Annotated in this window: 52 protein-coding genes (1 of these 52 only partly in view); 19 read left to right on the forward strand and 33 right to left on the reverse strand. The window is 62.8% G+C overall.

Annotated elements, in window-relative coordinates; all coding sequences use genetic code 11:
- The 3 genes in view from ACVZUB_RS10675 to ACVZUB_RS10685 are tightly spaced (at most 55 nt apart) and all read left to right on the forward strand, a layout consistent with a single transcriptional unit that may run on beyond the window.
- Positions 1-230: the end of a M20 family metallopeptidase gene (locus ACVZUB_RS10675; protein ID WP_341514177.1), read on the forward strand. Its footprint begins 931 nt before the window's first position; only the last 230 of its 1161 coding nucleotides appear in the window; its start codon lies beyond the left edge, outside the window; it ends in the stop codon at positions 228-230.
- Positions 227-1375, forward strand: coding sequence for a M20 family metallopeptidase (locus ACVZUB_RS10680; protein WP_003940741.1), 1149 nt, complete (start codon positions 227-229; stop codon positions 1373-1375). Before ACVZUB_RS10675 ends, ACVZUB_RS10680 begins: the two co-directional genes overlap by 4 nt.
- A gap of 55 nt (positions 1376-1430) precedes the next feature.
- Positions 1431-2507: a hypothetical protein gene (locus ACVZUB_RS10685; protein WP_030535059.1), complete on the forward strand. Its 1077-nt coding sequence runs from the start codon at positions 1431-1433 to the stop codon at positions 2505-2507.
- A 13-nt stretch (positions 2508-2520) separates the two neighbouring features.
- Here ACVZUB_RS10685 and ACVZUB_RS10690 read toward each other — a convergent pair whose 3' ends face one another.
- Positions 2521-2991: a gamma-glutamylcyclotransferase family protein gene (locus ACVZUB_RS10690; RefSeq protein ID WP_003940753.1), complete on the reverse strand. Its 471-nt coding sequence runs from the start codon at positions 2989-2991 to the stop codon at positions 2521-2523.
- Between the two features lie 154 nt (positions 2992-3145).
- On the opposite strand from ACVZUB_RS10690, the gene ACVZUB_RS10695 reads away from it, so the two are divergent.
- Both ACVZUB_RS10695 and ACVZUB_RS10700 read left to right on the forward strand, forming a co-directional pair.
- Positions 3146-4549: an NAD(P)H-quinone dehydrogenase gene (locus ACVZUB_RS10695; RefSeq protein ID WP_341514178.1), complete on the forward strand. Its 1404-nt coding sequence runs from the start codon at positions 3146-3148 to the stop codon at positions 4547-4549.
- 181 nt (positions 4550-4730) lie between these two features.
- On the forward strand, positions 4731-5912 hold the full coding sequence (locus ACVZUB_RS10700) for an aminotransferase-like domain-containing protein (protein WP_007727308.1): 1182 nt from the start codon (positions 4731-4733) through the stop codon (positions 5910-5912).
- On the opposite strand, the gene ACVZUB_RS10705 is transcribed toward ACVZUB_RS10700, so the two are convergent.
- Positions 5893-6678 carry a CoA-transferase subunit beta gene (locus tag ACVZUB_RS10705; protein ID WP_341514179.1) on the reverse strand — a complete coding sequence of 262 codons (786 nt, stop codon included), beginning with the start codon at positions 6676-6678 and terminating at the stop codon, positions 5893-5895. The genes ACVZUB_RS10700 and ACVZUB_RS10705 overlap by 20 nt on opposite strands.
- Positions 6675-7589 carry a CoA transferase subunit A gene (locus tag ACVZUB_RS10710; RefSeq protein WP_003940930.1) on the reverse strand — a complete coding sequence of 305 codons (915 nt, stop codon included), beginning with the start codon at positions 7587-7589 and terminating at the stop codon, positions 6675-6677. Before ACVZUB_RS10710 ends, ACVZUB_RS10705 begins: the two co-directional genes overlap by 4 nt.
- Before the next feature lie 83 nt (positions 7590-7672).
- On the opposite strand from ACVZUB_RS10710, the gene ACVZUB_RS10715 reads away from it, so the two are divergent.
- On the forward strand, positions 7673-8569 hold the full coding sequence (locus ACVZUB_RS10715) for a LysR substrate-binding domain-containing protein (protein ID WP_030535055.1): 897 nt from the start codon (positions 7673-7675) through the stop codon (positions 8567-8569).
- On the opposite strand, the gene ACVZUB_RS10720 is transcribed toward ACVZUB_RS10715, so the two are convergent.
- Both ACVZUB_RS10720 and glpK read right to left on the reverse strand, forming a co-directional pair.
- Positions 8566-9981, reverse strand: a complete 1416-nt coding sequence (locus ACVZUB_RS10720) for an MFS transporter (RefSeq protein WP_042449618.1) — start codon at positions 9979-9981, stop codon at positions 8566-8568. The genes ACVZUB_RS10715 and ACVZUB_RS10720 overlap by 4 nt on opposite strands.
- 171 nt (positions 9982-10152) lie before the next feature.
- Positions 10153-11643, reverse strand: a complete 1491-nt coding sequence (glpK, locus tag ACVZUB_RS10725; protein WP_058039065.1) for a glycerol kinase GlpK — start codon at positions 11641-11643, stop codon at positions 10153-10155.
- Between the two features lie 108 nt (positions 11644-11751).
- Here glpK and ACVZUB_RS10730 point away from each other — a divergent pair, with 108 nt between their 5' ends.
- The 3 genes from ACVZUB_RS10730 (at position 11752) to ACVZUB_RS10740 (ending at position 14903) form a co-directional block, all read left to right on the forward strand.
- Complete coding sequence (locus tag ACVZUB_RS10730; protein ID WP_003940825.1) at positions 11752-13494, forward strand: glycerol-3-phosphate dehydrogenase/oxidase; 1743 nt, start codon at positions 11752-11754, stop codon at positions 13492-13494.
- A 174-nt stretch (positions 13495-13668) separates the two neighbouring features.
- The gene (locus ACVZUB_RS10735; protein ID WP_228232568.1) at positions 13669-14136 is read left to right on the forward strand and encodes a hypothetical protein; all 468 of its coding nucleotides are present in this window, start codon (positions 13669-13671) and stop codon (positions 14134-14136) included.
- A gap of 50 nt (positions 14137-14186) precedes the next feature.
- Complete coding sequence (locus ACVZUB_RS10740; protein WP_003940742.1) at positions 14187-14903, forward strand: GAF and ANTAR domain-containing protein; 717 nt, start codon at positions 14187-14189, stop codon at positions 14901-14903.
- Here the strand turns inward: ACVZUB_RS10740 and ACVZUB_RS10745 are convergent.
- The gene (locus tag ACVZUB_RS10745; RefSeq protein WP_058039067.1) at positions 14872-15819 is read right to left on the reverse strand and encodes a LysR family transcriptional regulator; all 948 of its coding nucleotides are present in this window, start codon (positions 15817-15819) and stop codon (positions 14872-14874) included. The two genes, ACVZUB_RS10740 and ACVZUB_RS10745, sit on opposite strands and share 32 nt — an antisense overlap.
- 153 nt (positions 15820-15972) lie before the next feature.
- On the opposite strand from ACVZUB_RS10745, the gene ACVZUB_RS10750 reads away from it, so the two are divergent.
- Both ACVZUB_RS10750 and ACVZUB_RS10755 read left to right on the forward strand, forming a co-directional pair.
- Positions 15973-17349, forward strand: a complete 1377-nt coding sequence (locus ACVZUB_RS10750; protein WP_482628406.1) for an MFS transporter — start codon at positions 15973-15975, stop codon at positions 17347-17349.
- Positions 17346-18089 carry a 3-hydroxybutyrate dehydrogenase gene (locus ACVZUB_RS10755; protein ID WP_165638229.1) on the forward strand — a complete coding sequence of 248 codons (744 nt, stop codon included), beginning with the start codon at positions 17346-17348 and terminating at the stop codon, positions 18087-18089. The genes ACVZUB_RS10750 and ACVZUB_RS10755 overlap by 4 nt, the downstream gene beginning before the upstream one ends.
- A 36-nt stretch (positions 18090-18125) precedes the next feature.
- Here ACVZUB_RS10755 and ACVZUB_RS10760 read toward each other — a convergent pair whose 3' ends face one another.
- From ACVZUB_RS10760 to ACVZUB_RS10780, 5 genes are all read right to left on the reverse strand, one after another.
- Positions 18126-19010, reverse strand: a complete 885-nt coding sequence (locus ACVZUB_RS10760) for an aldo/keto reductase (RefSeq protein ID WP_217018668.1) — start codon at positions 19008-19010, stop codon at positions 18126-18128.
- Positions 19011-19096: 86 nt separating this feature from the next.
- The gene (locus ACVZUB_RS10765; RefSeq protein WP_234551628.1) at positions 19097-20020 is read right to left on the reverse strand and encodes a hypothetical protein; all 924 of its coding nucleotides are present in this window, start codon (positions 20018-20020) and stop codon (positions 19097-19099) included.
- Positions 20010-20660, reverse strand: coding sequence for a serine/threonine protein kinase (locus tag ACVZUB_RS10770; RefSeq protein ID WP_234551630.1), 651 nt, complete (start codon positions 20658-20660; stop codon positions 20010-20012). The genes ACVZUB_RS10765 and ACVZUB_RS10770 overlap by 11 nt, the downstream gene beginning before the upstream one ends.
- Positions 20661-20807: 147 nt before the next feature.
- On the reverse strand, positions 20808-21344 hold the full coding sequence (locus ACVZUB_RS10775) for a hypothetical protein (RefSeq protein ID WP_003940745.1): 537 nt from the start codon (positions 21342-21344) through the stop codon (positions 20808-20810).
- 17 nt (positions 21345-21361) lie between these two features.
- Positions 21362-22303, reverse strand: coding sequence for an oxygenase MpaB family protein (locus tag ACVZUB_RS10780; protein WP_404649566.1), 942 nt, complete (start codon positions 22301-22303; stop codon positions 21362-21364).
- 87 nt (positions 22304-22390) lie between these two features.
- On the opposite strand from ACVZUB_RS10780, the gene ACVZUB_RS10785 reads away from it, so the two are divergent.
- Positions 22391-22960, forward strand: a complete 570-nt coding sequence (locus ACVZUB_RS10785; RefSeq protein WP_007727263.1) for a TetR/AcrR family transcriptional regulator — start codon at positions 22391-22393, stop codon at positions 22958-22960.
- Here ACVZUB_RS10785 and ACVZUB_RS10790 read toward each other — a convergent pair.
- Together ACVZUB_RS10790 and ACVZUB_RS10795 are read right to left on the reverse strand one after the other, a co-directional pair.
- Complete coding sequence (locus tag ACVZUB_RS10790; RefSeq protein ID WP_007727261.1) at positions 22947-23738, reverse strand: DNA-formamidopyrimidine glycosylase family protein; 792 nt, start codon at positions 23736-23738, stop codon at positions 22947-22949. The genes ACVZUB_RS10785 and ACVZUB_RS10790 overlap by 14 nt on opposite strands.
- A gap of 63 nt (positions 23739-23801) precedes the next feature.
- Complete coding sequence (locus ACVZUB_RS10795; protein WP_482628407.1) at positions 23802-28349, reverse strand: ATP-dependent helicase; 4548 nt, start codon at positions 28347-28349, stop codon at positions 23802-23804.
- Positions 28350-28455: 106 nt separating this feature from the next.
- On the opposite strand from ACVZUB_RS10795, the gene ACVZUB_RS10800 reads away from it, so the two are divergent.
- The gene (locus ACVZUB_RS10800; protein ID WP_003940851.1) at positions 28456-29787 is read left to right on the forward strand and encodes an anaerobic C4-dicarboxylate transporter family protein; all 1332 of its coding nucleotides are present in this window, start codon (positions 28456-28458) and stop codon (positions 29785-29787) included.
- Between the two features lie 38 nt (positions 29788-29825).
- Here ACVZUB_RS10800 and ACVZUB_RS10805 read toward each other — a convergent pair whose 3' ends face one another.
- From ACVZUB_RS10805 to ACVZUB_RS10815, 3 genes are read right to left on the reverse strand one after another with little or no spacing between them, the layout of a single operon-like run.
- Entirely contained in the window at positions 29826-30917 is a 1092-nt protein-coding gene (locus ACVZUB_RS10805; RefSeq protein WP_482628408.1) for an N-formylglutamate amidohydrolase, read from the reverse strand.
- Positions 30918-30951: 34 nt separating this feature from the next.
- Positions 30952-31956, reverse strand: a complete 1005-nt coding sequence (locus ACVZUB_RS10810; RefSeq protein WP_082661482.1) for an acyl-CoA dehydrogenase family protein — start codon at positions 31954-31956, stop codon at positions 30952-30954.
- Between the two features lie 55 nt (positions 31957-32011).
- On the reverse strand, positions 32012-32575 hold the full coding sequence (locus ACVZUB_RS10815) for a helix-turn-helix domain-containing protein (protein ID WP_482628409.1): 564 nt from the start codon (positions 32573-32575) through the stop codon (positions 32012-32014).
- Positions 32576-32709: 134 nt separating this feature from the next.
- On the opposite strand from ACVZUB_RS10815, the gene ACVZUB_RS10820 reads away from it, so the two are divergent.
- From ACVZUB_RS10820 to ACVZUB_RS10830, 3 genes are read left to right on the forward strand one after another with little or no spacing between them, the layout of a single operon-like run.
- Complete coding sequence (locus ACVZUB_RS10820) at positions 32710-34101, forward strand: uracil-xanthine permease family protein (protein ID WP_007727244.1); 1392 nt, start codon at positions 32710-32712, stop codon at positions 34099-34101.
- The gene (locus ACVZUB_RS10825) at positions 34082-35146 is read left to right on the forward strand and encodes an isopenicillin N synthase family dioxygenase (protein ID WP_063316653.1); all 1065 of its coding nucleotides are present in this window, start codon (positions 34082-34084) and stop codon (positions 35144-35146) included. Before ACVZUB_RS10820 ends, ACVZUB_RS10825 begins: the two co-directional genes overlap by 20 nt.
- On the forward strand, positions 35143-35928 hold the full coding sequence (locus ACVZUB_RS10830) for an alpha/beta fold hydrolase (protein WP_063316652.1): 786 nt from the start codon (positions 35143-35145) through the stop codon (positions 35926-35928). The genes ACVZUB_RS10825 and ACVZUB_RS10830 overlap by 4 nt, the downstream gene beginning before the upstream one ends.
- Here the strand turns inward: ACVZUB_RS10830 and amaB are convergent.
- Both amaB and hglS read right to left on the reverse strand, forming a co-directional pair.
- A complete protein-coding gene (gene amaB, locus ACVZUB_RS10835) occupies positions 35879-37384 on the reverse strand; it encodes an L-piperidine-6-carboxylate dehydrogenase (RefSeq protein WP_063316651.1) in 1506 nt (501 codons plus the stop codon). The two genes, ACVZUB_RS10830 and amaB, sit on opposite strands and share 50 nt — an antisense overlap.
- On the reverse strand, positions 37371-38666 hold the full coding sequence (gene hglS / locus ACVZUB_RS10840; RefSeq protein ID WP_482628410.1) for a 2-oxoadipate dioxygenase/decarboxylase: 1296 nt from the start codon (positions 38664-38666) through the stop codon (positions 37371-37373). Before hglS ends, amaB begins: the two co-directional genes overlap by 14 nt.
- Before the next feature lie 30 nt (positions 38667-38696).
- On the opposite strand from hglS, the gene ACVZUB_RS10845 reads away from it, so the two are divergent.
- Both ACVZUB_RS10845 and lat read left to right on the forward strand, forming a co-directional pair.
- On the forward strand, positions 38697-39161 hold the full coding sequence (locus ACVZUB_RS10845) for an Lrp/AsnC family transcriptional regulator (RefSeq protein WP_003940830.1): 465 nt from the start codon (positions 38697-38699) through the stop codon (positions 39159-39161).
- Positions 39162-39226: 65 nt separating this feature from the next.
- Entirely contained in the window at positions 39227-40555 is a 1329-nt protein-coding gene (gene lat / locus ACVZUB_RS10850) for an L-lysine 6-transaminase (RefSeq protein ID WP_042922145.1), read from the forward strand.
- On the opposite strand, the gene ACVZUB_RS10855 is transcribed toward lat, so the two are convergent.
- The 6 genes from ACVZUB_RS10855 to uraD all read right to left on the reverse strand — a co-directional run bounded on the left by ACVZUB_RS10855 (position 40552) and on the right by uraD (position 47252).
- Positions 40552-43260 carry a molybdopterin-dependent oxidoreductase gene (locus tag ACVZUB_RS10855; protein ID WP_482628411.1) on the reverse strand — a complete coding sequence of 903 codons (2709 nt, stop codon included), beginning with the start codon at positions 43258-43260 and terminating at the stop codon, positions 40552-40554. The genes lat and ACVZUB_RS10855 overlap by 4 nt on opposite strands.
- Entirely contained in the window at positions 43257-44066 is an 810-nt protein-coding gene (locus ACVZUB_RS10860; RefSeq protein WP_030535037.1) for an FAD binding domain-containing protein, read from the reverse strand. The genes ACVZUB_RS10855 and ACVZUB_RS10860 overlap by 4 nt, the downstream gene beginning before the upstream one ends.
- A gap of 7 nt (positions 44067-44073) precedes the next feature.
- The gene (locus tag ACVZUB_RS10865) at positions 44074-45387 is read right to left on the reverse strand and encodes an 8-oxoguanine deaminase (RefSeq protein WP_231915147.1); all 1314 of its coding nucleotides are present in this window, start codon (positions 45385-45387) and stop codon (positions 44074-44076) included.
- 53 nt (positions 45388-45440) lie between these two features.
- Complete coding sequence (pucL, locus tag ACVZUB_RS10870) at positions 45441-46343, reverse strand: factor-independent urate hydroxylase (RefSeq protein ID WP_037129153.1); 903 nt, start codon at positions 46341-46343, stop codon at positions 45441-45443.
- Positions 46344-46407: 64 nt separating this feature from the next.
- Positions 46408-46737, reverse strand: a complete 330-nt coding sequence (uraH, locus tag ACVZUB_RS10875; protein WP_007727227.1) for a hydroxyisourate hydrolase — start codon at positions 46735-46737, stop codon at positions 46408-46410.
- Positions 46734-47252, reverse strand: a complete 519-nt coding sequence (gene uraD, locus ACVZUB_RS10880) for a 2-oxo-4-hydroxy-4-carboxy-5-ureidoimidazoline decarboxylase (RefSeq protein ID WP_064689005.1) — start codon at positions 47250-47252, stop codon at positions 46734-46736. Before uraD ends, uraH begins: the two co-directional genes overlap by 4 nt.
- Positions 47253-47382: 130 nt before the next feature.
- Here uraD and ACVZUB_RS10885 point away from each other — a divergent pair, with 130 nt between their 5' ends.
- Positions 47383-48183 (forward strand): tyrosine-protein phosphatase, encoded by an 801-nt coding sequence (locus tag ACVZUB_RS10885; RefSeq protein ID WP_083057789.1) that lies wholly within the window; start codon positions 47383-47385, stop codon positions 48181-48183.
- Here ACVZUB_RS10885 and ACVZUB_RS10890 read toward each other — a convergent pair whose 3' ends face one another.
- The 9 genes from ACVZUB_RS10890 to ACVZUB_RS10930 form a co-directional block, all read right to left on the reverse strand.
- Entirely contained in the window at positions 48184-48546 is a 363-nt protein-coding gene (locus ACVZUB_RS10890) for a VanZ family protein (protein WP_083057790.1), read from the reverse strand. It lies immediately after the preceding gene.
- Positions 48543-48893 carry a hypothetical protein gene (locus ACVZUB_RS10895; protein WP_003940792.1) on the reverse strand — a complete coding sequence of 117 codons (351 nt, stop codon included), beginning with the start codon at positions 48891-48893 and terminating at the stop codon, positions 48543-48545. Before ACVZUB_RS10895 ends, ACVZUB_RS10890 begins: the two co-directional genes overlap by 4 nt.
- Complete coding sequence (locus tag ACVZUB_RS10900; protein ID WP_003940708.1) at positions 48893-49318, reverse strand: DUF1707 SHOCT-like domain-containing protein; 426 nt, start codon at positions 49316-49318, stop codon at positions 48893-48895. The genes ACVZUB_RS10895 and ACVZUB_RS10900 overlap by 1 nt, the downstream gene beginning before the upstream one ends.
- A 76-nt stretch (positions 49319-49394) precedes the next feature.
- The gene (locus ACVZUB_RS10905; protein ID WP_030535031.1) at positions 49395-51191 is read right to left on the reverse strand and encodes an acetyl/propionyl/methylcrotonyl-CoA carboxylase subunit alpha; all 1797 of its coding nucleotides are present in this window, start codon (positions 51189-51191) and stop codon (positions 49395-49397) included.
- A gap of 138 nt (positions 51192-51329) precedes the next feature.
- Positions 51330-52730 (reverse strand): condensation domain-containing protein, encoded by a 1401-nt coding sequence (locus ACVZUB_RS10910; protein ID WP_482628412.1) that lies wholly within the window; start codon positions 52728-52730, stop codon positions 51330-51332.
- Between the two features lie 4 nt (positions 52731-52734).
- Positions 52735-53151: a SufE family protein gene (locus ACVZUB_RS10915; RefSeq protein WP_003940804.1), complete on the reverse strand. Its 417-nt coding sequence runs from the start codon at positions 53149-53151 to the stop codon at positions 52735-52737.
- Positions 53148-54053, reverse strand: coding sequence for a sulfurtransferase (locus ACVZUB_RS10920; RefSeq protein ID WP_003940962.1), 906 nt, complete (start codon positions 54051-54053; stop codon positions 53148-53150). The genes ACVZUB_RS10915 and ACVZUB_RS10920 overlap by 4 nt, the downstream gene beginning before the upstream one ends.
- 118 nt (positions 54054-54171) lie before the next feature.
- Complete coding sequence (locus ACVZUB_RS10925; protein WP_042449587.1) at positions 54172-55635, reverse strand: condensation domain-containing protein; 1464 nt, start codon at positions 55633-55635, stop codon at positions 54172-54174.
- On the reverse strand, positions 55635-57128 hold the full coding sequence (locus ACVZUB_RS10930; protein ID WP_064112572.1) for a condensation domain-containing protein: 1494 nt from the start codon (positions 57126-57128) through the stop codon (positions 55635-55637). The genes ACVZUB_RS10925 and ACVZUB_RS10930 overlap by 1 nt, the downstream gene beginning before the upstream one ends.
- Positions 57129-57270 lie beyond the last annotated feature (142 nt).

Consider the following 57270-nt stretch of genomic DNA (forward strand, 5'->3'; position numbering starts at 1 on the left):
GTACGGATATGGGTAATGTGACCAATGTGATTCCGGGAATTCACCCGGTCATAGGCTTGGATTCATCGGGGGCAGTGACACATCAGCCGGAGTTCGCGGCTGCGTGTATCACCACCTCCGCAGATCGAGCGGTAGTCGACGGTGCAATTGCGTTGGCCCGCACTGCTGTCCGGGTAGCGTCCGATCCAGAACAACGCGCCCGTCTGTTGGAAGGGGTAGATCGCCGGTGAACGCGGCAATCGACACGTGGATTCACGCGCACACCGACGACCTCGTCGCGTGGCGTCGACACATCCATGCCAACCCGGAGTTGGCTCGCCGCGAATACGCGACCACCGAATTCGTCGCCACCCGCCTCACTGCCGCTGGATTGTCGCCGAAGATCCTTCCCGGTGGCACCGGTCTCACGTGCGATATCGGACCGGAGGGTCCACGAATCGCACTGCGCGCCGACATGGACGCTTTGCCGATGCAGGAAGCGACCGGGGCGACGTACTCGTCCACGGTCCCCGGTGTGTCCCATGCATGCGGGCACGACGCCCACACCACCATCTTGCTCGGCGCCGGACTGGCTCTGGCCACGCTGCCCGAACTTCCCGTCGGGGTTCGGCTGATATTCCAGCCCGCCGAGGAAGTCATGCCTGGCGGAGCACTCGACGTCATCGCCGCGGGCGCGCTCGACGGTGTGTCCAGAATCTTTGCTCTGCACTGCGATCCGCGACTCGAGGCAGGCCAGGTCGGAATGCGTCTGGGCGCGATCACCTCTGCTGCCGACACGATCGAGGTCGTCCTCGACTCTCCGGGTGGGCACACGTCGCGGCCGCATTTGACCACGGATCTGATCTACGCGCTCGGCACCGTCGTGACCGGGCTGCCGGGAATGCTCAGCCGTCGTATCGATCCGCGTACCGGAACCGTCATGGTGTGGGGCGCGGTCAGCGCAGGTCAGGCGCCCAACGCGATTCCGCAGACCGGCATGATGACGGGCACGGTACGTACCGGCGATCACGACACCTGGGAGTTGCTCGAACCGCTCGTGGAAGAAATCGTCCACGGACTGCTCGCACCCACCGGAGTTCGCTACCAACTCAACTATCGTCGCGGAGTGCCTCCGGTCGTCAACGACGAGGTGTCCACTCGGATGTTCGAGGACGCCATCGCGACCGTCGGACAAGATGCTTTGGCGGACACCCCGCAATCCGGTGGTGGCGAAGACTTTTCGTGGTACCTCGAAACCGTGCCGGGTGCCATGGCGCGGCTCGGCGTGTGGTCGGGTGAGGGCGATCAGCTCGACATCCATCAACCCACTTTCGATCTCGACGAGCGAGCACTCGGCGTCGGTGTGAAGGTTCTGACGAGCCTGGTTCTGGGATAGTTCCGGTTCCCGTCGGGGGTACCGTTTTTCGTGTCGTTCGAGTGAAGGTACGGGCATGTCCATAGGTGTGGGAGTGCGAATCGGCACATTGGTGTCGACGGCTGTCGTTGCGTCGAACGATCCGGGTTCGGCCGATCCGGTGGTATTGGTTCGGGACACGATCCTCAATCAACGCAAGGACGGAACGACGGTGCTCGGTGGCACCGAGCAACTGGGTGCCGGCCGTGAGTTCGCCGAGAGCTGGTCGGGCTTTGTCGGTCGCGTCGGGGACCCGAGTGGCGTCGCGGGAACTGCCGATACTCGTTACCGCGCCGAGGATTTGGTGGCGACCTCGATTCGCTGTCTGTTGCAGGAATGCGAGCCGCTGCCCGATCGTGGTGGTCGAAGCGGGGGAGCGCCCGACATCGTCGCGACCTACCCGTCACGCTGGGACTCGTCGACAGCGGCCCTCATGCAGGATTCGCTGGTCTACGCGGGCCTCGAACGGGTCACACTCGTCTCGGATGCCGAGGCCGTGTCGGCGTGGTTCGAGTCGGAAATCGCGGCACTCGCCGGCACGCTCATCGGCATCTATCACGTGGACGACACCGGGGCAGCGGTCACCCTCGTGCGTTCTGGTGTCGCGGCCGGCCGTGCATTCGGCTTTGCCGGCGACGGGAGTTCGCCGAGTTCACGCCTCGCGACGGCTCTGGGTGCGTTCGGTTGGATGCCGGAGAACCTGGACGCCGTAGTCGTCACCGGTGACGGCGAACCGGCGACAGACAAAGCGGCCATGATGTCCATAGCGGCCGGGATTGCCGAAAAGCTCGGTGTCAGATGTGAACTCGGTCCCGGACCTGAGCAGTCGGCTGCGCTGGGAGCCGCAATTCTGGCTGCCGGATTCACCTCGACGTCGCACACTATCGTGCCGATCGGATTGCCGCCTTCACACGACGTGACCGAGGTGTTCGACACCCTGGGACGCGAGAAGGTGGCGGCAGAAACCGCTGCCGGGGTGGCGACCGCCGAGCCGGAAACTGCAGTTGTCGCAGGCGAATCGGAGTCGCGCGGTTCCAAGCGTGTGCTCATCGGCGTGACGGTTGTGGTGGTGCTCGCAGCACTGGCAGTGCTCGCGTATTTCCTGCTGCTTTGAGCAGGGCAGCTATCTAATCGGTAACACCGTTACCCGGACCGACATTGCGGCTGTTTCTCGTCCGCAACTCTCGTACGTACTCGGCCGGCGCTCCGGCAATCTCGGCAGCGTCGGCCATCACACCGATGTAGCGGGCCGACGGCAGCCCGCCTTCGTACGCATCCATGACGTAGAGCCACGCAAGTACCGCGTCGCCGGCGGTGTCGACCCGCACGCGGATCTTGCGGTGCAGACCCAGTTCGGCACCTTCCCAGCGGTCCAGACTCACTTCGTCCTCTTCCGGGACGTCGTAGAGCACCACGAAAACACTGGAATCGGGATCTTCGACCACGGTGGCGAGAGCACCCTCCCAGCCGAGGTCCTCGCCGCTGAAGGTCAGGCGCCAGCCTCGCAGCCACCCTGTCCCGGACATGGGGGAGTGTGGGCAGCGCAACAACATCTGCTCGGGATGCATGTTGGAACCGTAGGCGGCATAAATCGACACGGGCGCAAGCCTAAACCGTGGTCCGAGGGTGTGGCGAAGCGGACCACCGGACGCAAGTAATCTGGTACAAGCACTGCGCGACACGTGGTGCTCGAATAGCGTGACACTGGTCGACGGGAGACCCCTGCCGGCCACGCGAGGACTTGGAGGACACATGACCCGGATCGTGATCATCGGTGGCGGACCCGCCGGCTACGAGGCGGCACTGGTAGCCGCGCAGCACGGGGCCGCGGTCACCCTGGTCGATTCGGACGGCGTCGGCGGTGCGTGTGTGCTGTTCGACTGTGTCCCGTCGAAGACGTTCATCGCGTCCACCGGAATCCGCACCGACATGCGTCGTGCATCCGACCTCGGCATCACTCTGGATCCGGAGCAGGCTTCGGTGTCACTGCCGAAGATCCACTCCCGAGTCAAGAGTCTCGCATTGTCCCAGTCCTCGGACATTCGCGCACGGTTGCAGACGGTAGGCGTCGAGGTTCTCTCCGGCACCGCCGAACTGACCGATCCACTCCTCGGCATGGCAGCACACCAGGTTCGCGCGACGCTCGGAAGCGGCGAGCAGAAGACCATCGACGCAGACGTCGTGTTGATCGCCACCGGCGCCAGCCCCCGCATCATCCCGGGAGCCGAGCCCGACGGTGAGCGAATCATGACGTGGCGCCAGCTCTACGACTTGGACGAGCTTCCCGAGCACCTGGTCGTGGTCGGTTCCGGTGTCACCGGTGCCGAGTTCGTCTCCGCGTACACCGAGATGGGCGTCAAGGTCACGCTCGTGTCCAGTCGCGACCGTGTTCTGCCCGGCGAGGATGCCGATGCGGCGCTCGTGCTCGAGGACGCCCTCGCCGAGCGCGGTGTCACCCTCGTCAAGCACGCCCGCGCGGACGCCGTCGAGCGCACCGAGAAGGGCATCGTCGTCAAGCTCTCCGACGGCCGCACGGTCGAAGGAAGCCACGCTCTGATGACCGTCGGTTCCGTCCCCAACACCAACGGTCTCGGCCTGGAGCGGGTCGGCATCGAGTTGGACAAGGGTGGATACCTGCGTGTCGACCGGGTCTCGCGCACCACGGTTTCCGGTATCTACGCTGCCGGTGACTGCACCGGACTGCTCCCGCTCGCGTCGGTGGCTGCGATGCAGGGACGTATCGCGATGTACCACGCACTGGGTGAAGGCGTCAGCCCGATCAAGTTGAAGACCGTCGCGTCGGCCGTCTTCACACGCCCCGAAATTGCAACGGTGGGTGTTTCGCAGGCAGCGATCGACAACGGAGAGGTGCCTGCGCGCACCGTCATGTTGCCGCTCAACACCAACCCGCGCGCCAAGATGTCCGGTTTGCGTCGCGGATTCGTGAAGATTTTCTGCCGCCCGGCTACCGGCGTGGTCATCGGCGGTGTTGTGGTCGCACCCACTGCTTCGGAATTGATCCTGCCGATCGCGATCGCCGTACAGAACAACCTGACGGTCAACGACCTGGCGCAGACGTTCTCGGTGTACCCGTCGCTGACCGGATCGATCACCGAGGCTGCTCGTCAGCTCATGCGTCACGACGACCTGGACTGACAACCGACCAGAGTCTTCTTACAATGTGGGAACTCTGTTTCACATACTGAAGTATTGGTGGGATAGTCGAGATACCGACCGAATCAAGGGTCGGTATCTCGGCGCTCTCCCGCCCCGTTGACCCAGGACGGCTCAGGGTGTTTTTCCTCTGACCTTCATTCTGCGTGCCTGGGAGCTTCATATGACACACGCCGCGCTGTCCGCTCGCATGGACGGACTCCGTAGTTCTGCAATTCGCGATCTGCTCACCCTGACTGCCCGGCCCGACGTCATCAGCTTGGCCGGCGGACTGCCCGATCCCGATTTCATTCCGCGGGAGCGAATCTCGAAGGCAGCCCACGACGCACTCGGTGACCCCTCGTCCGTTCAGTACGGCGAGACCTCCGGCCTGCTGCGCCTCCGTGAGGTGATCGCCGAGCGCGAATCATCCAAGATCGGGCGGACACTCGACGTGTCCGAAGTCGTGATCACCCACGGTTCTCAGCAAGGTTTGAGCTTGCTCGCGCAGGTCCTCCTCGACGCCGGTGACGTCGTGGTCGTGGAGGAACCGGCATATACCGGTGCGCTGCAGGTCTTTCGAACGGCGCAGGCCCGTCTCGTTCCCGTCCAGCTCGACGAGGACGGAATGGACACCGACGCGCTCGAAGCGAAACTCGACGCCGGTCTTCGGCCCAAAGTTGTTCACACCGTGAGCAATTTCCACAACCCGCGCGGCGCGGTGCTTTCGGCGCAGCGGCGAGCGCACTTGGCGGCACTGGCGGACCGATACGGGTTCTGGGTTCTCGAGGACGACCCGTACGGCGAACTGTACTTCGGCGAGAAACCGCCCGCACCGCTGGCGGCGTTGTCGGACAGGGTGATTCGGCTGTCCAGTGCTTCCAAAGTGTTGGCACCGGCGCTGCGCGTCGGCTGGCTGCACGGCGACCGAAAGGTCTGCGAGGCGGTCGAACTGATCAAGCAAGGCGCTGACCTGTGCGGGTCTTCGCTCACACAGCAGATCGCCGCAGACCTCTTCTCCGACGTCGAATGGTTCGACGCGCATCTCGACGTGCTTCGAGCGGGGTACGGCGCGAGGGCGAAGGCGTTGGTCACGGCCGCCGAGACGGAATTGAGTGGGCGTGCACGCTTTTCCGAGGTCCGCGGCGGGATGTTCTGTTGGATGGATTTCCTCGACGACGTCGACACCACCGAACTCCTGGGTGCCGCGCTCGCGCATGGCGTGGCATTTGTCCCAGGTTCGGCCTTCGCGGTCGAAGCGGACCTTGGTCGAAGCGCTCGACTGTGTTTCGCGACGTATCCCGAAGCGGTGCTGGTCGACGCCGTCGGCAGGCTCCGGGACAGTGTCACCGCAGGTACAGCCTGACTTTGTCGATAGTGTTGCGGAGCAGATCGATCTCCGTACCGGACGGCGGGGTGGTGACGGTGACGTGGTCGGCGACGGCCAGATCCCATCCCGTCGCCTCTCGCACCTGATCGACCGAGATGCCTTCGTGGACACTGGTCAGCTCCAACTCGCCGCCGGGGCACTGGTGTGTCAGGACACCGAGGTTGGTGAACACCTTTGTCACCCCTGCACCTGCCGGCATGATGCCCTTTCCGCTGGCGTGGGCGCGGGCGGGGCTGGGTGAGGTGCAGAAGTCGAGCGCGGCCGGAAAGGAACTGAGGTCGTGGCGACGCATCACGACGAAGATCTCGGCCGCGTTCGCGATGATCTCGACGGCCCCGCCTGCGCCGGGCAGTCTGACCGTCGGGTTCTTCCAGTCACCGATGAAACTTGTGTTCAGGCTTCCCGTTCGATCGATTTGAGCGGCCCCGAGAAAACCGACGTCGACGTTGCCACCTTGCAGGACATAACCGAAGAGTGCGGCCATACTGAGCACGGATTCGGCGCCGGAGACCACGACGGAGTCGGCGATACCTTCGGCCATCGCCGACGGATGCGCGCCGCACACTCCGGATTCGTAGATCAGTTCTACGTCCGGATTCGACGTGTGGCGCGCGAGATCGACTGCGAGCGTGGGGAGCCCGACTCCGGCGAAGACCCGGCGCTTACCCGCCAACTCGCGTGCCGCGACGGCGACGATCGTTTCGGTGGAGGTGGTGTTACCGCTGACAATCGTGGTGGTCACAGTCTGCTCCCGTAGTCGACAGGTGTGGAGAGTTTTGATCCGACCTCGAGATCCGACCAGTAGTCAGCTCCGAGCTTGGCGAGATATTCGTCGTGATCGCCGAGTGTGTACACCCATTCGTCGAGCCAATTTCTCAGCAACGAAGGGTCTTTGGAAATCTCGGTCCAGCGTCGGTAGAAGCCGCAATCGCGGTCGTAGTATCCCTGTGCGTACGACGGGTGCGCGCCGCGCGGGCAGACGACAACCGCGTCGACTGCATGCGAGGGAATCAGAGTTCGGCTCGGATCTGACCTGATGACCTCGTCGTCGACCAGCTCTTCCACAACGACGATCGCCTTCTTCGCGGCGTAAACGGCTTCTTGCTGCACCCCGGCGATGCCCCAGATCTGTGCGTTCCCGGACGTGTCCGCTCGCTGTGCGCCGATGATCGTCACATCCGGATTCAACGGCGGCACAACGTAGACGCTCCCGCCGCCGTACGGATCCTCGACGAGTCTCAGTTGTGGGTTGAGTGCGGGTAGATCACTACCGGCGTACGACCGCAGCGGGAAGAAGGGAAGCCTGGCCGCTCCCGCCTGATACCGGCACACCATGCCGTAATGACTGTATTCCTCGACTTCGAGGGGGAGCGGGTCCTGGTTCTCGATGCGTCTGCGTAACTCGTACAGAGAACCTGCGGAGCCGCTGGCGAAGAACGAGGCAACCAGCTTTCGGACGCAGCCGGCGGCGACGAGTTGATCGGAAACGATGTCCGGCGTCATCCGGCAGAGCGTGAGGTCCTTTCTGCCCTGCCGGATGATCTCGTGTGCCGCGGCAAAAGGAATGAGATGCGAAAATCCCTCCAGCGCAACGGTCATCCCGTCTTCGACGTATCGGCCGACGGCCTCTTTCATCGAGAGGGTCTTGTCCACGTGTGTACCTCTTCTTGTTCTTTCGCGCACTCGGTCGGTTTCGGAACTTGACATGTTCGGCCGGTGTGGCGCAACAATGTCGGGTGGAAATTCATCAGATCAACGCATTTCTCGCGGTGGCTGAGGAGCTACATTTCGGCCGTGCGGCGCAGCGGCTTCGGATTGCGCAACCGCCGCTGAGTCGAACGATCAGGCAATTCGAGAAACAGCTCGGTTCGCCGTTGTTCGATCGGAGCACTCGAACTGTGCGGCTCACTGCTGCCGGTGAAGCGCTGCTGCTTCCGGCGCGCGAGATTCTGGACGCGTGCCGGATGGCCGAGATCGCGGTGTCTGCGGCAGGCAAGGGAACGACAGGTCGCGTTCGCCTGGGTTTCGCGGGGACTTCTTCGCATCTGCTCGTCGGGCGGTGGGCGAAATTGGTGAGAAAGACCAATCCCGGTATCGAATTCGTGCTCGACAGTTCTGCTTTCGCGAACGAGGCGTTGTTGATGCTGCTCGATCGACGACTCGACATCGGGATGGTGCGGTGGACCGTACCGCCGCTCGGGATCACGTCGAGATTGATCGCCGAGGAGAACTTTCTGGTGGCCATGTCCAAAGACCACCCGTTGGCGTCGAGGGACTCGGTTCGGTTGATCGAATTGGAGTCCGAGAATTGGGTGACGCTTCCGGCGGAGCCAGGTTCGATTCTGCGGGAGTCTCTGCTCACTGCCTCGAAGAACGCAGGGTTCCTGGCTCGCATCGTGCAGACGGCACCGGATTCGATGTCGTTGATCGCGCTGGTGTCCGCGGAAATCGGATGCTCGTTGACCATTTCCTCGGTGGCCCAGAGCATCGTGAATCCTGATGTTGTCTTTGTTCCGGTCATGGACCCACCTCCTCCTCTTCAACTGCGTATCGCCTGGCGAGAGGGAGACGACAGACCTGCTCTTCTCGAAGTGTTGAAATTGTCCGAGCAGGCGCTGCCGTCCCTGGCCTAGACGGTTGCCCGACCGGTAGGAATCTCACCCGCTTCGGACTTCGGCGAGTTCGCAATATCGACAAGAGTGTTTTCGAGTTCGAGTTCGTCGTAGTCCGCTTGTTCGGCCGTCGAGAGTTCGCCCGCGTTGTAGCCGGTACGTCGGAGCAGGAGCAGGGTGCAGATCAGCGAGACAAGGGCGTACAGCCCGGATACGATCGCGACCCCGACGATATTGCCTGACGTGTTGAGCATCCACTGCGCCAGTACGGGAGTTCCGCCGCCGACGACAAGGGAACACAATTGGTACGCCGTCGACAGACCGGTGTAACGGATGTTGGCGGGGAAGGCCCGAGCGAGAACGCCGGCGATGGCGCCGTAGAACATCGAGTGCGGGATCGTGGCCAGACACATCGCGACGACTGCGATGGTGAAGTTCCCGGTTCGGATCGCGAAGAACATGGCGGGCATGAGGACGAACTCCGGTATCACCATCAGGCACATGGCTTTTCGCATGTCGATCTTGGAGACCAGGACGGCACCGAAAGGTTGGACGATGAACTGCACGACGAGCGCGATCGCGATGGCGGCCAGGAAGGTTCCTCGATCGTATCCGAGTTCTTTTGTAGCCCAGGACAATGCGAAGGTGTTCTTGAAATAGGTGACCTGGGCGAGGGGGAGTGCGCCGGCGCCGAGGAGAACCAGTACCCAGTGCTTGCGCAAGACTTCGGCGAGCGGAAGCTTGACGACCTTCTTGCGTGCGAGAACGGCCTTCATCTCGTCCGACTCTTCGAGTTTGAGGCGAATGATCATCCCGAGAATGACCAGCACCGCCGAGATGATGAACGGGATGCGCCATCCGTACAGGAGGAACGACGGCGTCGGCATCGAGGACAGAAGGAAGAACGCGATGGTGGCCAACAGATTTCCGGCGGGTGAGCCCTGTTGGGCGAACGCGGAGTAGAGGATGCTCTTGCCCTTCGGTGCATTCTCGCTGGCAATGAGCACTGCGCCGCCCCACTCGCCACCGACCGCGACTCCTTGGATGACGCGAAGGGTGACCAGACCGATCGGCGCCCAGATCCCGACCTGTGCGTAGGTGGGGAGGAGTCCGATGCCTACCGTGGCGACACCCATCATCATCAAGGTGATGACGAGAGTGTTCTTGCGTCCGATCCGGTCGCCGAGGTGACCGAAGATGATCCCGCCGATCGGCCTGGCGAGGAAGCCTGCCCAGAGTGTGATGAAGGCGAGGAGAGTTCCGACTCCGTTCGGGAGAGTGTCGGAGAAGAAGATGTCGCCGAATACCAGGGCAGCGGCAGTGCCGTAGATGTAGAAGTCGTACCACTCGATAGTGGTTCCGATGAACGAAGCGATACCGGCTCTTCGCGCCTTGGCGTTGATCTCCTCGGAACTGCGAGTGGGTGAACTCATGCGTGGCGACCTTTCTCTGCAACATTCGCGGCGCCGAAACGTGGCGTGCCTGAATGAGATTCGCAGAGTGGTGTAGGTCACGTCCAATACCAACTTGGTCGCCTATTGATACCTCAGGAGTATCAATAGGCGACCATGATCAGCTCTTCCGGTATGGAAGGATCGGGGTGATTACTCGGACCAGTTGTACGTCCGCTCGACGGCCTTGTTCCACTCCGCGTACAGCCGTGACCTTTCGGACTCGTCCATCGCCGGTTCCCAGGTTTGGCCGACGGCCCAGTTGTTGCGGATGTCTTCGGTGTCGGCCCAATAACCGATGGCGAGGCCCGCTGCGTATGCAGCACCGAGAGCTGTCGTTTCGTTGACCACCGGGCGGATGACGGGAACTCCGAGGATGTCCGACTGGAACTGCATCAGGGTTTCGTTGACCACCATGCCGCCGTCGACCTTCAGTGCGGACAGTTCGACTCCCGAATCCGCTCGCATGGCGTCGATGACCTCGCGGGTCTGGTATGCCGTCGCCTCGAGCGCTGCGCGGGCCAGGTGTCCCTTGTTGACGAACCGCGTCAGACCGACGATGACACCCCGGGCATCCGGTCGCCACCGAGGTGCGAACAGCCCGGAGAACGCGGGCACGAAGTAGGCGCCGCCGTTGTCGTCGACACTTGCGGCGAGCGGCTCGATGTCCTTGGCGTTCTGAATGATTCCGAGATTGTCTCGAAGCCACTGGACCAAGGAACCCGTCACGGCGACGGAACCTTCGAGTGCGTACACGGCTGGGGCTTCGCCGAGTTTGTAGCAGACGGTCGTCAGTAGTCCGTGCTTGCTGTGCACCGGCTTCGTGCCCGTATTGAGAAGCATGAAATTGCCGGTGCCGTAGGTGTTCTTGGCTTCACCCTCGGAGAGGCAGGCCTGGCCGAATGTGGCTGCCTGCTGGTCACCGAGGATTCCGGCGACCGGCACACCGGCGAGATTGCCGCGTGGACGTCCTGTGCCGTAGACCTCTGAGGAACTACGGATTTCCGGGAGCATCGACATCGGGATTCCGAAGTCCGCACAGATCGATTCGTCCCACTGGAGGGTCTCGAGATCCATCAGCATCGTGCGTGACGCATTGGTGACATCTGTCACGTGGACGCCCTCGGTCAGGTTCCACACGATCCACGTGTCGACAGTGCCGAAGCACAATTCGCCGGCCTCCGCTTTTGCTTTCGCACCGTCGACGTTGTCGAGAATCCAGCGGATCTTCGGCCCGGCGAAGTAGGTCGAGAGTGGTAGTCCGGTCTTGTCTCGATACTTGTCCGGACCCTCGTCGCCGCCCAGTTCGACACACAGTTGATCCGTGCGCGTGTCCTGCCACACGATCGCGTTGTAGATCGGCTCACCCGTCGAACGCTCCCAAACGACGGTCGTCTCACGCTGATTCGTGATTCCGACGGCAGCGATGTCGGCCCGCGTGAGATCGACCTTCGCGAGAGCGCCGGCCACCACCTCCCGAGTGTTGATCCACAGCGCCGCCGGATCGTGCTCGACCCAACCTGCTCGCGGGAAAATCTGCTCGTGTTCTTTCTGCGCAACGCTCACCACGGCGCCGTCGTGATCGAAGATCATGCAGCGGCTCGACGTCGTGCCTTGGTCGATGGCGGCGATGTATTGATTCACTGTGCTCCTAGGTTCGGGCGTGTTCGCAGTAATCCGTGCGCTGTCGCAGTATGTGGATCAAGCTACTAGCCTGTAAACGGATTCGTCGTCGACTTACAGGAGACCGGGTTGAGTAAGCAGCAAGGTGCGCAGTTTCTCGGCCCGCAGCAGCGCGAAGCTGCTTGGGAACAACTTCAGACCGAGCAATTCGACGTCGTCGTGGTGGGCGGTGGTGTCGTCGGTGTCGGAGCGGCCCTCGATGCGGCCACCCGCGGGCTGAAGGTTGCGTTGGTCGAGGCCCGTGACTACGCATCCGGTACGTCCAGTCGCTCGTCGAAGATGTTCCACGGCGGTCTCCGCTATCTCGAGCAACTCGAATTCGGCCTCGTTCGTGAAGCATTGCGTGAGCGCGAGCTCTCGCTGACCACGCTCGCTCCGCACCTGGTCAAGCCGCTGAAGTTCCTGTTCCCTCTGGCTCACCGCGTGTGGGAGCGCCCGTACATGGCCGCGGGAATCTTCCTCTACGACCGAATGGGCGGCGCCAAGTCGGTCCCCTCCCAGAAGCACTTGACGCGGGCGGGCGCACTGCGCATGTCGCCGAGCCTCAAGCGCAGTTCACTGACCGGTGGCATCCAGTACTACGACACCGTCGTCGACGACGCTCGGCACACCATGACCGTTGCACGGACCGCCGCCCACTACGGCGCGGTCGTCCGAACGTCGACGCAGGTCGTGGGATTTCTGCGTGAAGCGGACCGGGTCTCGGGAGTTCGTGTTCGCGACTGCGAAGACGGCCGTACCGCGGAGGTCAAGGGTCACGTCGTCATCAATGCAACCGGTGTCTGGACGGACGAAATCCAGGCCCTCTCACGTCAGCGCGGACGGTTCCGGGTGCGAGCGTCGAAGGGCGTACACATCGTCGTCCCGCGCGATCGCATCGTCAGTGAAGCCGCCATCATCCTGCGTACCGAGAAATCGGTGCTGTTCGTCATTCCGTGGGGCAGTCACTGGATCATCGGCACCACGGACACCGACTGGAACTTGGATCTCGCTCACCCAGCGGCAACCAAAGCAGATATCGACTACATCCTCGGCCACGTGAACTCCGTTCTGGTCACGCCGCTGACGCACGCCGACATCGACGGTGTCTACGCAGGCCTGCGTCCGCTGCTTGCCGGTGAGAGCGACGAGACGTCGAAGCTCTCGCGCGAGCACGCCGTTGCCCGTGTGGCTCCAGGCCTGGTCGCCATCGCCGGTGGAAAGTACACGACGTATCGGGTCATGGCGGAAGACGCCGTCGACGTCGCAGCAGAAGACATTCCGGCGCGAGTGGCATCGTCGATCACGGAGAAGGTGCCGCTCGTCGGCGCCGACGGATACTTCGCGTTGATCAATCAGACTGTGCAACTGGGCGAGCAGTACGGCTTGCATCCGTATCGCGTCAAGCACTTGCTCGACCGCTACGGTTCACTCATCACGGAGGTCCTCGAACTCGGCCGACAGACGCCGGAGTTGTTGCAGCCCATCACAGATGCCCCCGATTACCTTCAGGTCGAGGCTGTGTACGCCGCCGCGGCCGAGGGTGCATTGCACCTCGACGACATCCTGGCTCGCCGCATGCGCATCGCAATCGAGTACCCGCATCGTGGTGTCAACTGTGCGCAACAGGTTGCCGGATTGGTTGCCCCGATTCTCGGTTGGGATGCCGCCACCGTCGAGCGCGAGGTCGACACGTACCGAGCGCGCGTCGAAGCGGAGATCGAGTCGCAGACCCAGCCGGACGACGAGTCGGCCGACGCCTTGCGCGCCGCAGCGCCGGAGTCTCGGGCCGAGATCCTCGAACCCGTCGTCGTGGTGCCGGATCGGGTCTGAGTCGCCCGTCGTTTGTTCTCGGTCTGTCGCGGGTAGGCGGATGTCGAATCACCACCCGTGTCAGCACAGACCGGTCGAGCGTCGCCCAGGAGGATCCCAATGTTCGGTAGTCGGTCGAGATCTGCTGAGGAACACATAGCCACTGCTTATCTGGTCACTCACCTGTGCGGAGCGATGGTAGGGCTGCAACTCTCGCGGTCACTCTCGGACTCGTACGGCGCGTGGGCCGACGGTGAGCTGGACTCGTTGCCGGGTGAGCTCGAGTACGAGATCGAGCAGCTGCTGCAACTGATCGAGGACACCCAGGGCATATCTCTGCCGCGGTACTCCAAGATCGACGCGACGGTCAATCGGATCAGGCGCCTCGTCCATGTCGACGCCATCTGGCGCAACCGTCTCGTGAAGCTGGCAACTCTCGAGATCATGCGGACCGCTCTGTGCGGCAAGAGTGCGATGTGGGAGGTCCTGAGAGACATTCCGGCCGGGGAGACGGAGGAGCAGTACCGCGAGCTCAACGACCTGGTGTCCAAGCAGATCACCACCGTCACGGCTCTGCATCACCGCGCGGCCACGGAAGCTTTTCAGGGGACGGACGGGCGGGAATCGGCGAGCGGCGGCGACCCCATCCGCTCGAGTAAGTAAGGTTTGTACCGTTCGGTGAAGAATTCGATGAACGGTAGACCCCGAGGTGTATGGAGATGGCTGAGCGCGACCAAGCACTGACAGAACCCACGGCAGTGTTCGCGGCGTTGGCGGAGATCCTCTACTCCGCCGCAGACAGCGCCGAGGTGTACTCCGCGATCTGTTCGGCGGCTGTCGAGTTGATTCCCGGTTGCGATCACGCAAGCCTGATGCTGCGACGGGGAAACACCAACGTCACGGTAGCGGCAAGCGACGAGATCGCCGAGCATGCAGACGATCTCGAACGTGCGACTGGCGAGGGGCCGTGCATCGACGCCCTCGACACGGAGGCGCCGCAGCTCGAGTCAGATCTTCGCACTCCGAATCAGTGGCCCGAGTTCGCTCGGAAAGTAGTGGCAGAGACACCCATTCGTGGCTCGATGGGGTTCCGACTGATGGTCGATCGTCAGAAGTTCGGTGCCCTCAACCTCTTCTCCGACACTCCGGGAGCATTCACGGAAACTGTTGCCGACCACGCGATCATGTTGGCATCGTTTGCATCCGTGGCCGTCACCGCGCTGAACCGAGGAGAGGATGCCGACTCGCTGCGGCGAGGTCTGGCGAGCAGTCGCGAAATCGGTCAGGCCGTCGGTCTGCTGATGGCATTGCATCGGGTGTCCGACGACGAGGCCTTCGACATTCTGGTGCGAACCTCGCAGAACATGAACGTCAAGATCGCCGAGTTGGCGCGCAAGGTCATCGTCCAGCATCGTTCGACTCTGGACTGAGCGCTTCGTTCGCCCCGGGAGAGCCGAGGAGTTGAGATCGCTTGCGATCCACCGTCTCTCGAAGTGCCGTCACCACCGCTGCGACTTCCGGTCGGCGCAAGGATTCAGAACGAGCCACCAACCAGTACGAAAGTCTGACTTCGATGTGAGTCGGCAGCACGCGAATCAGATCGTCGTGCTGCTCGGCCATGAAGCAGGGGAGCAGGCCGATGCCGGCACCCGCGCGCGTTGCCTCGATGTGGACGAACACGTTGGTGGACGTGACGGCCTCGCGCATGGAAACCGTGAGCTTGCGGGCCAGATCGAGTTCGTCGACCTGCAGCATCGAGTCGATGAAATACACGAGCGAGTGTTCGGCCAGCTCTTCGGCACTTTCGGGCACTGCATTCTGACGTAGATACTCTCGGGAGGCGTACAAACCCAGCGCGTAGTCGGCCAGATGGACGGCCTCGGCGCGGTGAACTTGAGGTTTGCCGACAACAACCTCGATGTCGAGCCCCGAGCGTATCTGCGACGCCTTTCTGGTCGCGACGACTATCTCCACGCTCACGCGAGGATGGCGTCTGCGAACCGCTGCGCCGGCGGGGGCCGCGATGTATGCGCTGAAGCCGTCGGTGGCCGAGACCCGCACGACGCCGTCGAGTTGCTGCTGACCGGTGGAGTCGAGTGCCAGTTCGTTCACCGCGGCCTCGATGCGCTCGGCCGCGCTGAGGGCTTGTCTGCCCAGGTCGGTCAACTCCCAGCCGCCGGACGAGCGGACCAGTACACGGCCGCCGAGGCTCTTCTCGAGCGAGGCGATGCGGCGCGAAATGGTGGTGTGGTTGAGGCCCAGGTCGTCGGCGGCGGTGTTGAAGCGGCCGGTGCGACCGACCGCGAGAAGCACCAGTAGGTCGTCCGGGCTCAGTCCGAGTGTCATATCTGCATTTTTGCACCTGTATGGTGCGAGATTTGTCATTGTCGTGCCAAGAATCTGCACCGATACTCATCGAGTCAAAAAAAATGTGCGAGCGGTCACATTCCTGATCGTGAAGAGCAGGCGAATCGCGAACTGAAGACGAGGGAGTCCACGATGAGTGTCGACAACATGCCGAAACCCGAGAGCCAAGCCCCACCATCGGGGCTGAAGAAGGTGGTCGGCGCCTCGATGGCGGGCACCGTGGTCGAGTGGTACGAGTTCTTTCTGTACGGCACGGCGGCCACTCTGGTCTTCAGCAAAGTCTTCTTTCCTGGCGGCGGCAACGAGCTGGATGCGATCATCGCGGCTTTCATCACCTACGCCGTCGGATTCGCCGCCCGGCCACTCGGCGGAATCGTCTTCGGATATTTCGGAGACAAGTTCGGCCGGAAGCAGTTGTTGCAGTTCAGTTTGCTGCTGGTCGGTGCCGCGACCTTCCTGATGGGCTGCCTACCGACCTACGGTCAGATCGGCTACTGGGCGCCGGCACTGCTGGTCACGCTGCGCTTCATCCAAGGATTTGCTGTCGGCGGCGAATGGGGTGGGGCGGTACTCCTTGTCGCCGAGCACAGCCCGAATCGATCTCGCGGGTTCTGGTCGTCCTGGCCTCAGGCCGGCGTGCCGATGGGCAACCTGGTGGCCACTGTCGTGCTGTTGATCCTGACGTCGACGCTCTCGGACGAATCCTTCATGAGTTGGGGCTGGCGCGTTGCCTTCTGGCTCTCCGCGGTGATCGTTCTGGTCGGGTACTACGTTCGGACCAAGGTCACCGACGCTCCCATTTTCATTGCGGCGCAGAAGGAAGCAGAACTGGTCAAGGCAACCTCGTACAGCGTTTTCGAGGTGGTCAAGCGTTACCCGCGCGGAGTGTTGACCGCGATGGGCCTGCGTTTCGCCGAAAACGTCATGTACTACCTCGTGGTGACCTTCTCGATCACCTACCTCAAGGTCGTCGTTCATGCGGACACGGCGCACATCCTCTGGTGGATGCTGATGGCACATGCCGTGCACTTCGCAGTGATTCCGTTGGTGGGCAAACTGTCCGACACGATCGGTCGACGCCCGGTGTACATGATCGGCGCCGTCACCGCCGGAACATGGGGATTCTTCGCCTTTCCGATGATGAACAGCGGGCACAATGCAGTCATCTTGTCGGCAATCATCATCGGGCTTGTGTTCCACGCGTTCATGTACGCCGGCCAACCCGCGATCATGGCCGAGATGTTCCCGACCCGGATGCGCTATTCCGGTGTCTCCCTGGGATATCAGGTCACGTCGATCGTGGCAGGTTCACTGGCTCCGATCATCGCGACCGGACTGCTGAGCAAGTTCGACTCCTCGGTCCCCATCGCGATCTATCTCCTGTTTGCATCCCTGGTCACCATCGTCGCAGTCGTTTTCGCGCGGGAGACCAAGGGAATCTCGCTCGAGTCCGTCGATGCCGCCGACGCACGAGTGCTCGCCGACGAGCGGGCCGGTGTTTCCGCATGACGCTCTCCGGCAAAACGGCACTGGTCACCGGTGGTGCCAGCGGTATCGGCGAGGCGTGTGCTCGACTCCTTGCCGCCCGCGGCGCCCACGTCACCGTCGCTGATCTCGACGACGTCGCTGCGAAGGCGCTGGCCGACGAGATCGACGGCACTGCGTGGGCCGTCGATCTCCTCGACACCGACCAACTCGTGGATCTGGCACTCGAGACGGACATACTTGTCAACAACGCCGGCATTCAACGGGTCAGTCCCATCGAGGATTTCGACGTCGAGGACTTCCGGAAGATTCAACGCCTCATGGTCGAAGCGCCGTTCCTCCTGGTCAGAGCGGCCCTGCCGTACATGTACCGCAAAGGATTCGGACGCATCGTGAACATTTCCTCGGTCCACGGGCTCCGCGCTTCGGCATTCAAGAGTGCGTACGTCACGGCAAAGCACGGACTCGAAGGGCTGTCGAAAGTTGTTGCGCTCGAAGGTGCCCCACACGGTGTCACCAGTAACTGTGTCAATCCGGGCTACGTCCTGACACCACTCGTGCGATCCCAGATCTCCGACCAGGCAAAGGTTCACGGAATCAGTGAATCCGAGGTTGTCGAGAAGGTGATGCTCACTGAGAGCGCGATCAAACGGATGGTCGAGCCCGCGGAAGTGGCATCGCTGGTGGGGTGGCTGGCATCGCCCGAGGCGTCGATGGTGACGGGGGCTTCGTACACCATCGACGGCGGGTGGAGCGCCAGCTAGATCACTGGGGCTGCTGTGTTGTTCAAGCTGCCGGGTTCAGGCTTCGGGAATATCGATTCCGAACTTCTCGCGGGTGATGACCTCGGGTTCGGGACCGCCGCGAACTCCGGTGTCGAGTGCGTCGATTGCGGAGAGTTCTTCGGCGGTGAGTTCGAAGTCGAACACGTCGAAGTTCTCCGCGATCCGCGAGGGAGTCACCGACTTGGGGATCACCTGGCGGCCCTGCTGGAGGTGCCAGCGCAGCATCACCTGTGCAGGCGACTTGCCGTGAGCGGTCGCGATGGCGCCGATGGTGGCGTCCTCGAGGGTCGAGCCGTGGGAGCCGTCGCGGTAGAACGTGATTCCGCCGATCGGTGACCATGCCTGAGACAGAATCCCGTGATCGGCGTCGGCCTCGAGCAAAGTCGACTGCCTGAAGTACGGATGAACCTCGATCTGGTTGACCGCCGGCACCACGGACGTTGCGTCCAGGAGTCGGGTGAGGTGATCCGGCATGAAGTTACTGACTCCGATGGCGCGGACCTTGCCGTCGGCCAGAAGCGTTTCCAACGCCCTGTACGCGTCGATCGTGCGCTCGAACTCGCTCGGCAACGCCTGATGGAGGATCAGGAGGTCGAGTTGTTCGACACCGAGTTTGCCTGCGCTCTTGTCGAAGGCATGCAGAGTCTCGTCGTATCCGTAGTCGGTGATCCAGACCTTCGTCTCGACGAAGATGTCCGCGCGATCGAGTCCGGATCGCCGGATCGCCTCACCGACTCCCTTCTCGTTGCCGTAGGCCGCGGCAGTGTCGATATGGCGATAACCCGTCGACAGCGCGGACTCGACGGCGGCGAGTGTTTCGTCCGGCGGCGTCTGGTACACGCCGAAACCGAGCGCGGGGATGTCGACGCCGTTGTTCAGTTTCAGACTCGGGATGCTCATGTCGTCCACGGTAGCGGCGGCCGGGGGTTCGGCGGGAGTGACTGCTCAGCCGGGTAACGGCAGTACCTCCCTCGACCGGCAGTACTTCAGCTCGGTTGGCAGGTGCCGCCGATGGGTAAAGCCTGCGCTCGTTCGCCTACCCAGCGGCCGATGTCGCTGAGCATCGCAGTACCGTCGGCGAAAGTGCCCGAGTCCGGCTTGGCTGCGATGGCGACAGCGAGTTGTCCGGTGCCGCTGCTGATGATCCCGAATTGGCGGACCAGATAGCCGCCGTCGTCGTCCGGCCCCCACCCACCTTTGAATCGAGCGGCTGGGATCACTCCCAGGCCCCACTGTTGGTCGGGGCTGATGCTGCCCATGAGCCCGAAGACTTCGGTGGCGTCGCTCCGGCATGGCAGGGTGGCGGCGAATTGCGCTTGGACGGCAAGTGGCCATTGTGTTTGACCGAACGAGCTGAATTCTGGTCTTAGCGTGTGTGATTCCACGGTGGTGGACATATCGCCGGAGGCCACGAGGACTGACTCGACCTTCGCTGCGGCAGTGGTCGGATCGCCGAGGCCTCGCCACAGTTCTTCGGCTGATTCGTTGTCGGAGGTGGTGACCGCCTGCTTGACCGTTGTGAGTTCTGTGTTGTCGGGTTCGTGGAGGGCTGCGATGGACAGTGGGACTTTGATGGTGGACCAGGCGACTCCGTTCTGCCACTCGCCGGCAACGAGTGACTGACCTCCGCCGACGGGCACGAGTGCGATACCCACGGCGCCGCCGAGGGTGTTGCCCAGGGCCTCGAATCCGGCGAGCGGGCCGACACCGTTGCCCGGGGCGGCAGGAGTCTCTGTCGGCTCCGGTGGAACGACGACGATTTCGGTGATCGTCTCGACCTTCTCCGACGACTCGTCTCGCGTCGGAATCGTGCAGCCCGCGAGGGCTGCTGCAGAAGCAGTGGCGAGTGCAACCGCCAGGAGTCGTCGGCGCGTCCCGCTACGAGCCTCGACGCACTGCTCAATAGACATAGACCACCGCGTTGTTTCCGCCGGTACACGTGACGACTTTGTTGCCGGCGCAGTTCATCGAGTACCGAGTTCCCGTGACCGGACTCACCGCGCTGATGGAGACCGGGCCGCCGCGTCGACCCTGGCTCACGTACTGGTAGCGCACTTCTTCGGCGAACTCACAGGACGTCACGCTGGTGCCGACGGCGGACGTCGTGAATTCGTTGTTCGAGAACACCGATCCACAACGCGCTGCGCTGCCAGGGACCGACTCGTTGGGCGCGGGTGTGACGACGCCGTTCTGCGGCGCGGCCGCAGGTGAGGTGATCACCACGGTTTCCGTGCGTGCGGTGTTCTCGTCGGAATTGTCGTTCAAGACGAGAGGGAGAACCCATACGTAGACCACGACGGCGACGAGTGCGACTGTGACAACTCCCAGTAGGACCCACAGCCATGCATACGATTTCGGCGGGCGGGGAGGCATCGGCGAATATCCAGTGCCTTGACCGTATGGGGGCCGGGGCGGGGTGTAAGCAGGCTGATGCCCCGAGTACGGAGCCTGACCGGGTGTGATGCCCGGCGGCGGAGGAGGGGGCGGAGGGAGAGGTGTCGTGTGGTTGGGGTCGTTGTTCCAGGGATACGGCGACTGTGGTGTTGTCATTGCGGGCTGCTCCTCTGCCTACTTGATAGAAGTGGGCCGAGTTAGTCGTCGATCACCGCACATCGAAATTGCCGATTGTTAGGTTTCTGCGAATTGCCCGTCTTAGTTATATACGACCGGTCTGACTTCTTTTGCACTTGTGGCTCGTCAATGAGTGAGCACTATCTTCAACCCGACTATGAGGGTGGCGACGGCAGCGAGGCCGAAGGCTGCCAGATGTGTGTTCGTACTGACTTTCTCGCCGTGCAGTCGGCTGATCACGTAACTGGTGGAACCGATCCGCAGGATCAAGACGATTTCCGCGATCAACTGTGCCGTCCGTGGTTCCAGGAAGTTGAACCACGCCGTCGCGAGAATGACGACAGGAACAACCGCAGAGGTGAGGATCGGGACGGAATCGCGAAGCGAGTCGATTCTCTCCGCGGTCGTCAGTCGGCGATCGTTGCGAATGCTCTCGCCGACGCCCTCGGCAAATGTGTGGGCAATGTATGTCGACAATGCCGTGCCGACCACAATCGCGGCGCCGAGCGATTCCTGAGATTTCGTCACCGGTATGAGTGCGGCGAGGACAAGAATGTTGCCGTAGATGTACGCGGTGGTCCTCGCCGCCACACGTTCTTGTCCCAGCGGCGCACCGTGAGACGTGATCGGACGGTTCAGCAGGGTTCGCAGGTCCCACTCCATGTTCAGAGCATGGCAGATCAGACCCTGGGGCTGTAGTGCATCGGGTTATCTCGCTGCTCGAGCGGGGGCAGGTTGCGCGCCGGTGTGTGGACCAGTGGTGCATCGGCGGGGATTCGGCCGTCAGCTCGATCCCATCCCGCGCGAGCACGTGGCTGATACCGGTATCGCCACGGCACCAGACGGAAGACGGCGTTGACGGTGCGGCCGACAGCGTTGTGAATTTTCTGATCGCGACTGGTCCACGAGTAGCCGAGTAGGTCTCGAACCGGTTGGTCGTACATTCCGACCGTCAGCCACACGAATCCGCGGGCGAGGGGGATTCGGGCGAGCCGCCACAACGGATCGGGTAGCCACGTCATGTACGGGGGCTTGCCGAGTCCCGACAGGTCGAGGACGTCGCGGGTCGCCTTGTTGTCTTCGAGTACGTTGCGGCACATGTGGTCCCAGTACTCCTGAAATGCTTCCCAGGTCTCGGGAACAGGGCGCATGCTCATCTCGTACAGGCGGTACCACTGAATGTGCTCGGTGAAGAGCTGACGTTTCTGGGCCTCGGTCAAGCCACCGGAGAAGTTCTCGGCAGTGACGATGGTGCCCATGAAGAATGTTGCGTGCGCCCAGTAGAAAGTGTCGGGATCAAGTGCGTGATACCGACGCCCCAACTTGTCGACGCCCTTGATTCGTGTGTGATAGCCGCGGACTTCTTCGGCTGTCTGCTGCGCGCGATCGCCGTCGAAGACCACGCCTGCAATGGGATACAGCGAGCGGTACAGTCGTTCCCACCGCTCGTCGAAGAATTGCGAATGCTCCTCGACTCCGGCGCCGAGGCCGGGGTGCATGTTCTGCATCGAACCGGCCCAGACGCCTTGCAGCATCCCGCGCCAGTCGCCGAAATACTTCCACGTCAGGGAATCCGGACCGAGGGGAACCGGGGTGCTGCTGTCGTCAAGTTGACTACGCATGTTGTCAGATTAGGATCGACAACAGCGGTAGTCAAGGATCGGATACCGGGTGCATTGAAGATCAAGTGTCGGCGAAGTGGGGAAGTTGTGAGCATCGAAGAACGCAGGGCCACTCGAAAGGCGACGTTGTTCGACGTCGGAGTGACACTGCTCGGTGCGGTCGACGGTCCGGCCGTCAACGTGCGTGCGGTCTGCAAGGCTGCCGGTCTGACCGAGCGGTACTTCTACGAAAGCTTCACCGATCGCGATCAGTACGTTGTCGCGGTCCACACGTTTGTCGCCGAGCGTGCGCAGTCGGCGCTTGCGTCGGCAGTGGAGTCGGAGACGACATCCGAGGCCGTCGCCACCGCTGCGGTCGACGCTTTCGTCAAGCTCATGGTCGACGATCCGGCGATGGGGAGAGTGCTCCTGATCGCCCCGCTCTCGGAACCCGTTCTGAGCGGCCGCGGTATCGAATCGATGCCGGCGTTCGTCGACCTGGTGTACGACCAGTTGTCCGAGATCGCTGATCCCGTGGACAAGCAGCTGGTGGCAGTCGGACTGGTCGGGGCGTTGTTCACACTGTTCATCGGTTATCTGGACGGCACGATCGTCGTGGACCGTGATCGATTTGTCCGCCACTGCGTCAGGCTGCTGATCAACGCTAACCAGGCGTGAAGGGCTGGCAGGCCGGGCAGAAGAAGATATTTCGCTCGGTGAGCTGATCCGGTCCGAGGGTGTCCTCTGTGATGCGAGTTCCGCAACGGCGGCATGGTTTTCCGCGTCTGCCGTACACCCATGTCTGCCGACCGGGGCGGGTGTCGCCGGTGGTGACCCGGATGCGACGTGACTTGTTGACGTTGATGGTGCGAAAAGACAGATCCACTATCGCGTCGAGATTCCCCGCGAGATGTGTCGGCGTTTTCGGGTGAATACCTCGTAGGAAGCAGATCTCGTTTCGGTACACGTTGCCCAGTCCGGCCATCACCCGCTGATCCAGGAGCGCGATTCCGATCGGTACGGAGTCGGCGGCCCGAAGATTTCGGGCGGCCACGGAACTGTCCCAATCGGTCCCGAGCAGATCCGGTCCGAGATGTCCGACGGCCTCCTGTTCCTGCCCGAGTTCGAGGATCTCGGTGATTCCCAGTGAAAAGCCAACTGCTACAGAGTCTTCGGTGGCCAAGATGATGCGCGCTTGATGGGCGGGTCGGCGCCAGCGCTCGCCGGGGCGATAAATCTGCCACTGACCTTCCATCTTCAGATGCGTGTGAATGGACGCTTCGCCCACTCGGATCAGGAGATGTTTTCCGCGGCTGGCGACGGAATCCACGCGGTGGCCCGAGAGATCAACCGTGGCGTAACGAGGAACGCGGACGTCGCAGGTGGTGAGTACCTTCTCGGCCAGGGCAGCGCGCAGTTCATTGGCGGCCCGCCACACGGTATCGCCCTCAGGCATGGTCGCCGCACCCACACTTCAGGATCTCAACTTCCACGATCTCAATCATCATGACCCCAATCCTCATGACCGCAACCGGAATCCGCGAGGGGTGGCCGCGAAGCCGGCTTCGACCAGGACCGGAGCAAAATCGTTGCCGTGGATGGTCTCTCCGTCGACCTTCTCCACTACCAACTTGTCGATGGCGCGAGACGTCACCTTCTGAGCAAGTGACAGTGCTGCCAGGCGCAACGTTCCGCCGTCGTCGGTGAATGTCAGGATCGTGCGACCGCCGCGCTCGACGAACAGAACCAACTCACCCTCCACCAGAACTACCAATGCGCCGGCTTTTCGCCCGGGTCGGTGTCCTGGTGACTCTTCGCCCCCCGACGCCGGCCACGGCAGCGCCGCGCCGTACGGGTTTGCCGGATCGCACGCCGCGAGAGTGACTGCAGCCGAGGAGGTGTGGCGCCCCTCGATGGAATCACCGAACGTCCGCAAGCGGTCCACCACGGGAGGCGTCGAGAATTGAGCGCCGCCCAGGGTGTCCACGAAGTATCCGCGTCGAGCGCGCCCGTTGTCCTCGAACGTGCTCAGTACCTTGTAGATCAACGCGAAACCGCCCGGCACGTTCTCGCTCATCACCGAACCGCGGGTGACGACGCCGTATCGTTCGAGCAGCAGATCAGCCGTGGCGTGCGCCCGGATAGTGGGGTCAGGTTCGATACCTGGCAGCTGGAACCACCGACCGGAGGCGGTTGCCGGTCCCGTGCGCGCGGGCGTGGAAGCGCGGGCCATTCCGCGGTACGGACGGGCCCGCGGAACACGGCGAGGTGATCGGTGACTGGTTGTTGTTCTGGTGGTGTCGGAGAGAAGTGCGCGCAGCGGCGCAACGGTGTCGTTACCGATGTGTCCGAGCCACACCAACTCCCACAGTGCCGTTGTCACCGCACTGTCGACCGTGTCCGCAGCCGACTCCGTAGTTCGCAACGCGTCGACCAACTGGCGGAAGAAGTAGGCACCGCCGCCGGACAGCAGGTCGAGGATGCGCTTCTGCAATTCCGAGACGTCGGTGTCGGCGGGCGAATTGAGCGTGATCGGTGCCAGGTCGGCGGGGTGCAGCACTACCCACCCGTCTTTGCCCGAGATAGCTCCCGATCCGGACCACAGGACTTCACCCGTCGACGTGAGTTCGTCCAACATCGCGGGAGAGTAGTCGGCAACTCGGCTCGGCAGGATCAACGATTCGAGAGCGGACGCCGGAATCGGAACGCCGGCAAGTTGATCGACCACCGTTGCAACACCGTCGATTCCTCGCAGCGTGCCGCCCACGTGCTGCCAACTGGGAAGGAATCGCCCGAGCGTCGCGGTGCTGACCGGCTCGACCTCCTGCCGTGCCGCGGCGAGCGAGCGACGCCGCAAGCGACGCAGGACCTCGGCGTCGCACCATTCGCTCCCGGTTGCAGACGGGCGGAATTCACCTTCCAGCACCCGCTTTTCGAGCGCGAGCCGACCGAGAACGTCACGCGCGACTGATACTCCGAGACCGAAGCGTGCAGCCGCGTCGGCGAGAGTGAAGGGACCGTGGGTGCGGGCGTACCGGCTCAGGAGGTCGTCGAGTGGTTGATCGACCGGCTCGATGAACGCGGCCGGAACGCCGATGGGTAGGGGAACGCCGAGTCCATCGCGAAGCCGCGCTGCATCTTCGACGACGGTCCACCAGCTCTCGCCCGCATACGAGACGTGGAGGGCGCGTTTGTCCGTAACCAACTTCTCGAGCCATGAGACCGGGTCCTCGAGACAGCGTTCGGTGACTTCTTCGGTGGTCAGCGGGCCGAGCATGCGGAGGAGGTCGGCAACACCCTCGAGGTCCTTGGCCTTTCGGTCAGGGACGAGCCGTTGCAGTTCACGTTCGGCCTGCTCGATCACTCCGGCGTCGAGGAGCTCGCGTAGTTCGACGCGGCCGAGGAGTTCGGCCAACAGCGTGGAGTCCAAGGACAAAGCGGCGGCGCGTCGCTCGGCGAGGGGGCTGTCGCCCTCGTACATGAACGCACCCACGTAGTTGAACAGGAGCGCACTGGCGAACGGAGACGGAGAGGCCGTCTCCACCTCGACGATTCGAATCTGCCTTTTCTCGATCTTGCCGAACAATTCCTTCAGTGCAGGCAGGTCGTAAACTTCCTGCAAGCACTCGCGTACGGTCTCGAGCAGGATCGGGAAGGTCGGGAACTTGCGGGCGACGTCCAGCAGTTGCGCCGACCGCTGACGCTGCTGCCACAGTGGTGCACGTTTTCCGGGATTGCGGCGGGGGAGAAGCAGTGCGCGGGCGGCACATTCGCGAAATCGGGAAGCGAAGAGCGCGGAGCCGCCCACCTCTTGGGTGACCAGATCTTCGATGTCCTCGACGTCGAAGGTGAACAGTTCGGCGCCGGGAGGTTCGTTCTCGGTGTCGGGGAGTCGGATGATGATGCCGTCGTCGGAGGCCGTCGGGCTGGAATCGACGCCGTATCGTTCCTGCAGGCGCGCCCCGATGGCGAGGGCCCACGGTGCGTGAACCCGTTGGCCGTACGGGGAATGCAGCACCAGACGCCAGTCACCGAGTTCGTCGCGGAAGCGTTCGACCACCAGGGTTCGATCCGACGGCACCTGCCCGGTGGCATTCTTCTGCTCACCGACGAGTTGGATCAGGTTGGTAGTCGCGTTGTGATCGAGCCCGCCCACGCGGCAACGCTCGACGACGTCGGCTTCGTTGCCGAGAGCCGTTTCGCGGACGAACTGCCCCAACGCCTGTCCGAGTTCGGCGGGGCGACCGAGTCCGTCGCCGTGCCAGAAGGGCAAACGACCCGGCATGCCGTAGGCGGGGCTGACCAGAACCCGATCGAAGGTGATCTCCTCGATCCGCCAACTGGTGGCGCCGAGCGCAAAGACGTCGCCGACCCGGGATTCGTAGACCATTTCCTCGTCGAGTTCGCCGACGCGGGACGCTTTCTCGCCAACCATGTAGACGGTGAAGAGGCCGCGGTCGGGGATTGCGCCGCCGGAAGTGACGGCCAAACGCTGCGAACCCGGGCGGCCCGTGAGCGTGTTGGACTCACGATCCCAGACAAGGCGAGGACGTAACTCGGCGAACTCGTCCGAGGGGTACCGCCCCGCCAGCAAGTCCAGAGTCGATTCGTACGCCGAACGGGGAAGCGTTGCAAAGGAACCGCTTCGGCGCACCGTCTCGAACCAGTCGTCGACGTCGATCGGTTCGAGAGCGGTGGCCGCAACAGTTTGCTGAGCGAGGATGTCGAGGGGATTGGCCGGAACGGCCATCGCTTCGATCTTGCCTTCGACCATGCGCTCGACGGTCACCGCGCAATGAATCAGGTCGGTGCGATGCTTGGGGAAGACGACGCCTCGCGATATCTCGCCGACCTGGTGGCCGGCGCGACCGACACGTTGCAGGCCGCTGGCAACAGAAGGCGGTGCCTCCACCTGGATGACCAAGTCGACGGCGCCCATGTCGATTCCGAGTTCGAGACTGCTGGTGGCGACGACGCATCGCAATCGACCCGATTTGAGGTCGTCTTCGATGAGGGCTCGCTGGTCTTTGCTGACCGATCCGTGGTGGGCGCGAGCAAGGAGGGGTTCTGCGCCATAGTTGACCTCGGTGGGAGCCCCGATCTGCGCGGGCGGGCGAGATGTTTTCTCGACGGCCAGACCGATGCGTTCTGCATGAATCTCGTTGAGCCTGGCTGTCAATCGTTCGGCGAGGCGGCGAGAGTTGGCGAACACGATGGACGATCGGTGGTCGAGAACGAGGTCGACGATCTGTTCCTCGACGTGGGGCCAGATCGAACCGGCTTGCGGGGTGGGAGATTCGGAACCGTCGTCCGGCGTCGCGATCCCCAGTTCGGTCATGTCCTCGACGGGAACACGGACCGTGAGGTCGAATGTCTTGGCGGCAGGCGGTGCCACGATTCGGATCGGTGCCGAACCGGCGAGGAACCGCCCGATCTCCTCGTGCGGACGGACAGTGGCCGACAATCCGATGCGTTGCGCCGGACGCTCGAGCAAGCCGTCCAGGCGTTCCAGTGAGAGCGCAAGGTGCGAGCCACGCTTGGTACCCGCCACCGCGTGAACCTCGTCGACGATCACGGTGTCGACACCGACCAGTGTTTCCCGGGCAGCGGAGGTGAGCATCAGGAACAACGACTCAGGCGTGGTGATCAGGATGTCCGGAGGACGTTTGATCAACGAGCGTCGATCGGCCTGGGACGTATCGCCGGAACGGACACCGACGGTGATCTCGGGCGGGGTGAGGCCCAGACGCTTCGCCGTCTGCGTGATGCCGACCAGCGGCGCGCGAAGGTTCCGCTCGACGTCCACACCCAGCGCTTTGAGCGGCGAAATGTAGAGGACTTTGGTGGCGCGTTCGCCTTCGTCCTTGGCGGCGAGTTGATCGAGCGCCCACAGGAACGCCGACAATGTCTTGCCGGAGCCGGTGGGTGCGACGACAAGAGTGTGAGAGCCACTCGCGATGGATTCCCAGGCACCGAGCTGCGCAGCAGTCGGCGCGCTGAAAGCCCCGCCGAACCACTCGCGTGTGGCGGGCGAGAACCTACCGAGGACGTTGGTCACGACCACCATATTGCCCCTTCCCACCGACAGCGTGTTCGTGCCTGCAGCCGAAGTGCAGAGCATACTATTTGCCCTGTTATAGCGATTCTCTTGTTATCGAGAAGGCGAGTGCCTGATGGAAGCAGTCAAGATTGTCCTCGAGCTGGCGGTAGTGCTCGGGGCGATTGTCATGGGTACCAGATCGAGCGGTGTCGCTCTCGGTCTGTGGGGCGGCGCAGGTGTTGCCGTCCTCGTGTTCGTCTTCGGAGAGGACGTCGGCAGTCCGCCGGTCGACGCTCTCCTCATCGTCCTGTCCGTCGTCCTCGCGTCGTCGATGATGCAGGCGGCCGGTGGTATCGACTGGATGGTCACCATCGCGGCCAAGTTGATCGAATCTCGCCCGAAACAGATCACGCTGATCGCGCCGTTGGTGTCATTCCTGTTCTCGGTCGGTGCCGGCACGTCCAACATCCTCTACCCACTGCTCCCCGTCATCTACGACGTCTCGTACAAGAACGGTGTGCGGCCGTCACGACCGCTGTCGCTGTCAGTTGTCTCGACCGGTGTGGCGCTGGCGTGTAGTCCGGTGTCCGCGGCAATGGCGGCAATGGTCACGCTGACCGACGTGCCGCCCTACGATTTCGAACTCATCGACATCATCAAGATCACCTTCCCGGCTGCTGTTGTCGGCATCGTCCTTTCCTCCATCGCGGTCAACCGACTCGGCAAAGATCTCGACGACGACCCGGAGATACAGGCGAAGATGAAGTCGGGCGAATTGGCCGGACCTGGTGCAGCTTCCAAGACCGAACTCGTCTCGACGAAGACCGGACGAAACGCGGCACTGATCTTCCTGGCCGGCGTCCTGGCTATCGTGATCTTCGGCCTGTTCAAGGGGATTCGTCCCGAAGCTGCCGACGGTACTCCGATGGGGATGACACCGATCATCGAAATGCTGATGTTCGTCGTGGGTACGTTGATCCTGCTGGTGTGCCGCCCGAATGTCGCCGACGTGCCGTCGTCGACGGTGTTCCGTGCCGGTATGGTCTCGGCCATCGCGCTGTTCGGTCTGGCATGGCTGACGGACACGTTCATCAGCGCCCATTCCGAGCTGATCACGAGCACCGTCGGCGACTGGGTCAACGCCGCGCCGTGGATCTTCGCGCTCGGTGTCTTCCTGGTCTGTGTACTGACGACCAGTCAGTCGACCGCTACGAGGACCATCGTGCCGATCGGTCTCGCTGCCGGGATTGCACCCGGTCTGGTGAGCGGAATGTGGGCCGGAGCGTTTGCCGGCGTCTATCTGTTGCCGACAAACGGTTCGCAGATCGCGGCTGCGAACTTCGACCTCTCGGGCAGCACGAAGCTCGGTTCCAAGCTCGTCGACCACTCGTTCTTCCTGCCGACCATCATCTTGGCCGTCACGACGATTGCGGCCGGCGCGTTGTTCGGAGTGGTGCTCGGTTGAGTATTGCGGCTGAGTCAGCCCTGAGTAACAGCGCTGAGTCAGCTGTTGCGGTAGTGGTCCCAGCTCGCCTTGCACGCGTGGGCGAGTTGGTCCACCCGCTCGGCATCGGGTGTCGGCCAGTCGACGCCGGGTTCCATGATGTAGGCGGCCAGTTCGTCTCCCAGTAGGAATTCTCGTTTGAATTCGGCCTGAACCGCGCTCAACGTGATCCCGGCTTCGGCGGCGCGGGCGCTCAATTCGGCGAATCTCGCTCCGGCTCGGATGATTTCGAAACTGCCGAGGTACGGCTGATTGAGAGCGACCGCATCCGGATCGTCGACCTGAAATCCCTTGCGATGTGAGACCGCAAGTGTGCGAATGAGCTCCGGATCCATCGTCACGGGATTGTCGCCGCGTCGATTACCGTCGTGATCGCCACGATTGGAGAGTGCGACGACGTCGGGGAGTCGATCTGCTTCCGGCCGTTCGACATTGACGGCGCCGTCCCGCCGGGTGGTGTGGTTCATCGTGTCGTGGAACGACAACGTCGTGAACGATCGACCGAGTTCGAAGCTCTTCTCCACCATGGCTTCGATCAGTGTGTCGCGAGTTCTTTCGTAGACACCCAAACCGTGTTCGGCTGTCTCGGTGAAGGTCTCGGCGAGGTTCTTCCAGCCCGCGTCGTCGGTCGGCTCGAGCAGCAGGGGGTAGAACGAGAAGGTGACAGGGCGAACTGCGTCGACGCCGGTGAGGTCTGCTTTGTTGCCGGCACCGGCCTTGTCGACGCGGGCGAATGCTTCGCGCAGTGACACTTCCAGGTTTTCGGGCTTCGCACGGTTGGGATCGCGAATCATGCGAGGGTGCGGATTCTCCACGTATACGATGCGCGAATCGATTTCGGCCCAACGGCGCACGATGGGACTGGTGGACATGTCGGTGAAGTCGAATTGCAGCCGCTGTGTGAACTCGGGTGCGAGAAAACGTGAGAGTTCTGCTGGAATCGCGGAACCCGAGTGTGGGCAACTGACAAGAAGGTCGGCGTCGGCGATGGCGTCGTCGAGACTGCGGGAGTCGCGATCGGCATAGAACGTCAGGTCCTCCGGCGTGAACACGGTTCCGGCCGGGATGAGTACTGGTTCTCCACTGGTCATGAGCCCCAGCGTAATCGAGTACAACCTTGCGTACTCAGTATCCGCTGAGTCGTTCCACGAGAGCTGTTTTGATCTCCGGGCGACCAGCCGCGACAAGAGTGAAGGTGGCTTCACGCATGAGCCGCTCGGGGGTGTTGCTGCCGACCAGAGCGCGGCTTCCGGTCGCAGCCACGAGTGCGGCCGACGCGCGTATCGCAAGTTCCGACGCTCGGGCGCGGGCGGCCGACATGTCGCCGCCGTCGCGCAGTGCTGCATCGAGATCGGCGCGCGCCCGGGTGGCTTGTTCCTCGAACGCGTCGGTGTCGACTCCCAGATCCGCAAGTTCGGTGACAGCGCGGCGGGTGATGCCCATGGCCATCGCGCCGTTGAGCCACAAGCCGGGGAGCTGGGTGCTCTGGAATTGTTCGTCGCTGACGACAGCACAGACGTCGGTATCGGGAATTTCGAAAGCGTCGAACACGATTCGGACGGTGTTGCTTCCGCGCGCCGCGATCAGTGGAAGCTCCTCGATCGTCAGACCCGGGGCCTCGCCCACCGGTACGACGGAATGAACGATGGAATTGTCGAACTCGTCGCGCGCCGACACCAAGAGAACATCGACGATGCCCCAACCGGTGACGAAGGGGGCGATCCCGTCGAGGACGTAGCCGTCGTTCACCCGCTTCGCCCACAGGAGCGGTGGGCGGGGGATGGCGCCGGCATAGGCAACCCCACCGCGAATCGTGCCGGAAACCAGACCGTCCCAGTATTGTTCGCGCAGAGGTGCATTGGGACTCGCCGCCAGGGCTCCGACGACGCCGTGATGCTGCATCCAGGTGAACGTCGTCGCGAGGCAACCGCCGCACAAGGTTTCGAGGACCTCGACCAGTTCTTCGCTGCTGGGGCCACCCTCACCGAGGGCGGCGATGCCGTAGAAGCCGTCGGCGGCGAGCGCGTCGAAATGGCTGCTGGGGATTTCTCCGTCGGCGTCGACGCTGTCGGCGACGGGAAACAGAACGGTATCGGCGATTTCGCGCGCAAGTTCCGGCCACATGGTCACGCTGTCAGGGTAAGCCGTGAGCGGGGGGTTGTGGTGTGGAACCTCAGCCGCGCATCTAGAACGAGGGCGACGAACTCACGATGAGGAACCTCGCGACCGCATCGGTGCGATTGAACCACCGGTGCGGGATGGTCGAGGTGTAGAGGAGGGTGTCGCCTACGTGAAGAACGTGATGCTCGTCCAGTCCCACCTCGACCTCGACAGATCCTTCGAGAACATGAATGAACTCTTCGCCGGCGTGCTCGGTGTGCTCACCTGCCTCGGAATGAGGTGCTGCCGTGATCTCGTTGGGTTCCATGGTCCGTGAGCCGGTGGAGCAGAATCGAATCACCGAATCGTGTGCCAGTTCGAAGGTTCGCCCCTCGCCGGCGCGGACGAGGCTGGACGGAGTTCGCTCACCCTGTGCCAAGAGTGCGTGCGCCGTGGTGCCGAGCGATTGCGCGAGGCGATGAAGGTTCATGACACTGGGTACTGCGTGGCCGTTTTCGGTCTGGCTCAGGAAGGGCTGGGACAAGCCCGACTTCACGGCAACCTCGCGCAACGTCAGTCCGGCTTCTTTTCGCGCCGTCCGCACGGCAGCCCCGATTGCGGTCGCTATCGCCTTCTGGTCGTCGTCCATGTGCCGAAGATAGCAGTGCTCTGGTGAAAGTTTTGATTACACAGACGAAACAAATTCGACCACGGTAAGAAATTATCGACGTGCTGAATAGTCCCGTACACGAAACACTTCCAGCTTCGGACGGAGATCGGCGCATGGCCATCCATCCTGTCGACCAGCGGCTCCCATTTGCCCGCCAGTCTGCTTTTGCTCTTCAGCACGTCCTCATCATGTACACCGGCTGCATCACGGTTCCGCTGGTTTTCGGTGCCGCCGTAGGGCTGGACCGCAGCACAGTCGCGATGCTGATCAGCGCGGACTTGCTCGTTGCAGGCATCATCACGATCATTCAGAGCCTGGGCGTCGGGAAGGTCGCCGGTGTCCGGCTGCCGATCGTCTGCGGGGCGACCTTCGCCGGGCTGACGCCGATGATTCTGATCGCCAAGGAGTACGGCCTGCAGGCGGTGTACGGGTCCATGCTGGTCGGTGGCGTAGTCGGCATTGCCTTGGCCGTGCCGTTCGCCAAGATCGTCCGATACTTCCCACCCCTGGTTACCGGCGTCGTCCTCACAGTCATCGGCATCTCGTTGATCGGTGTCGCAGGAGGACTGATCGTCGGAAACGACCCCACCTCCCCGTCGTTCGCCGACCCGAAGAATCTGGCGCTGGCTGCCGCAGTCGTTGTGGTCGCGGTGGCCTTCATCTGCCTCGGCCGCGGGATGTGGACGCAGCTCGGTGTACTGATGGCACTAGTGATCGGCACCGTGATCGCCATCCCGATGGGCCTGATCGATCTGAGTGGCGTCGGCGGCTCGGCCTGGGTGGGCTTCCCGATGCCGTTCCACTTCGGCGCTCCGGAGTTTCCCGTCACCGCCGTGGTGGCGATGAGTATCGTCATGGCAGTCGTCTTCGCAGAATCGACGGCGAGCATGCTGGCAGTCAGCGAGATCACCGGAAAGCCTTTGAAGAAAGCAGATCTCGCACGAGGGCTGGTGGCCGACGGGATGTCGGGAGTTCTGGGCGGAATCTTCAATGCCTTTGTCGACACCGTCTTCTCGCAGAATGTCGGCGCCGTTGCCACGACCCGGGTGTACAGCCGGTACGTGACCGCTACCAGCGGTGCCATTCTGATCGTCCTCGGCCTCATCCCGCGAATGGGTGAAGTGGTTGCAGCCCTGCCTGATCCGGTGGTCGGCGGCGTCGGAATCATCTTGTTCTCCACTGTCGCCGTGGTCGGAATCAACACGCTGCGCAAGGTCGATCTCAGCGACCCGATCAACACCACGATCGCCGCTGTATCGGTGGGGATCGGTATTCTTCCGGAATTTGCGGAGGGGATGTTCGAGCGATTCCCCTCCTCGGCTCAGATCCTCCTCGGTAGCGGCATCACCTTGGCTGCGGCCTCGGCCTTTTCGCTCAATCTGCTGTTCAATCACACCCGACTCGGTGAACTCGCGAGGCGATCGCGAGAGAGCCTCCATGCTACTGCAAAATCTGAACCCGCCACCAGCTCTGCAGGAGACGCCAGTGTCACAGTCCCAGTCTGATCCCTTCGAAGTGCCCGTCGTCGACATCTCGCCTTACGTGCTCGGTGGTGCCGACCAAGACAAGGCGCGAGTGGCTGCCGAAGTCGACCATGCTTGTCGGACTGTAGGTTTCATGCAGATTCGGGGCCACGGTGTTCCGGCCGCTGTTTCTTCCGGCCTCGCCGAAGCGATGGACGACTTCTTCGGGCTGCCGATGGAGACGAAGTCGGGCTACCGAATCGAGGGCGCGAATCGTGGGTACAGCCCGCCCAAGAGTGAGTCGCTGAGCCTGAGCCTCGGCGTCGAATCCGCGACCAGAATGAACGACTTTTTCGAGGCCTTCAACGTCGGAACCGAAGCCCGATCATTCACCGAACTCGAACTGTCGGAGGACGATTACGGAATCAACCTGTGGCCCGCAGTGTCTGGTTTCACGGAGCGGGTGGAGAATTACTACGCCCATGGCGAGCGGGTGGCACGCACACTGACCACCATTTTCGAAGACGCGCTCGGGCTGACCCCAGGATTCTTCGAGTCGATCACCGACCACTCCATCGACGTACTGCGGATGAACAACTACGCGTTACCCGAAGGGACAGTGACGTTGGACGGTGAGTTGAAGGGGATGGGCGAACATACCGATTTCGGGCTGGTCACCGTGCTGTGGGCGGATCAGGTCGAAGGTTTGCAAGTGCTCGGGACCGACCGACGCTGGCACGATGTCTGGCCGCACGACGGCGCGCTACTGGTCAACCTCGGGGATCTCACCGCGCGACTGACCAACGACAGGTGGATGTCCACGCTGCACCGAGTTGCGCCTCCGGTGGTGAACGGCACCATCAAGCGCCGGCGATCGGCGGCCTTCTTCCATGACGGAAACGTCGACGCGGTGATTGCGACCTTGCCGAGTTTTCAGGACGACTCCGGCTTGGAGTACGAACCCATTACGGTTCGCGATCACATCAAGGCCAAATTGGCCGGGTCGAGGCAGGGGAAGTCCAACGCCGCCGCAGGTCGTGAGGCGGCTCGGGTACTTTCGGCTGCAGAGCTCGAGGTCAAGCAGTGAGTGCACGGAACATCGTCCTGATCCACGGAGCATGGGCCGGCGGTTGGGTCTGGGATCGTGTGTGTGGCCCACTGAAATCGGCCGGCTTCAATCCTGTTGTGGTGGAGCTTCCCGGCTCGGGAAGTTGGAACTCAGACGACATGATCGATCTCGATGTCGTTGCCGAACATGTTGTGGCAGTTGTCGAGTCCTTGGACGGGCAGTGCGCCCTCGTTGGTCACTCCGGCGGTGGCATCGTGACCTCACAGGTGGCTGAGTTGCTGCCTTCGCGGGTAACGGGTCTTGTGTACGTCGCAGGGATGATGCTTCCATCGCAGACGGACTTCGGGATGCTCTGCATCGAACTCGGTCTGGAAAGTCCGGTCGGGATCTCACGTTGGTTGGTCCCCGCCGACGACGGGGATGCGACGGTGGTACCGCCCGAAGCCGGTGCCGCTGTGTTCTTCCACGAAGCGCCGGTGGCTGATGCGATCTTCGCCGCGCGCATGCTCGTTCCACAACTGGAGTCAGCCCGCCTGATGGCACCGGTCTGGACGGAAGAGCGATTCGGAACCGTGCCGAGGTTGTATGTCGAATGCACGCTGGATCGAACCGTGCCGATCGAGGCTCAACGCGCCATGCAGAGACTTGTCCCCGGTGCCCAGGTGGTCAGCCTGGGCACCGACCATGCACCGCAGTTGTCGGCGCTCCCGGAGTTGATCGACGCGATCACCGATTTCGCCCGGCAGGTGTTCAGCCGAACTCGACCCCTTGAGCCAGCGGAAGCTGGTCCGAGTAATTGACGGTATTGGTGGCTCGGCGCATGTATGCCTTCCACGAATCCGAACCCGATTCGCGTCCGCCGCCAGTCTCCTTCTCCCCGCCGAATGCGCCGCCGATCTCCGCACCGGACGTTCCGATGTTCACGTTCGCGATGCCGCAATCGGAGCCGTCGGCGGCGAGGAAGCGCTCTGCTTCTCGCTGGTCGAGTGTGAAGATCGAGGACGAGAGTCCTTGAGGTACGCCGTTGTGCAGCGCAATGGCGTCGTCGAAGTCGGTGTAGGTCAAGACGTAGAGGATGGGTGCAAAAGTCTCCGCCCGCACCACCTCGGTCTGTGCGGGCATACGAACGAGGGCAGGTGTCACGTAGAACCCGGAATCGCCGACGCGGTCCCCGCCACACACCACAGTTCCGCCGTCCGCGCGTGCGGCCGAGAGCGATTTCTGCATCGTCTCGAACGCGGCTTCGTTGATCAGCGGCCCGACCAGAACACCGGAATCGAAGGGACTGCCGACCTCGAGCTGTGCGTACGCGGCCGCAACGCGCTCGACGACGTGATCGGCGATCGACTCGTGCACGATGAGCCGACGAAGTGAGGTGCACCGCTGCCCCGCAGTTCCGGCGGCGGAGAACACGATTCCGCGTACGGCAAGCTCGAGATCTGCCGACGGTGTGACGACTGCGGCGTTGTTGCCACCCAACTCGAGGAGGCTTCGCCCGAAGCGTTCGGCGACCCGCGGAGCCACCGCGCGGCCCATTCGCACGGAACCGGTGGCGCTGACCAAGGCCACCAGTGGGTTGACCACCAAGGCCTCACCGACATCGCGTCCGCCGATGATCAACTGGTGCACGTCGATCGGTGCATCACAGTCGGCGAGGGCGCGTCGGAGGAGGGCGTCACATGCCAGCGCAGTCAGCGGCGTGGTCTCCGAAGGCTTCCAGACGACGGCGTCGCCGCACACGAGAGCGATGGCGGTATTCCACGACCACACCGCGACGGGAAAGTTGAACGCGGAGATGACCCCGACAACGCCGAGAGGGTGCCACGTTTCCGTCAACCGGTGTCCGGGACGCTCGGACGGCATGGTGCGTCCGTAGAGCTGCCGGGAGAGACCGACGGCGAACTCGCAGATGTCGATCATCTCCTGTACCTCGCCGAGAGCCTCCGAGGTGACCTTCCCGGCCTCCAACGTCACGATTTCCGCGAGGTCATCCTTGTGCTCGGTCAGTAAGCTGCCCAGCCGGCGTACGACCGCGCCGCGCGCCGGAGCGGGAACGGTTCGCCAGGTGAGGAACGCACGATGAGCCGCCTCGACGGCGTCGTCGACCTCTCGGCCGGAGTGCTGCCGAACGGTACGCAGTTGTGTACCGGTGATGGGGGTTCGTGCGCTCAGGTCGCCGGCGGGCCACTCGACACCGCACGCGGCAAGGGCGCTTTCGGCGCGATCGGCGAGGCTCGAAGAATCAGGCAGGTTCACTGGGGAGTCCTCTGTTGTTGTGGGCGGGAGGCAGCACGGCACGTGACGCCTCTTGTTGTGCGCGGTACAGCTCGAACGGATCTTCGATGGTGCGGTCGATGGCGCCCTCCAATCGATCCTGCCCGTATTCGGCGCCGGGCGCATCGGAAACGAATCCGGTCACGGAATCGAGATTGGATGCGAAGATCCCGGCCGCGGAGGCAGGTAGGAAGTCCTCGTAGACGATCGGGTCGCGGACGACAACAGTTCCTTCGTTTCGGTACGTGAAGTACGCCAACCCCGCGGCATCGAGTTCGCTTTCGGAGTGCGGAAATTCGCTGTCCCAATCGGCGTCCTCGGGCGTGGCGATCAGTCGGTCGTAGATCGCTCGCCCGCTGCGGGTCAACGCGATTCCGCGTGCCTCCACCTCGCCGAATCTGACGCGGACGGGCTCAGTGGTGACCGATCCGTCGTACTGACGGAAGAGTCTGTCTTCGGCCAATGCACGAAACGACGTCTGCCGCAGAAGTAGTGGTGGTCCGCTCCATCTCGGCGGGCCTTGGATGCGGTCGATCATGGTGATACCGCGCTCGGTCATGCGGCGGTACAACTCGTCGATGTCGAGCACTCGCGGGGTGAGGTGATTGACGTGGGTCGAGCCCTGCCCCGCAATGTCTGCAGCGACCGGCGAGATTGCGGCGAGTTCGCGGTACCAGCCCGCGTCGATGGGATCGGTGCCGAGCCGAAACGCCGAGGTCGCTGCATCGACGAACTGTGTCGCCGCGGGCTCCGTCAGCCCGCCCTCGCGACTCGATTGCCGTGCCCACTGCAGAAGTTCGGGAGAGAACAGGGTCCGGCGACGCAGGAACCTGGTGATCCGACGCTCGAGGTCGGTGTCGAAGAACCTGGAATCGGAACTGGTCAGCACCGAGGTGAAAACGCGGAACGGGTTCTGGGCGAGTTCGGCGGGATCGGTGGGGCGAAATGCCGTCGAGACAACGGGAATGGGGGAGTCTGTGAGCCGGAGGTCGTAATAGCCGACCGGAAACATACCGAATCCGCCGAAGACGGTGGCTACGTCACGTAGTTCGTCGAGAGTCCCCAGTCTGATGGCGCCGTGACGCTCGGCGCTGACTCTCGCCAGGCTGCCCAGGCGCTCCGCAGAATCCGGATGTTCGGCGGCAAAATCACGGTTCACCTGCATCGTTACATCTACCAAGGTGTTGTAAGCGGGGACCTCGTCGCCATACATCTTGGCGAGGGCCGGTGCGAACCGTGCACGTAGCTCCCAGGTTTCAACCATACGAATGTCCGATTGCGTTAGCCTGCGCAGGTGCGAGAAACAGAAACCAGTGACGTTGCCGGTGTTCCGGTCGACGAAACCGATCGACTCTTGATGCGTGAATTGGTCTTGGACGGCCGTGCCACTCTCGCGAGTCTTGCTGAAAAGGCTGGACTCTCGATCTCCGCAGTCCAGTCGCGAGTGCGTCGTTTGGAATCTCGCAAGGTGATCCGTGGGTACTCCGCGAAGATCGATCCGGAGGCACTCGGTCACAATCTGTCCGCATTTGTCGCCATCACTCCTCTCGATCCCTCGCAGCCCGACGATGCGCCTGCCCGCTTGCGTCATCTGCCGGCGGTCGTCTCGTGTCACTCGGTAGCCGGGAGCGAAAGCTACGTCCTCCTGGTCCGGGTGGCGTCACCTCGGGCGTTGGAGCGATTGCTGCAGGAGATCCGTACGGCAGCCAACGTCAACACACGAAGCACCATCATCCTACAAACTTTTTACGACGAATGACGCTTGTTCAATAACTTTTACGGTCCTCTATCGACACTCCCGGAAAATTGACATAGCCTTCGCGTATGAGTACTGCGATGCGAGACTTCGGTGACAGTGCGCTCTTTCCGGTCTACGACGTGTTGAAGGCCAGCATCCTCGTCGACGGATTCGATCTGATTCTCGACGTCGAAGGGTCGCGGGGTTCCTATCTCCGTGACCTGCGAGACGGAACCGAGTATCTGGACATGTTCGGTTTCTTCGGCTCTTCGGCCCTGGGTATGAATCACCCTGCGATCACAGGCGACGAGGAGTTTCAACAGGAGTTGGCTGTCGTGGCCTCCAACAAGCCGAGTAACTCCGACATCTACACCGAACCCATGGCGCGCTTCGTGGCGGCTTTCGCTCGGGTACTGGGGGATTCGGCACTCCCACACTTGTTCTTCGTCGACGGCGGAGCCCTGGCGGTGGAAAATGCACTCAAGGTTGCCTTCGACTGGAAGAGTCGGTGGAACGAAAGCCGTGGGTTGTCAGCAGATCTGGGGACAAAGGTCCTGCACCTGACCGAGGCTTTTCACGGCCGCAGTGGCTACACGATGTCGCTCACCAACACCGAACCGGGCAAGGTCGCGCGATTCCCCAAGTTCGACTGGCCACGTATCGACTCGCCGTACCTGGCAGACGGCCGCGATGTCGAAGCTGCGGAGAGGCAAGCTCTCGATCAAGCGCGCCGAGCTTTCGCCGACAACCCCGACGACATTGCCTGTTTCATCGCCGAGCCGATCCAGGGCGAGGGCGGCGACCATCACCTCAGGCCGGAATTTCTGCAGGCGATGCAGGAGTTGTGCCACGAAAACGACGCCCTCTTCATTCTCGACGAAGTACAGACCGGTTGCGGAATCACCGGAACTGCCTGGGCCTACCAACAATTGGGTCTGAGTCCGGATGTGGTGGCGTTCGGCAAGAAAACGCAGGTGTGCGGAATCATGGCCGGCGGGCGCGTGGATGAAGTGCATGACAACGTGTTTCACGTCAGTTCTCGGATCAATTCGACGTGGGGTGGCAACCTCACCGACATGGTTCGTGCCCGGCGGATACTCGAAGTCGTCGAGCAGGACCGACTGATCGACCGCGTGCGATTCACGGGTGCGCATCTCCTTGCCCGGTTGACCGAAGTCTGCGGGCGGTACGCGGCGGCAACCGAGCCGCGCGGTCGTGGCCTCATGTGCGCGATCACTCTGGAAGACAGTGACCTTCGCGATCGCGTCGTACAGCGACTGCGTGAAGACGAGCACGTGATGATACTGCCCACCGGGAAGAGGGGAATCAGATTCCGGCCCGCGCTGACGGTGACCACCAGTGAGCTGGACGACGCGGTCGACGCGGTCGAGCGCGTGCTCGCACGCGAGACCTAGGGCCTCTGTAGCTGTTCCCACACTCGATCCGGTGTCATCGGTGTGGAGTACATACGCACTCCACACGCGTTGGCAATCGCGTTTGCCAACGCCGGTGCTACAGGATTGAAGGGGGCCTCACTCATCGATTTCGCGCCGAAAGGCCCGAGCTTGTCGTACGTGTCGGCAAACAGTACTTCGGTGATCGGCAGATCCCCGATCTGGGGAACGTGATAATTGCGCAACTGCGGATTGATCACCCGACCTTCTTCGATGACGATCTCCTCCGACAGCGCAGCGCCGAGCGCTTGTCCCACACCGCCTTCCACCTGCCCGCGCAGTTGTGCCGGGTTCATGACGGTGCCGGCATCGGCGGCCTGAACCGACTGCAGGATCTTCACCCGGCCGGTGTTCGTGTCGACGGCAACGCGAAAACCGTGAACGTTGAACGAGACCGAGCGCGGTGTCCCGTCGTGGCGACCGTCAGCGGCGAGCGGGCCACCTTCGAGTAGCGTCGCGAAATCGAGGCAACCGTGGGACGTTTCGACACCGTCCGGCGAAAGGTCGTCGATCTGCGCGCCGCGACCGCTCGATCGCACCGCACGGGTCAGTATCCGCTCGCGAAGGCGCTCGCAGGCGATCAGGAGTGCCTTTCCGGCGACCACCGTTCCTGTCGACCCGAATGCTCCGGTGTCGTATCCGCCGGCATCGGTGTCGGATTGAACAATCGTGATGCGATCGACTGTCGTCCGCAATTCGGTGGCCGCGATCTGTTGGTGAATCGTAGTGGTTCCGTTGCCGAACTCAGCGGTGCCGATGTTCACGACGTACCGACCGTCGGCCTCGAGTGCGACGGTGGTGTCGGAGAAGTGACCACGCGGCGGGATCGTCGCGATCATGGCAATTGCCATGCCCCGACCGATCTGCCAACGCGACCCTGCCGGTGCAGCCTCTCCGCGTCCGCTCGACAGTGCACTGTCGACGAGGTCGATGCACTGGTCCAGTCCGTAGCTGCCGAATTCGAGATCACCGTCCTCGACGTGCCAGTCGACAAAATCGTCTCCGGGTACGACGACGTTTCGCCGCCGAAACTCGAAGGGGTCCATGCCGAGACGATCAGCGAGCTGATCCATGGCCGATTCGACGGCGAAGATGATCTGGCCGAGCCCGTAACCACGGAAGGCGCCGGACGGAACGTTGTTCGTGTAGACCGCTTCGGCGTCGACGCGTTTGGTTGCAGCGCGATAGACCGCCATGGATTCGGCGCAACCGTGGAACATGACTCCGATCGAATGGTTCCCGTACGCCCCGGCGTCGGAAAGGACGTCGATGGCCAGTGCAGTGAGAGTTCCGTCGGCATCGGCGCCGGCGCGAACCGAAACTCGCATCGGGTGCCGTGACGGTGCGATGGTGAACTGATCGCTGCGGCTGAACTCGTAAGCAACGGGCCTACCCGTTCGCAGGACGGCGAGTGCGACCAGATCTTCGGTGAGTAGTTCCTGCTTCCCGCCGAAGCCTCCACCGACCCGCTTGGCGAACACCCGGATTCGGCTGCGATCGAGATCGAAGATGTGCGCCAATTCGTCCCGAACCAGAAACGGCACCTGTGTGCTGCTTCTGATGACGAGACGGCCGTCCTCGTCGAGCCACCCCACTGCGCCGTGAGTTTCCAAGGCCACGTGCTGGACTCGCGCAGTTTTCCACGTACCTTCGACGACTGCAGTGGCATCCGCGAGCGCACGGTCCAGATCGCCGACACCATCGTGAAGCGCGGCAACCACGTTGCGAGGGACTTCGGCGATCCGCGAGCTCTCGTCTTTGTCGCCGTGTAGGAGCGGAGCGCCGGGGGAACGCGCCAGATCTGGTTCGAATACCGCGTCGTGTACCTCGTAGTCGACTTCGATCAGCGAGAGTGCACGTTCCGCCTGCGTCGGGGTTTCGGCGATGACCGCGGCGACGCGCTGGCCGCGGAAACGGACGGTCCTGTCGAACACCCGCGTGTCGTCCGGATCGTCGTTGCGGTCCTCGTGCCGGGCGGTCGAGAACAGCACGTCCGGACTGTCATGAAAAGTGAGGACCGCGGCGACGCCCGGCGCCGCTTCGGCTGCTGCCGTGTCTATCCGCGTTATGTGTGCGTGTGCGTGCGGACTGCCGAGTACTGCGACGTGAAGCAGGTCGACCGGCTTCTCACCCGGGGAGAAGTCCATGGTGTACTGCTCGGTTCCCGTGACGATGCGCGCGGACGCCGGTGCTGCGATCGAACGCCCTTGTGCTCCAACTATTTTGACAGTCTCCGTATTGGATGTACCGGCGAGAGCGTCACGAATGGACCGATAACCGGTGCAGCGGCACAGGTTACCTTTCATCGAGCACGCGAGATCGGATTTTTGCTCGACCGACAACGCTGATGCGGTGACTACCATTCCCGCTGTACAGAAACCGCATTGGAATCCGCCCGCGTCCACGAATGCCTGTTGAATGGGGTGAAGTTTCTCCGGGGTTCCGAGACCGGAGGCGGTGACGACGTCGCGGCCGTCGATGCGATGGGCGGGAAATATGCACGAATGGGTGGGGTGTCCGTCGACCAGCACCGAGCAGGCGCCGCAGTCTCCGGCATCGCACCCCTTCTTGACGGAGTTCGCTCCGTGCTCGCGGAGGAAAGTTCGCAGGCACTGTCCTGGGCGGGGCTGGTCGTCGCGCGGAACTCCGTCCACCGAGTACTTCATTCCAGTTCACCTCGGATTTCTTCGGCAAGAAGCTCGGTCATCGCCTTCCGCCACGGCGCAGTTCCATGGACATCGGTGAAGTAGGCGTCTTCCGGAATCCTGCTGCGCAACGCATCCGCAAGTGCTGTGGCGTCGGGGAGTTCGTCGAATTTGAGAGCGTACGGACGGCGGGTCGCGGCGGTGATCGCCAGCGTGAAACCGTCGGCGCCGCAGCGTCCGGCCACGGCTACGGCCGATCGCCCGAGTGACGTCTGAGCCAGCTTTCGCATCGCGGTACGTGCAGTCAATGCATGCACGGGAATCCGGATACTGCGGATGATCTCGCCGGACCTGAGTACGTTTCGAGAATCGTCGATAACGAAATCGACTACCGGGAACGAGTATTCGGTACCGTCCGGACGCCAGATCGTCAGTTCGGCATCGAGAGCGGTACACAGAGTCGTCATCGCTCCGGCCGGGAAGGAGAGCGCGATGTTGCCGCCGACTGTCGCGTATCGCAACACCTTCCACGATGCGAGTAGTGCGTCAGCGCAGTGTTGGAACAGCGCTGCGGCGCGCCAGGATGCGGGAAGTTCGGCGCGGCACAGTTCCTCGATGGTGCAGGTGGCCGCGATCTCGAGACCGAGATCGCCGACCGCCACAGCTTCCCAGTCGAAGCCCGCAAGGTCGACAAGGGTGGTCAGGTGCGGCTGCGGTTCCGAGTACAGCCAGGTGCCGCCACCGATGAACCCGATGCCGGGTGACGCACAGGGGAGTTCGGCGCGGGTCCGCGGCACCAGAACTTCGTCGACGCTGTGCAGGTCCATCGCGACCTCAAGCCTTTCCGAGTAGATCGCGGTGTGCGCGTGCGACATCCGAGGCCACGACGTCCTCGTCGACGGTGGTGACTCGTCCGTCGGCAACTACGATTCGCCCGTTGACGAGCAGTAACTTCAGCGGGGGAGTCGAGCCGAGTACGAGCGCCGCCACCGGATCGGTGATGCCGGCATGCGCGACGGTGTCGAGTTTCCACACCGCCAGGTCGGCAAGTTTTCCGACCTCGATCGATCCGATTTCGCCCTCGCGGCCCAGAACTCGTGCGCCGGCGATCGTTCCCAATTCCAAGGCTTTTCGCACCGTCATCGTCTGCGGTCCGCCCTTCGCGCGAGCAAACAGAAGTGCATGACGAGACTCCTCGATCAGGCTGCAAGCTTCATTGCTCGCCGCGCCGTCCACGCCGAGCCCCACGGTGACCCCGCCGTTCACCAGATCGGCGGCACGGGCGATACCGGCTCCCAGGCGCGCGTTGGAGGTCGGGCAGTGCGCCGCCGCAGTTCCGGTTCGCGCCATCGTCTCGATACCGGCGTCGTCGAGATGGACTGCGTGGGCGTACCAGACGTCCGGGCCCACCCAGCCGACTCGTTCCATGTATTCGACCGGCGTGCAACCGAAATGCTCGCGGCAGAATCTCTCCTCGTCCAGTGTCTCGGCCAGATGCGTGTGCATACGCACGCCGTTTTCGCGGGCCAGCGTCGCGGACTCGCGGAGCAATGCCTCCGTCACCGAGAAGGGTGAGCAGGGAGCTACCGCGATCTGCAGCATCGATCCGGGATTCGGGTCGTGCCAACGGTCGATCACCGACTGCGTGCCGGTCAGGATGTCATCGAGTTTTTCCACGACGTGATCCGGTGGCAGGCCGCCGGAACTCTGGCCGAGATCCATCGACCCACGACAGGGGTGGAATCGAAGGCCGACCTGCGCAGCCGCGGTGATCTCGGCCTCGAAAACGTCGCCGGCGTCGCGGGGAACGACGTAGTGGTGGTCGGTGGTGGTCGTACATCCGGTTTTCGCCAACCACGTGAGGCCGCCGGTGGCCGCCACGTGGACGGCGTCGGCGTCGATACCTGCCCAGACGGGGTACAGGGTGGTCAGCCACTCGAAAAGCGTCGAGTCCGCGGCCAGGCCTCGGGTGATCCATTGGTAGAGATGATGATGTGTGTTGACCAGACCCGGCGTGATCAGGCAACCACTCCCGTCGATCACTTGCGCACCCGGGTATTCGGGTGGCGTTCCGGCGCCGACGTCGACGATCTTGTTGCCCGAGATCACCACATAGCCGTCGGAGTACTCGGAGCGGTCGCCGTCCATCGTGACCACATGAGCGCCCGCCACGACGAGTGTTGCCCCGAGAGCTGATTCGGTCACGACAACCAACCGGCGTAGGTGGTCCACGACGGTCCCGCGTCTGGTGCGTCGGATCGGCTGACCGCAGCTTGGATCAGGCCGTACGGACGATCCGCAGCGTGGAACACCTCGTTGTCGTTCTCCACTCCGAAGCGGCCGAGTGCATATTCGAAATGATGCTTGTTGGGTGCGGACAGTCGAACCTCCGCGATGATCGGGAATTCCTCGAGGATTGCCTTGCCGATGTGGAAGAGCGTCTGCTGCAGGGCAAGTGAATGTACCTGTGCGAACTGCTTGACGATCTGTGCCTTGATGCCCGCGTAGACCGATTCCCAGTCGACGTCGGTGGTGACGAATCGCCACTGGGCGACCAACGTCGTCGCCATGACGCGGTCGTCGGTCGGCTCGAGAACGGTGTACGGATCTTCGAGAAAACCCGAGAACTCACTACCGGTCGATTTGAGGATCACCAGGTCCTTCAGGCCGCCGATCACCCATGTCCCGGTATCGGAGATGGTGATCGACGCCGTCCGAACTTCCTGACCCTTCCGAATCCAGGTGTAGTCGTGCTCGCTGCCGTCGACAATCGCACGCTCCCAGGCGTATTCCTCGATCTCGATCCGCGCGCCACTGACCGGTTCGATGTCGTCGACGAAATGACGGGCGAGTTCGAGTCCGTACGTCTCGATCGAGATCAGACCCTTTTCCTTGGCGTAGGAGTAGGCCGTTTGTTTCTGCGTGTCGGTCGGCAGAACCTTCGATTGATCACCGGTGAGGTACGCGTCGGCGAAATCTCCACGCAGGCAGGTGGAGACGTTGATGTCGTGAATTTCGTGACGGGGGGTGTCTCGATAGATTCGGACTACTCGATTTTCCGCTTTGCCGTACTGGTGACCCGATAGTTCGATCGATCCGCTCAACCGTTCGGTGTTCGTACTGCCGGTTGTGATGTTGCCGGTCGTGATGTTGTCGGTAGTCACGTGTTCAGCTCCCGCGATAGGTGGAATAAGCAAAGGGCGACAGCAACAGTGGGACGTGATAGCCCCGTGCCGTGTCGTCCACCCGGAAGGTCACTGTCACTTCCGGGTAGAAGTTTTCTTGTCCGTTGGTCTCGAAATACGTTCCGGTGTCGAAAGTCAGGGTGTAGTGACCGGCGGTCAGGCCACCGGGAGCAAGTTCGGGGATGCGGCCGTCGGAGTCGGTCTCCGCAGTGGTGACGGAGGCGCCGTCTCGATCACGAAGTTCGACGCGAATCCCCGCCGCGGGGTTGCCCGTCGTCGCGTCGAGAACGTGCGTGCTGAGGGTCTTGCTCATGCTGTGCCTCCGGCGAGTGCATCGATCAGACGGGCGAGTCTGATCCGATTGATGGCGGCCAATTCGGTTCGAAGCACGGAACGCTCGGTCGCCGGGTCGTTTCGGAGACGACCTCGAAGGATGTCGAGGAGCTCCGTTCCAGATTTCCCCGACGCGCAGACCAGGTAAACATGGCCGAATGTCTCTTCGTACTCGGCGTTCTTCCGTCGAAGTTCCGCGAGTACGTCTTCTGTCGCCGACGAGACTCCCGACTGTTCACGGGTAGAGGCCGCGCTCTCGCTTCGCTCACCGATTCGTGGGTGGCCGGAGAGAGCGTCGTCGATCTCGGACTCGGGAAGCTCGGCCAGCACCGCATCTGCTTTGTCGAACAGAGCTTCCAGATCGGCGAACGGGCGAGACGAGGCGATTTCCTGTGCCCACACGGCGGAATGGCAACACTCGAGCAGCGCCGCGACTGCCTGGTGGTCACCGAGCGCATCGAAGGCTCCGAGACCACTGGAACTCGTTGTAGGCATGTCCACAGGATTACTTGAGCATGTTACGGATCTGTAGCGCAGCAATTACGGGAGATGATGTGTCTCGATCTTATTTCTCCGGCTGCTCTTCCCCGATCACGGTTTCTCGGCGACCGATACATTCTCAGGTATGACCGATACTCCGAAGCTGTCTTCCGTCGTACCGTCCCTGGCGAACCTCCGAGACATCGGTGGCCCCGAATCGAGCTTCGGTGGCACCGTCCGCACCGGGAGCGTGTTTCGTTCCACCGATCTGGCATCGCTAAGTGCGGACGGCGTACAGACCCTCGCCGATCTGGGCATCGTCACGATCTACGATCTGCGCACCGAATCCGAACGCGAGACGGCACCGGATCTGGCGCCGGACGGTATCCGAGAAATCGGCCTGGACGTATTGGCGGACAAGCAGTATCGCGCCATTCCGGCTCAGATGCAGCAGATGATCGCCGACCCGGCGTTTGCTGCCGAAGCATTGGGCAGCGGCCAGGCGCTCGAGTACTTTCAGGGAAGTTACCGCGATTTCGTGACCTTGCCGAGTGCGGTCGCGTCGTACCGGCAACTGTTCGTCGACTTGGCCCAGCCGCCCAGCTCGCCGGCACTCATTCACTGCACCACGGGCAAGGATCGCACGGGTTGGGCCGCCGCCGCGTTACTTCTGTTCCTGGGCGCTTCCGAGGACGCGGTCTTCGCGGACTACCTCGAAACCAACAAGATTTTGTTGCCGATGTTCGCGCCGCTCCTCGAGCGATTCGAGGCGAAGGGGATCGACCCGACCCTGCTCGAGGGTGTCCTCGGTGTCAGGCGCGAGTACCTGGAGGCGTCGATGGCAGAGCTCGCGCAGGTACACGGATCCATCGAGGCCTACTTCACCGACGGCTTGAAGATCGACGCGTCGACCCAGGACCAATTGCGGAGCAACCTGCTCAGCTGATCAGGACCTGCTCGGCTCGTCTCGGCGGGAAGTTCGTCGCCTCGTCACGAGGCTGACGATACCGATCCCGATGGCGATGCCGAGCAGGTCGGCGCTGCCGTCCCAGATCGAACCGGAACGCGAAATGGGCAGCGCTGCTTGAAGAACCTCGGACGTCGCAGCAAAAATCACGAGCCACACCGCGGTGAGCCACGCAGGGATCCGGGCGTGCAACGAGGTGATCGCCAGCACCGCGAACATCAATGTGTGAGTGATCTTGTCGGTGTTCTCCGGGCTCGACGGGACAGTGGAACCCGGGGAGAAGAGCATGATCAGGGCAATGACCACGGCGATCGCCAACGGCCAGTACCGGGTGTTCTTCAATTCGTCTGCCCCTCGACGACGACGAGTCCGAGTGCACCTTCGGCGAACCTGGTGACGGCGTCGGCGGCTGTCGTGAGCGCCTCGGTGTGCCCGTCGCGGGCCCAGCCGGTGAGCAGGGCGGTGGAGTCGAGAGGCGTCAGAACGACCTCGGCGAGAAGCTCACCGGTGTTGGGTTGGCACACTGCCCAGGAGTAGACGCTGTTTTCGTGCCACTGAGCGCTTCGCTGACTCACGTAATCGGGGTCGGTGATACCACCATCGGCAAGGGCGGGGCGGTCGTCCACACGCTCGTCTGCGCGCAGTGCGCGTAGATACCAGCCGCCTGCGTTGATCTCGATCGGCTCCATCAGTCGGAGTCCCGCTCGCGGCGGCGCTTGGCTTTGCGTTCCCGGTCGGTACCGAACAGCAGTGCGCCGGCCAGGGGAATCGCGAGGAACCACAACCAGGTACCGGTGACGAAGAACAGGATCACCGCGAGAATCGGGACGACGGCCATGACGCGACCGGACCAGTCGGGGTTGAAGCCTCGCTCCGCCGGTGCGTCGGGAGGCGTCACCATCGACAGGGGAGCGGTGCCGGGGGCTTGGTAGTTGCCCGGAAGATCGGCGAACACCGGAACGAGTTCACTGCGAGTTGTTGCGGCACTGACGATTCCGCTTCTCTCGTCGAACTCGGTGACGGTGAGGCGGCCTGCGGCGAAGTGCTCGCTCAGGAGATCGAGTGCCTGCTCGCGTTCTGCAGTGCCGATGCGAATGTCGGGGACGTCAGCCATCGTTACAGCCTACTCAAACGACTGTGCGCCTTTCCGGTAGTGGGGACTACCGGAAAGGCGCACGGGGCCGGAGGCCCTACTTCAGTTCTGCGAGAACCGTTCCCTGCGTGATTGCTGCACCCGGCTCGACGGACAGTCCGGTGACGACACCGGCCTTGTGCGCGTTGACGGGGTTTTCCATCTTCATGGCTTCGAGAACGGCGATCAGATCGCCTTCTGCGACTTCCTGGCCTTCGGTCACTGCAACCTTGACGACGGTGCCCTGCATCGGAGCCGTGACAGCGTCACCCGATGCTGCACCTCCGCCGGCGCCGCCGCGCTTGCGCGCCTTCGGCTTCTTGCGGATCGCACCGGAGGCAGCGCCGCCGCCGTTGCCGAGCGAGAACTGGCCCGGGAGGGAAACCTCGACGCGACGTCCACCGACCTCGACGACGACGTTCTGACGCGGCAGAGCCTCGTCCTCGTCGTCTACGGGAGCACCGGCGCCTGCGTACGGCTCGATGGGGTTGACCCAGTCGGTTTCGATCCACTTGGTGTAGATGTCGAACTTCTCGCCGTCACCGATGAACGCCGGGTTCTCGACGATGTGGCGGTGGAACGGGAGAACGGTCGCGAGGCCGTCGATCTCGAACTCGGCCAGAGCGCGCGATGCCCGCTGGAGGGCTTCTTCGCGGGTGGCGCCGGTGACGATGAGCTTGGCGAGCATGGAGTCGAACTGTCCGCCGATGACGTCGCCGGCAACGACACCGGAATCGACGCGAACGCCGGGGCCCGTGGGCTCACGGTAGACGGAGACCGGGCCGGGGGCCGGCATGAAGCCGCGGCCGGCGTCTTCGCCGTTGATGCGGAACTCGAAGGAGTGTCCACGCGGGGTGGGATCTTCCTTGATGGAGAGTTCTTCGCCGTTGGCGATGAGGAACTGCTGACGCACGAGGTCGATGCCCGCGGTCTCTTCCGTGACGGGGTGCTCGACCTGCAGGCGGGTGTTGACCTCGAGGAAGGAGATGGTGTCGCCCTGAACCAGGTACTCGACCGTTCCGGCGCCGTAGTAGCCGGCTTCCTTGCAGATGGCCTTGGCGGATGCGTGGATGCGTGCGCGCTGGTCGTCCGTCAGGAAGGGAGCGGGAGCCTCTTCGACGAGCTTCTGGAAGCGACGCTGCAGCGAGCAGTCGCGGGTACCGGCGACGACGACGTTGCCGTGCTGGTCGGCGATGACCTGAGCCTCGACGTGGCGGGCCTTGTCCAGGTACTGCTCGACGAAGCACTCGCCGCGACCGAAGGCTGCGATGGCCTCACGGGTGGCCGACTCGAACAGCTCGGGGATTTCCTCGATGGTCTGGGCGACCTTCATGCCGCGTCCACCGCCACCGAAGGCAGCCTTGATCGCAACCGGGACGCCGTATTCCTTGGCGAATGCGACGACCTCGTCGGCGCCCTTGACGGGATCCTTGGTGCCTGCTGCCATCGGCGCCTTCGCGCGTTCTGCGATATGGCGTGCCGTGACCTTGTCGCCGAGGTCGCGGATGGACTGCGGTGACGGACCGATCCAGATGAGGTTCGCGTCGATGACGGCCTGGGCGAAGTCGGCGTTCTCGGAGAGGAAACCGTAGCCGGGGTGGATGGCGTCGGCGCCGGACTTCTTGGCTGCGTCGAGGATCTTGTCGAACACGAGGTAGGACTCGGCGGACGTCTGTCCACCGAGGGCAAATGCCTCGTCTGCGAGCTTCACGAACTGCGCGTCTGCATCGGGCTCGGCGTAAACGGCAACGCTGCCGTAGCCGGCATCCTTGGCCGCCCGGATGACCCGTACCGCGATTTCACCGCGGTTCGCGACAAGCACCTTCGTAATGTGCGCGCTGGCATGACTGGGCACTGAGCCTCCTGTGGTTCGCATAGTCTGTCTCCGCGGTGTATTCCTCTGGGATTTCACCATCGGGGGATTGGCATCACTTCGGAGTGTATGCATCGCTTCGGCGCTGGTTGTAACCGGATCGCTAAAGCCCACTCCGGCTTAGGAAACGGTTTCGAAAACTACCGATGAGTAGCTGTCGGAGGTGGCGGCGTCCGGTTCGGTGACGATTTCTTCGATGGTCCGGCGCAGTGCGGCCACGTAGGCGTGAACCGCGGCGTTCGCCGTCTCGTTGCCTGGGTACCTGACCGCGAGGTTGAGTCCCTGGGGTGTGCGGTTGATCCAGATGTAGACGTCGTGCGTATATGCCTTGCTTCGAAGTGCTCTGGCGTTCCATTCGGGCCACTGTGCGGCTTCGGGCACGAAGCGAACGTCCATGTAGGACACGACGAATCGCGGTCGGATCGGGGTTTCGAGGTGCTCACCGATCCGATCGAACGGGACAGCTGCGGCAGGCTTGACCGAAGCGATGGATTCGGCGGCGCGTGTCGCGAGGTCGCCGAACGAACAGTCCGATCCAACGGCGAACTCGACCGGGCACAGTCCGACGAACCAGCCGAGCGCACCCGCCCACTCCTGAGCGCTGCGGGTGTGAACCGGCGTCACGACCTCGAATCGATCGGATCCCGCGACTTCGCGACCTACAGCGGCAAGTCCGCCGAGAAGTCCGGCGAAGTACCCCACGCCGGTGGCTGCACACGTCGAACTGAAGGCCTTGGACTGGTCGGCGTCGAGCAGCCAGGTCGACAGGCCGTTCTGAGAATCGGTTCCACGGTCACCGATCGGTAGCGGGAACTGGGGTAGACCGTCCGTGCCGAGAGCCTTTCGCCAGATCTCGACCGCAGCCTTCTCGGCTTCCATGTCGGCCATCTGCTCGCGTTCGACGGCACCGAAATCGACGTAGCTGCCCACCGGAAACAGATTTGCAGCACTACCGGTCGAGGCCTCGCGGTAGAGAGCTGCGATCTCGTGAGCGACCAGCACGATCGAGAACCCGTCGATGATCGAGTGGTCCGCCGCGAAGAACACGGTGAACGGACCGTCGCCACCGCGGGGCGTCAACGTCGCGAAGACGTACGACGGCCAACTGTGCGGGGACGCGTAATCGTCGAACATGCGGTGAAGGTGGTCGAAGTTGTCCTGGCTGGACGCGTCGTAGCCGTGGCTGACGACCCCGATGTCGATTCCGCCGAGCGGGACCGTGTGCCGGGTGATCTCGCCGCTCGAGGGCTCGAGCACGGTATGCGAGCGCAGAACTTCGTGACGGTCGATCCACCGGCCGAGAGCGACTCGGAACGCATCGACGTCGAGCGGGCCGGAAATCTCGAAAGCTGTTCCCAGCCAAGACTTGTCGCCTGCGCCTGCAGCGGAACGGTTGAGATGTGCCTCGTGAATGTAGGAGACGGGGCGCGGATCCGGAACCCAGGGCCCGGTTGCGCACGGCAACCATTCGACGAGTGCGCCGGCCGGAATCGCATAGTCGGCCAGTTCGGTGAACTCCATGTTTTCAGCCCCGCAAGTGCCGCTTGATGCGCGCGAGCATGGCCGACATTCCGCGCAGACGGAGCGGGCTCACGGCTTCTGCGAGACCGAGCGCCGAATAGAAGTCGTCGGGTACACCGAGGATCTCGTCGGCGCTGTGGCCGTCGAGCCCCTGCGCGAGGATCGATGCGAAACCACGCGTCGTGGGGGCCTCGGGGGGAGCGCTGAAGTACAGACGGACGTTGTCGCGATCCGAATCGTCGACCGAGAGGAAGAGCGGCGACTGACATTCGGGGACCGGCTCCATCGCGCTCTGCTCGAGCTCCGCCGGCAACGGCGGCAGCTCCCGGCTGAACTCGAGAAGAAGGGTGAGCTTGTCCGAGGCGCCGACGGCCGCGAAGTCGTCGACGATCTCGGCCAGAGCCGAGGGAAGTGCGCTCATGACGCCGATACAGAGGACGGAACGGCGCCGGGCTCTTCGCCCTGGACGATCGGGACGCGCACGGCATTGCCCCACTCGGTCCATGAACCGTCGTAGTTACGAACGTTCGGGTAGCCGAGAAGATGAGTCAACACGAACCAGGTGTGACTGGAACGCTCACCGATGCGGCAGTACGCGACGATGTTGTCGTCGGCCGACAGGTCGCCGTAGATCTCGCCGAGTTCGGTACGGGTGCGGAAGCGGCTGTCCGGTGCCGCTGCCTTCGCCCACGGGATGCTGAGCGCGCTGGGAATGTGTCCACCACGCAACGCACCCTCTTCGGGGTAGTCGGGCATGTGGGTGCGCTCGCCGGTGTACTCCTGCGGAGATCGCACGTCGATGAGCGGCCCGTCGCCCAAGTGCGCGAGAACGTCGTCCTTGAATGCGCGAATGGGAGCGTCGTTGCGCTCGACGACCGGGTAATCCGTTGACGTGATGTCGGGAACGTCGAAAGCGGTGTCGCGGTTCTCGGCGATCCACGCATCGCGGCCACCGTCGAGAAGACGGACGTCCTCGTGGCCGAAAAGAGTGAAGACCCACAGTGCGTAGGCCGCCCACCAGTTGCTCTTGTCGCCGTAGATGACCACGGTGTCGTCGCGGCCGATGCCCTTGCGGTTCATCAACTCTGCGAACTTCGCACCGTCGATGTAGTCGCGGGTGACCGGATCGTTGAGGTCGAGATGCCAGTCGATCTTCACGGCTCCGGGGATGTGGCCGACGTCGTACAACAACACGTCTTCGTCGGATTCGACAACCTTGAGGCCCGGCGCACCGAGATTCGCCGAGAGCCATTCCGTCGAGACCAACCGGTCGGGATGCGCGAACTCGGCAAACGCGGTTGAGGGATCGGGGGCAACGGGCACGGGCGTACTCCTGAAGACGAATCGTTCGGTTCGAACACGGACTTGATCGATTCTATGCGCTGTGCGCAAGGTGAGACGCCCGGACGCAGGTTCTGCCTGCTCGTGCCCGTTGCCGACCCTAAATCCTCGGTGTTCCTGCTCCGACGCTCGAATCTCTCAATTGTTCGGTGACACTTCCGATCGGCGTCACGCCCCGGGCGCAGACTTCTCTCAGAATCCGGTCGAGTTCGGTGAGGAAATTCACCATGGTTTCGTTTGCCGTCTCGGTGTCGGGAAAGCGTGAACGCAGCGAGAGACCACGGTTCGTTCGCGAAATCCAGAACTGGGCATCGTCGGCGACCGTCACATTGCTGATGTGATGGGCGTTGAGGAGATCATGATCGTCTGTGCCGGGTAGTTTGCGGTAATCGATGTACGACACCATGAAGACGTCGGTGCGCGTGCGTCGAATCTTGTCGCCCAAAGCATCTCGAACCTGGGCCATGGTGACGCCCTCGAGCGTCAACGCAACTCGGAACGACGCGTGCGTATGTGCAAGGGATGCACCGAAATCCGCGTCGGGAGTGATCTGGACCGTGATCGGCGCGCTGGTGGTGAGCCAGCCGATCGCGTCGGCCCACCGCGGATCTTTGCGAATGTGAAGCGGAAATTGCAGCGGAAGCGTCGACTGGCCGGTGTACGAGTGGACGGAAAGTCCCATCGCAGTGAGGATTCCGGTGAACACGCTACCGCCGGCGGATAGGCAGATCTCGTCGAACGTCGCAGTCAATTCCTCGTCGAGCAGCACGCGCACATCGGCGCCCTGCGGCGCGGGCTTTCCGCCCTCGACGCCGAGATCCAAGGGGAAACTCGGTGATGTGCCACCGCAGATCTCGTAGAACCTTGCCCACTCTCGGATTCGAGGGTCGTTGTCGACGGGAAGCAGAGCGTCTGCCTCCAGTTCGCAGTACCGCACGAAACTTCCCGGGTCACCCAGTCGGCTCATCACTGCGTCGACGGCCTCGTGGTCGGTCAGGTCGGGTAGGGCGATCAGTCCCTCGTAGATCTGTCGCAGTTCCCCGAGAGCGATGACCAACGAGTAGCCGTCGACGAGTGTGTGATCGAACGCGCTCAGGACCGTGTAATGCTCTTCGCGTTCGACCGTGGCAAACGTGTATGCAGGGAAGGTCAGTGGATCGCATACCGTCGTGAATCGCTTCTTGAGATGCGCTCGGAGGTCTTCGGTCGAATCGAATTTCAGAGGTTCCGAAGTCTCGATGTGTGTGCCGTCTGGATCGAGTCCCATTCGGGTGGTGGTGAACTCGCCCACCTCGAATCCTGTGTGCAGAGTGTCATGGCGACTGATGAACAGGCGCAGCGCGAGATCGAGTGCAGGCCGATTCAGTTCTCCGGGAAGGTCGAATGCGGCTGCCATCCACACACTCCGGCCCATGCCGTGTGTTCGCGCAGTCTCGAGGTGAAAATGCTGGTTGTACGACGGTGGTACTTCCGACTCGGTGACGGCGCCGTCCGCGGGCTGAAGCGACCATTCGGTGACGATTCCGGGGTCGAGTCCGTATCGATCGATCGAGGTGACATGCATCAGGCCACTCCCTCTGGTGCCACGAACGAGTAGTCGCCTTGAGCTGCAACAGTTTTGATGATCTTCGAGACATGCTCGGCGAAGCGGGTGGCCGATTCGTGGGCAATGGGGGTGTCGGGGTGAGACACGGCGATCCAGGTTCCGGTGTGCATCCGGTTGATCCACATCGACGCGATTTGAGTCTCTTTGCCGCCGACGATTCCCGTTGCCTTCGTCTCGGCGTAACTGTATGGATCCGGCATGCGTCGGCCGTCGATGTACGAGACGATCGGCGGCGGGGTGAGCGTCTTCGACAGTCCGCCGGGTGCGGAATCCGACTCGGCCAAGCTCGACAGAACCAGATCGATGACCTGCTGCACAGAGACATCGAGGAGTGCCTTGCCGTCGTGGTACCCCTGCTGCCCGAGCTTTGCCAACTCGGTGAAGCGTCGCTTGTCGTCGACGTCGATGCCGACCGGGATCAGGTTGATGTACCAGCCCTGTGCAAACGAGTCGGCCTCGGTTCGTGTGCTGACCGGCGAGAGGGCGATGTACTTGTCGCGCCCGGCCAGTTCGAATTCCGCAATCGCGAGCGCGGTGAACATTCCGCCGATGAAGTTGGCGCCGTTGGCTTTACAAACCGCACCGAACTTCTCGCACTCGATGTCGTCGGCCAGGTCGAAGCGTGAACCGATAGCCGGTTTGGGCGCGTCTTCGGCCCCGAGCGGGAGCGGAAATCCGGGGAACGAGCCGCCGCTGCGCATGAGGTAACCGAGCCACTGGTGCACTTCGGGTGACTGCATCGTCAGTTCGGTTGTCCGTGCGCGCTCGACGCGACCGAACTGTGCGTAACTTCCGGCCGGCCCGAGCTCGGGATGCGATCCGGTCGTTTCCGCGGCGTAGAGCTGACGCAATTCTGCGTACATCAGCACCATCGAGTTCATGTCCGAATGGGCGTGGTCGACTGCATGGAACAGGGTGAAGCTCGGATCGGCTTCGAGGTCGGCATGGTGGTGCTCGACGGCACCGAACACGAAGGCCGGCCACTGCAGCGCGCTGGTTTCGGTGGCGAACTTGGTCGCGACGAGCGCGCGGATCGCCTCGGATTCGGAGACGTCGTCGCCGACGCGGTACTCGAGTTCGATGCTTTCGACCGGCACCACGTGTCGACGGACCTCGAACGAGGTGTCCGCAGCGTCGGTGGTTGCTTCGTCGAACGAGAACCAGCTGTGCAGCGTGTCGTGGCGACGGATGTAGCGCTGAAGTGCTCGCGTCATGGCGTCGCGGTCCAGTGTTCCTGCGAAATCGAAGGCGATACCGATCCACGGAGACTGCGGATCGCCCTTCTCTGCGGTGACGCGGGCGCGTCGCAGGTGGCGATCCTGCATCGTGGTCGGGGGTAGTTCTCGGTCGATCTCGGCTTCGGCGGCTCGTTGAGCGGAAGCATGCGTGACGCCCCATTCGATTACCCGCCCAGGAAGCGGGTGCCAATGGGTGATCAAGTTCAGATCCATCGAGTAGAACTCCTGCGTGTGTCGTCGAGAAGCCTGCTCTGAAAATGGGCAGACGACGAACTATCCCATCTGGGGGACTGAATTGTCCGAAATACTACAATCTAAACAAGAACAGGTTCTAGAAGCGTTGTGTTCGATTAGG

The sequence above is a fragment of the Rhodococcus sp. OS5 genome, assembly GCF_056837585.1.

What these genes read in the sequence shown, in the direction of transcription:
- ACVZUB_RS10685 (WP_030535059.1), top strand. Translation starts at nt 1,431, where the DNA reads ATGTCCATAGGTGTGGGAGTGCGAATCGGCACATTGGTGTCGACGGCT.
- ACVZUB_RS10695 (WP_341514178.1), top strand. Translation starts at nt 3,146, where the DNA reads ATGACCCGGATCGTGATCATCGGTGGCGGACCCGCCGGCTACGAGGCG.
- ACVZUB_RS10700 (WP_007727308.1), top strand. Translation starts at nt 4,731, where the DNA reads ATGACACACGCCGCGCTGTCCGCTCGCATGGACGGACTCCGTAGTTCT.
- ACVZUB_RS10720 (WP_042449618.1), bottom strand. Translation starts at nt 9,981, where the DNA reads ATGAGTTCACCCACTCGCAGTTCCGAGGAGATCAACGCCAAGGCGCGA.
- ACVZUB_RS10735 (WP_228232568.1), top strand. Translation starts at nt 13,669, where the DNA reads ATGGTAGGGCTGCAACTCTCGCGGTCACTCTCGGACTCGTACGGCGCG.
- ACVZUB_RS10740 (WP_003940742.1), top strand. Translation starts at nt 14,187, where the DNA reads ATGGAGATGGCTGAGCGCGACCAAGCACTGACAGAACCCACGGCAGTG.
- ACVZUB_RS10745 (WP_058039067.1), bottom strand. Translation starts at nt 15,819, where the DNA reads ATGACACTCGGACTGAGCCCGGACGACCTACTGGTGCTTCTCGCGGTC.
- ACVZUB_RS10750 (WP_482628406.1), top strand. Translation starts at nt 15,973, where the DNA reads ATGAGTGTCGACAACATGCCGAAACCCGAGAGCCAAGCCCCACCATCG.
- ACVZUB_RS10755 (WP_165638229.1), top strand. Translation starts at nt 17,346, where the DNA reads ATGACGCTCTCCGGCAAAACGGCACTGGTCACCGGTGGTGCCAGCGGT.
- ACVZUB_RS10760 (WP_217018668.1), bottom strand. Translation starts at nt 19,010, where the DNA reads ATGAGCATCCCGAGTCTGAAACTGAACAACGGCGTCGACATCCCCGCG.
- ACVZUB_RS10765 (WP_234551628.1), bottom strand. Translation starts at nt 20,020, where the DNA reads ATGTCTATTGAGCAGTGCGTCGAGGCTCGTAGCGGGACGCGCCGACGA.
- ACVZUB_RS10770 (WP_234551630.1), bottom strand. Translation starts at nt 20,660, where the DNA reads ATGACAACACCACAGTCGCCGTATCCCTGGAACAACGACCCCAACCAC.
- ACVZUB_RS10775 (WP_003940745.1), bottom strand. Translation starts at nt 21,344, where the DNA reads ATGGAGTGGGACCTGCGAACCCTGCTGAACCGTCCGATCACGTCTCAC.
- ACVZUB_RS10780 (WP_404649566.1), bottom strand. Translation starts at nt 22,303, where the DNA reads ATGCGTAGTCAACTTGACGACAGCAGCACCCCGGTTCCCCTCGGTCCG.
- ACVZUB_RS10790 (WP_007727261.1), bottom strand. Translation starts at nt 23,738, where the DNA reads ATGCCTGAGGGCGATACCGTGTGGCGGGCCGCCAATGAACTGCGCGCT.
- ACVZUB_RS10795 (WP_482628407.1), bottom strand. Translation starts at nt 28,349, where the DNA reads ATGGTGGTCGTGACCAACGTCCTCGGTAGGTTCTCGCCCGCCACACGC.
- ACVZUB_RS10800 (WP_003940851.1), top strand. Translation starts at nt 28,456, where the DNA reads ATGGAAGCAGTCAAGATTGTCCTCGAGCTGGCGGTAGTGCTCGGGGCG.
- ACVZUB_RS10805 (WP_482628408.1), bottom strand. Translation starts at nt 30,917, where the DNA reads ATGACCAGTGGAGAACCAGTACTCATCCCGGCCGGAACCGTGTTCACG.
- ACVZUB_RS10815 (WP_482628409.1), bottom strand. Translation starts at nt 32,575, where the DNA reads ATGGACGACGACCAGAAGGCGATAGCGACCGCAATCGGGGCTGCCGTG.
- ACVZUB_RS10820 (WP_007727244.1), top strand. Translation starts at nt 32,710, where the DNA reads ATGGCCATCCATCCTGTCGACCAGCGGCTCCCATTTGCCCGCCAGTCT.
- hglS (WP_482628410.1), bottom strand. Translation starts at nt 38,666, where the DNA reads ATGGTTGAAACCTGGGAGCTACGTGCACGGTTCGCACCGGCCCTCGCC.
- lat (WP_042922145.1), top strand. Translation starts at nt 39,227, where the DNA reads ATGAGTACTGCGATGCGAGACTTCGGTGACAGTGCGCTCTTTCCGGTC.
- ACVZUB_RS10855 (WP_482628411.1), bottom strand. Translation starts at nt 43,260, where the DNA reads ATGAAGTACTCGGTGGACGGAGTTCCGCGCGACGACCAGCCCCGCCCA.
- ACVZUB_RS10860 (WP_030535037.1), bottom strand. Translation starts at nt 44,066, where the DNA reads ATGGACCTGCACAGCGTCGACGAAGTTCTGGTGCCGCGGACCCGCGCC.
- ACVZUB_RS10865 (WP_231915147.1), bottom strand. Translation starts at nt 45,387, where the DNA reads ATGGACGGCGACCGCTCCGAGTACTCCGACGGCTATGTGGTGATCTCG.
- uraH (WP_007727227.1), bottom strand. Translation starts at nt 46,737, where the DNA reads ATGAGCAAGACCCTCAGCACGCACGTTCTCGACGCGACGACGGGCAAC.
- uraD (WP_064689005.1), bottom strand. Translation starts at nt 47,252, where the DNA reads ATGCCTACAACGAGTTCCAGTGGTCTCGGAGCCTTCGATGCGCTCGGT.
- ACVZUB_RS10885 (WP_083057789.1), top strand. Translation starts at nt 47,383, where the DNA reads ATGACCGATACTCCGAAGCTGTCTTCCGTCGTACCGTCCCTGGCGAAC.
- ACVZUB_RS10895 (WP_003940792.1), bottom strand. Translation starts at nt 48,893, where the DNA reads ATGGAGCCGATCGAGATCAACGCAGGCGGCTGGTATCTACGCGCACTG.
- ACVZUB_RS10900 (WP_003940708.1), bottom strand. Translation starts at nt 49,318, where the DNA reads ATGGCTGACGTCCCCGACATTCGCATCGGCACTGCAGAACGCGAGCAG.
- ACVZUB_RS10910 (WP_482628412.1), bottom strand. Translation starts at nt 52,730, where the DNA reads ATGGAGTTCACCGAACTGGCCGACTATGCGATTCCGGCCGGCGCACTC.
- ACVZUB_RS10915 (WP_003940804.1), bottom strand. Translation starts at nt 53,151, where the DNA reads ATGAGCGCACTTCCCTCGGCTCTGGCCGAGATCGTCGACGACTTCGCG.
- ACVZUB_RS10925 (WP_042449587.1), bottom strand. Translation starts at nt 55,635, where the DNA reads ATGCATGTCACCTCGATCGATCGATACGGACTCGACCCCGGAATCGTC.
- ACVZUB_RS10930 (WP_064112572.1), bottom strand. Translation starts at nt 57,128, where the DNA reads ATGGATCTGAACTTGATCACCCATTGGCACCCGCTTCCTGGGCGGGTA.